The 57447-nt window shown below is 63.8% G+C and carries 53 protein-coding genes (2 of these 53 running past the window's edge); 31 read left to right on the top strand and 22 right to left on the bottom strand.

The features are described 5' to 3' along the window. Nucleotides 1-712: the 5' portion of a helix-turn-helix domain-containing protein gene (locus NCR93_RS16150; protein ID WP_175979224.1), read on the bottom strand. Its footprint begins 107 nt before the window's first position; the window shows 712 of its 819 coding nt (coding positions 1-712); its start codon is at nt 710-712; its stop codon lies off the left edge, out of view. A 238-nt stretch (nt 713-950) separates the two neighbouring features. Here NCR93_RS16150 and motA point away from each other — a divergent pair, with 238 nt between their 5' ends. Both motA and motB read left to right on the top strand, forming a co-directional pair. Beyond that, complete coding sequence (motA, locus tag NCR93_RS16145) at nt 951-1823, top strand: flagellar motor stator protein MotA (protein ID WP_008353577.1); 873 nt, start codon at nt 951-953, stop codon at nt 1821-1823. 30 nt (nt 1824-1853) lie between these two features. Then, entirely contained in the window at nt 1854-2834 is a 981-nt protein-coding gene (gene motB, locus NCR93_RS16140) for a flagellar motor protein MotB (RefSeq protein ID WP_008353578.1), read from the top strand. Between the two features lie 61 nt (nt 2835-2895). Here the strand turns inward: motB and NCR93_RS16135 are convergent, their stop codons facing one another. After that, a complete protein-coding gene (locus NCR93_RS16135) occupies nt 2896-4227 on the bottom strand; it encodes an Nramp family divalent metal transporter (protein WP_175979223.1) in 1332 nt (443 codons plus the stop codon). Between the two features lie 264 nt (nt 4228-4491). On the opposite strand from NCR93_RS16135, the gene NCR93_RS16130 reads away from it, so the two are divergent. The 6 genes from NCR93_RS16130 (at nt 4492) to NCR93_RS16105 (ending at nt 13292) form a co-directional block, all read left to right on the top strand. Beyond that, nucleotides 4492-4773 (top strand): DUF4148 domain-containing protein, encoded by a 282-nt coding sequence (locus NCR93_RS16130; RefSeq protein ID WP_008353580.1) that lies wholly within the window; start codon nt 4492-4494, stop codon nt 4771-4773. A gap of 320 nt (nt 4774-5093) precedes the next feature. Continuing rightward, nucleotides 5094-8279 (top strand): efflux RND transporter permease subunit, encoded by a 3186-nt coding sequence (locus NCR93_RS16125; protein WP_175979222.1) that lies wholly within the window; start codon nt 5094-5096, stop codon nt 8277-8279. A gap of 21 nt (nt 8280-8300) precedes the next feature. Further along, nucleotides 8301-9542, top strand: a complete 1242-nt coding sequence (locus NCR93_RS16120) for an efflux RND transporter periplasmic adaptor subunit (protein ID WP_175979221.1) — start codon at nt 8301-8303, stop codon at nt 9540-9542. Then, nucleotides 9539-10993 (top strand): efflux transporter outer membrane subunit, encoded by a 1455-nt coding sequence (locus NCR93_RS16115; protein ID WP_250497192.1) that lies wholly within the window; start codon nt 9539-9541, stop codon nt 10991-10993. Before NCR93_RS16120 ends, NCR93_RS16115 begins: the two co-directional genes overlap by 4 nt. A 92-nt stretch (nt 10994-11085) precedes the next feature. Then, nucleotides 11086-11799 (top strand): heavy metal response regulator transcription factor, encoded by a 714-nt coding sequence (locus NCR93_RS16110; protein WP_008353587.1) that lies wholly within the window; start codon nt 11086-11088, stop codon nt 11797-11799. After that, entirely contained in the window at nt 11796-13292 is a 1497-nt protein-coding gene (locus NCR93_RS16105; protein ID WP_008353588.1) for a heavy metal sensor histidine kinase, read from the top strand. The genes NCR93_RS16110 and NCR93_RS16105 overlap by 4 nt, the downstream gene beginning before the upstream one ends. A gap of 10 nt (nt 13293-13302) precedes the next feature. On the opposite strand, the gene NCR93_RS16100 is transcribed toward NCR93_RS16105, so the two are convergent. The 9 genes from NCR93_RS16100 to NCR93_RS16060 all read right to left on the bottom strand — a co-directional run bounded on the left by NCR93_RS16100 (nt 13303) and on the right by NCR93_RS16060 (nt 24852). Further along, complete coding sequence (locus tag NCR93_RS16100) at nt 13303-13929, bottom strand: hypothetical protein (protein ID WP_175979219.1); 627 nt, start codon at nt 13927-13929, stop codon at nt 13303-13305. 144 nt (nt 13930-14073) lie between these two features. Beyond that, entirely contained in the window at nt 14074-15045 is a 972-nt protein-coding gene (locus NCR93_RS16095; RefSeq protein ID WP_008353590.1) for a hypothetical protein, read from the bottom strand. Between the two features lie 144 nt (nt 15046-15189). Then, entirely contained in the window at nt 15190-15537 is a 348-nt protein-coding gene (locus NCR93_RS16090; protein ID WP_250532261.1) for a hypothetical protein, read from the bottom strand. Between the two features lie 123 nt (nt 15538-15660). Further along, complete coding sequence (locus NCR93_RS16085) at nt 15661-16011, bottom strand: hypothetical protein (RefSeq protein WP_175979217.1); 351 nt, start codon at nt 16009-16011, stop codon at nt 15661-15663. 603 nt (nt 16012-16614) lie between these two features. Continuing rightward, nucleotides 16615-19344 carry a nitrate reductase gene (locus NCR93_RS16080; protein WP_175979216.1) on the bottom strand — a complete coding sequence of 910 codons (2730 nt, stop codon included), beginning with the start codon at nt 19342-19344 and terminating at the stop codon, nt 16615-16617. A gap of 28 nt (nt 19345-19372) precedes the next feature. Then, nucleotides 19373-20632, bottom strand: coding sequence for an NAD(P)/FAD-dependent oxidoreductase (locus NCR93_RS16075; protein ID WP_175979215.1), 1260 nt, complete (start codon nt 20630-20632; stop codon nt 19373-19375). Then, nucleotides 20629-20973: a nitrite reductase small subunit NirD gene (gene nirD, locus NCR93_RS16070; protein WP_008353596.1), complete on the bottom strand. Its 345-nt coding sequence runs from the start codon at nt 20971-20973 to the stop codon at nt 20629-20631. Before nirD ends, NCR93_RS16075 begins: the two co-directional genes overlap by 4 nt. A gap of 18 nt (nt 20974-20991) precedes the next feature. Then, nucleotides 20992-23514, bottom strand: a complete 2523-nt coding sequence (nirB, locus tag NCR93_RS16065) for a nitrite reductase large subunit NirB (protein WP_175979214.1) — start codon at nt 23512-23514, stop codon at nt 20992-20994. Between the two features lie 12 nt (nt 23515-23526). Then, nucleotides 23527-24852, bottom strand: a complete 1326-nt coding sequence (locus tag NCR93_RS16060; RefSeq protein ID WP_008353599.1) for an MFS transporter — start codon at nt 24850-24852, stop codon at nt 23527-23529. A 618-nt stretch (nt 24853-25470) separates the two neighbouring features. Here NCR93_RS16060 and cobA point away from each other — a divergent pair. From cobA to NCR93_RS16015, 9 genes are all read left to right on the top strand, one after another. Next, a complete protein-coding gene (gene cobA, locus NCR93_RS16055; RefSeq protein ID WP_239295021.1) occupies nt 25471-26238 on the top strand; it encodes a uroporphyrinogen-III C-methyltransferase in 768 nt (255 codons plus the stop codon). A 72-nt stretch (nt 26239-26310) separates the two neighbouring features. Continuing rightward, nucleotides 26311-26883 carry an ANTAR domain-containing response regulator gene (locus NCR93_RS16050; RefSeq protein ID WP_034471835.1) on the top strand — a complete coding sequence of 191 codons (573 nt, stop codon included), beginning with the start codon at nt 26311-26313 and terminating at the stop codon, nt 26881-26883. 15 nt (nt 26884-26898) lie between these two features. Further along, a complete protein-coding gene (locus NCR93_RS16045) occupies nt 26899-28020 on the top strand; it encodes a CmpA/NrtA family ABC transporter substrate-binding protein (RefSeq protein ID WP_175979212.1) in 1122 nt (373 codons plus the stop codon). 45 nt (nt 28021-28065) lie between these two features. Beyond that, nucleotides 28066-28551: an adenosine-specific kinase gene (locus NCR93_RS16040; protein ID WP_175979211.1), complete on the top strand. Its 486-nt coding sequence runs from the start codon at nt 28066-28068 to the stop codon at nt 28549-28551. Between the two features lie 279 nt (nt 28552-28830). Further along, nucleotides 28831-29427, top strand: coding sequence for a DUF2760 domain-containing protein (locus tag NCR93_RS16035; RefSeq protein WP_175979210.1), 597 nt, complete (start codon nt 28831-28833; stop codon nt 29425-29427). Further along, a complete protein-coding gene (locus NCR93_RS16030) occupies nt 29424-31316 on the top strand; it encodes an Hsp70 family protein (RefSeq protein ID WP_250532260.1) in 1893 nt (630 codons plus the stop codon). The genes NCR93_RS16035 and NCR93_RS16030 overlap by 4 nt, the downstream gene beginning before the upstream one ends. After that, complete coding sequence (locus NCR93_RS16025; protein ID WP_175979208.1) at nt 31317-34112, top strand: Hsp70 family protein; 2796 nt, start codon at nt 31317-31319, stop codon at nt 34110-34112. It begins immediately after the preceding gene. Nucleotides 34113-34275: 163 nt separating this feature from the next. Further along, nucleotides 34276-34434, top strand: a complete 159-nt coding sequence (locus NCR93_RS16020; RefSeq protein WP_160172890.1) for a hypothetical protein — start codon at nt 34276-34278, stop codon at nt 34432-34434. A gap of 250 nt (nt 34435-34684) precedes the next feature. Further along, nucleotides 34685-36700: an ATP-binding response regulator gene (locus NCR93_RS16015; RefSeq protein WP_241484858.1), complete on the top strand. Its 2016-nt coding sequence runs from the start codon at nt 34685-34687 to the stop codon at nt 36698-36700. Between the two features lie 653 nt (nt 36701-37353). On the opposite strand, the gene NCR93_RS16010 is transcribed toward NCR93_RS16015, so the two are convergent. Together NCR93_RS16010 and NCR93_RS16005 are read right to left on the bottom strand one after the other, a co-directional pair. Beyond that, nucleotides 37354-38028: an alpha/beta hydrolase gene (locus NCR93_RS16010; protein WP_175979207.1), complete on the bottom strand. Its 675-nt coding sequence runs from the start codon at nt 38026-38028 to the stop codon at nt 37354-37356. Nucleotides 38029-38044: 16 nt separating this feature from the next. Then, nucleotides 38045-38434 carry an MAPEG family protein gene (locus NCR93_RS16005; RefSeq protein ID WP_175979206.1) on the bottom strand — a complete coding sequence of 130 codons (390 nt, stop codon included), beginning with the start codon at nt 38432-38434 and terminating at the stop codon, nt 38045-38047. Between the two features lie 104 nt (nt 38435-38538). Between NCR93_RS16005 and NCR93_RS16000 the strand changes: the two genes are divergently transcribed. After that, the gene (locus NCR93_RS16000) at nt 38539-38934 is read left to right on the top strand and encodes a PPC domain-containing DNA-binding protein (RefSeq protein WP_008353614.1); all 396 of its coding nucleotides are present in this window, start codon (nt 38539-38541) and stop codon (nt 38932-38934) included. On the opposite strand, the gene NCR93_RS15995 is transcribed toward NCR93_RS16000, so the two are convergent. From NCR93_RS15995 to NCR93_RS15985, 3 genes are all read right to left on the bottom strand, one after another. Next, nucleotides 38918-39769, bottom strand: a complete 852-nt coding sequence (locus tag NCR93_RS15995; RefSeq protein WP_008353615.1) for a metallophosphoesterase family protein — start codon at nt 39767-39769, stop codon at nt 38918-38920. The genes NCR93_RS16000 and NCR93_RS15995 overlap by 17 nt on opposite strands. Next, nucleotides 39766-40764, bottom strand: coding sequence for a diacylglycerol/lipid kinase family protein (locus NCR93_RS15990; protein WP_175979205.1), 999 nt, complete (start codon nt 40762-40764; stop codon nt 39766-39768). Before NCR93_RS15990 ends, NCR93_RS15995 begins: the two co-directional genes overlap by 4 nt. A 116-nt stretch (nt 40765-40880) precedes the next feature. After that, nucleotides 40881-41321: a CBS domain-containing protein gene (locus NCR93_RS15985; protein ID WP_175979204.1), complete on the bottom strand. Its 441-nt coding sequence runs from the start codon at nt 41319-41321 to the stop codon at nt 40881-40883. A 286-nt stretch (nt 41322-41607) separates the two neighbouring features. Between NCR93_RS15985 and NCR93_RS15980 the strand changes: the two genes are divergently transcribed. Then, on the top strand, nt 41608-42561 hold the full coding sequence (locus NCR93_RS15980) for a chemotaxis protein (protein ID WP_008353618.1): 954 nt from the start codon (nt 41608-41610) through the stop codon (nt 42559-42561). 106 nt (nt 42562-42667) lie between these two features. Here NCR93_RS15980 and NCR93_RS15975 read toward each other — a convergent pair whose 3' ends face one another. The 3 genes from NCR93_RS15975 to NCR93_RS15965 form a co-directional block, all read right to left on the bottom strand. Next, nucleotides 42668-42943 carry a hypothetical protein gene (locus NCR93_RS15975; RefSeq protein WP_008353619.1) on the bottom strand — a complete coding sequence of 92 codons (276 nt, stop codon included), beginning with the start codon at nt 42941-42943 and terminating at the stop codon, nt 42668-42670. A 321-nt stretch (nt 42944-43264) separates the two neighbouring features. Then, nucleotides 43265-43696, bottom strand: coding sequence for a response regulator (locus NCR93_RS15970; protein WP_008353620.1), 432 nt, complete (start codon nt 43694-43696; stop codon nt 43265-43267). Between the two features lie 62 nt (nt 43697-43758). Next, entirely contained in the window at nt 43759-44103 is a 345-nt protein-coding gene (locus tag NCR93_RS15965; RefSeq protein WP_033537148.1) for a hypothetical protein, read from the bottom strand. Between the two features lie 259 nt (nt 44104-44362). On the opposite strand from NCR93_RS15965, the gene NCR93_RS15960 reads away from it, so the two are divergent. Then, nucleotides 44363-45385: a transporter gene (locus tag NCR93_RS15960; RefSeq protein WP_008353624.1), complete on the top strand. Its 1023-nt coding sequence runs from the start codon at nt 44363-44365 to the stop codon at nt 45383-45385. 12 nt (nt 45386-45397) lie between these two features. On the opposite strand, the gene NCR93_RS15955 is transcribed toward NCR93_RS15960, so the two are convergent. Then, nucleotides 45398-45865 (bottom strand): nuclear transport factor 2 family protein, encoded by a 468-nt coding sequence (locus tag NCR93_RS15955; RefSeq protein ID WP_008353625.1) that lies wholly within the window; start codon nt 45863-45865, stop codon nt 45398-45400. A 98-nt stretch (nt 45866-45963) separates the two neighbouring features. Here NCR93_RS15955 and NCR93_RS15950 point away from each other — a divergent pair, with 98 nt between their 5' ends. Further along, a complete protein-coding gene (locus NCR93_RS15950; RefSeq protein WP_008353626.1) occupies nt 45964-46542 on the top strand; it encodes a TetR/AcrR family transcriptional regulator in 579 nt (192 codons plus the stop codon). 14 nt (nt 46543-46556) lie between these two features. On the opposite strand, the gene pdxR is transcribed toward NCR93_RS15950, so the two are convergent. Beyond that, complete coding sequence (pdxR, locus tag NCR93_RS15945; protein ID WP_034471872.1) at nt 46557-48050, bottom strand: MocR-like pyridoxine biosynthesis transcription factor PdxR; 1494 nt, start codon at nt 48048-48050, stop codon at nt 46557-46559. A 187-nt stretch (nt 48051-48237) separates the two neighbouring features. Between pdxR and NCR93_RS15940 the strand changes: the two genes are divergently transcribed. From NCR93_RS15940 to NCR93_RS15920, 5 genes are all read left to right on the top strand, one after another. Further along, entirely contained in the window at nt 48238-49344 is a 1107-nt protein-coding gene (locus tag NCR93_RS15940; protein ID WP_008353628.1) for an ABC transporter ATP-binding protein, read from the top strand. 56 nt (nt 49345-49400) lie between these two features. Then, nucleotides 49401-50435 carry an ABC transporter substrate-binding protein gene (locus NCR93_RS15935; protein WP_175979202.1) on the top strand — a complete coding sequence of 345 codons (1035 nt, stop codon included), beginning with the start codon at nt 49401-49403 and terminating at the stop codon, nt 50433-50435. Nucleotides 50436-50499: 64 nt separating this feature from the next. Continuing rightward, nucleotides 50500-51771, top strand: a complete 1272-nt coding sequence (locus NCR93_RS15930) for an ABC transporter permease (RefSeq protein ID WP_051079071.1) — start codon at nt 50500-50502, stop codon at nt 51769-51771. Between the two features lie 5 nt (nt 51772-51776). Beyond that, nucleotides 51777-52613, top strand: coding sequence for an ABC transporter permease (locus NCR93_RS15925; RefSeq protein WP_008353631.1), 837 nt, complete (start codon nt 51777-51779; stop codon nt 52611-52613). A gap of 348 nt (nt 52614-52961) precedes the next feature. After that, entirely contained in the window at nt 52962-53429 is a 468-nt protein-coding gene (locus NCR93_RS15920) for a DUF3331 domain-containing protein (RefSeq protein ID WP_239295023.1), read from the top strand. Nucleotides 53430-53435: 6 nt separating this feature from the next. Here the strand turns inward: NCR93_RS15920 and NCR93_RS15915 are convergent, their stop codons facing one another. Then, a complete protein-coding gene (locus tag NCR93_RS15915) occupies nt 53436-54050 on the bottom strand; it encodes an NAD(P)-dependent oxidoreductase (RefSeq protein ID WP_008353633.1) in 615 nt (204 codons plus the stop codon). Between the two features lie 442 nt (nt 54051-54492). Here NCR93_RS15915 and NCR93_RS15910 point away from each other — a divergent pair, with 442 nt between their 5' ends. From NCR93_RS15910 to bcsA, 5 genes are all read left to right on the top strand, one after another. Then, nucleotides 54493-54690, top strand: coding sequence for a hypothetical protein (locus NCR93_RS15910; protein ID WP_008353634.1), 198 nt, complete (start codon nt 54493-54495; stop codon nt 54688-54690). Nucleotides 54691-55266: 576 nt separating this feature from the next. Next, a complete protein-coding gene (gene bcsD / locus NCR93_RS15905; RefSeq protein ID WP_008353636.1) occupies nt 55267-55722 on the top strand; it encodes a cellulose biosynthesis protein BcsD in 456 nt (151 codons plus the stop codon). A gap of 122 nt (nt 55723-55844) precedes the next feature. Beyond that, nucleotides 55845-56579 carry a cellulose biosynthesis protein BcsP gene (gene bcsP, locus NCR93_RS15900; RefSeq protein ID WP_239295024.1) on the top strand — a complete coding sequence of 245 codons (735 nt, stop codon included), beginning with the start codon at nt 55845-55847 and terminating at the stop codon, nt 56577-56579. After that, nucleotides 56576-57364: a cellulose biosynthesis protein BcsQ gene (gene bcsQ, locus NCR93_RS15895; protein ID WP_175979200.1), complete on the top strand. Its 789-nt coding sequence runs from the start codon at nt 56576-56578 to the stop codon at nt 57362-57364. The genes bcsP and bcsQ overlap by 4 nt, the downstream gene beginning before the upstream one ends. Beyond that, nucleotides 57361-57447, top strand: partial view of a UDP-forming cellulose synthase catalytic subunit gene (bcsA, locus tag NCR93_RS15890; protein ID WP_033537141.1) — the 5' end (the start) only. Its footprint extends 2130 nt past the window's final position; only the first 87 of its 2217 coding nucleotides appear in the window; the start codon lies at nt 57361-57363; the stop codon falls past the right edge of the window. The genes bcsQ and bcsA overlap by 4 nt, the downstream gene beginning before the upstream one ends.

Raw genomic sequence — 57447 nt, 5'->3', positions numbered from 1 at the left:
CGAAAACCGTCGTCGTGCTCAAGAACGACAGCACGCCGTGCTGCGTGCGCAAACGCAAGGGCACGACGACGGGATCGGTCTCGCCGCGCGGCTCGTGGGTCGCGTGACGCGGCGCGGGATACGCCTCCAGTTCGGCCAAGAGCGCGACGAGCGTCGCATCGCCGGACACGTCGATTTGCCGGCGCAGGCGCGCGAGCAGATGCGCGCGCCACTCGTGCCAGTTGTCGATGGCATCGGCGAGACCTTGCGGATGCATCGACAGCCGCAGCACGTTGACCGGCGGCACGAGCAATTGCGCATCCGCCGATGCGACGAGCGGCGCGAAAGCCGCGTTGGCCGCGATCATCGTCCAATGACGATCGACCGCGAGCGCGGGATACGGCTCATGCCCTTTGAGCACGAGATCGACAGCACGCCTGGCAGCGGAAAGTTGCGGATCGGCCAGCGCGCGCTCGCGATAAAGCGGCGCATAACCGGCCGCGACGAGCAGCGTGTTGCGCTCGCGCAGCGGCACGTCCAGTTGCTCGGCGAGGCGCATCAGCATGTCCCGGCTCGGCAGCGAGCGGCCCGATTCGACGAAGCTCAGGTGACGCGTGGACACGTCCGCAACGCCTGCGAGATCGAGCTGGCTCATGCGCCTGCGCTGACGCCATTCGCGCAATAGCGCGCCGACGTCCGATCGAACGGCCGGATGTACGAGGGTCGAGTTCATGCGACCGATGTTAGACGAAACATGATCACGCGATCCATTACCTGCGAAGTAAGCGGCGCCACGAACGTAACATTTACGCCGCAAACATTTGCGAAGAAAAACTTGCGCGCGACACCCTAAATCTCCGGCACTTTCGCGCCGATAAGTCCAACAACAAGCGAACAATGCGTCGCGAGCCGTGCGCGTCTCAATCCCGAGCACGCACGGCCCGCGGCGCCCGGACTTTTGCGGAGAAATCATGTTTGTCATCATCGGATGGTTGTTGGTCATCGGCTCGGTGATCGGAAGCTTCGTCGGCGTCGGCGGCCACCTCGCGGCCCTCGTGCAACCGTTCGAGCTGCTGTGTATTTTCGGCGCGGCGATCGGCGCGTTCGTCGTGTCGAATCCGACCGCGACGCTCAAGAAAACGTTGCAATCGATTCCGAAGGCGTTCAAGGGCGGCGGCTACACGAAAGAGAAATATCTCGCGCTGATCGCATTGCTCTACGAACTGCTTCAGAAGGCGCGCAAGGAAGGCATGATGGCGCTCGAAGCCGATGTCGATGCGCCCGAGTCCAGCCCGGTCTTTCAGAAGTACGAGCACGTCATGGCCGATCATCATCTGCTCGACTTCATCGTCGACTATCTGCGCATGATGTCTGCGGGCAATGTCAACGCGCTCGAAATGCAGGATCTGATGGACGAAGAGCTCGACACGCACCACACCGAAAGCTCGATCGCCGCGAACGCCATTCAGAAAATGGCCGATGGCCTGCCTGCATTCGGTATCGTCGCCGCGGTGATGGGCGTCGTGCACACGATGGGCTCGGTCGGCGCCGCGCCCGCCGTGCTCGGCGAGATGATCGCGGGTGCGCTCGTCGGCACGTTCCTCGGCATTCTGCTGGCGTACGGCTTCATCGGCCCGCTCGCGGACCTGCTCAACGCGAAGGGCGCGGCCGAAGCGAAGCCGTTCCAGTGCGTGAAGTCCGTGCTGCTCGCATCGATGAACGGTTATGCGCCGACGATCGCGGTCGAGTTCGGCCGCAAGGTGCTCTTCACCGCCGATCGTCCGAGCTTCAAGGAACTCGACGACGCGGTTCGTGCCACCAAGATGCCGAAGGCGGCTTCGTGATGACATCGGGTACGCAAAGGACCAACGCACATGGCTGAGAAACCGTCACGCGATCCGCTGCAGTCCGTGCTTGCGCCGACTGTCGTCGTCAAGCGCAAGAAGAAGGCGCACGGACACGGCCATCATGGCGGCGCATGGAAGATCGCCTACGCCGACTTCGTCACCGCGATGATGGCGTTCTTTCTGTTGATGTGGCTGCTCGGATCGACATCGAAGTACGACAAGGAAGGCATCGAGCAATACTTCAATACGCCGCTTTCCGCATTGTTCGGCAACGATGGCGGCGCGTCGGCGCATACGAGCGTCATCGCGGGCGGCGGCAGGGATCTGTCGAGCACGCGTCCGGGTGAAGGCAACAAGACCCAGACGCAACCGGTGCCGCAATCGATCGCGCGCGCTGCCGTTGCGATGGACGACTTGCGCAAGCTGCAGCAGCTCAAGCAGAAGCTGATGGCGCTCATCGAGCAGACGCCTGCGCTGCGCGCGTATAAGGACCAGATTCGCATCGCGATCACGAGTGAAGGCTTGCGTATCGAGATCGTCGATTCGCTCAAGCGGCCGATGTTCGCATCGGGCAGTTCGAGACTCGAAAGCTATGTGACGACGATTCTGACGAACATCGGCGCATCGCTGAACGATGTCGATAACCGCGTGTCGATCGCGGGGCATACGGATGCGGTGCCCTATTCCGGCGGTCAGGCGGGCTATTCGAACTGGGAGCTTTCGAGCGAGCGGGCGAATGCCGCGCGGCGCGCGCTCGTCGCGGGCGGCATGAAGGAAAGCAAGGTGCTGCAAGTGCGCGGACTGTCCGACGTGCTGCCGCTCAACAAGGATGTCGTCGACGAGCCGACGAATCGGCGGATCAGTATTCTCGTGCTGAACAAGGCCGCGGAACAGGCGTTCTTCCGCGATGGCGGCAGAACCACGGTCGATGAAACGCGGCCTGTCGAAGCGGCGCTTCCCGCGCCGGTCTCGGTCAAGTCGGATGCGCCGGCGGCGGTGGTGAAGTAGACAGCGCTCGCGGCTTGACGAAGCGCCATGCACATCGAATCGTGCATGGCGCTTTTTCATTTCAGCCGAGCCACTCCGCGACCGTCTGCACCACGAGCCAGACGTTCGCCGCGCTGATGACCACGAACAGCGCCCACGCGACGAGCTTCATGAACGGCTTGTTCGCGAACGCTCCCATGAGGCCGCGATCGCTCGTCATCCGGATCAGCGGATAAAGCGCGAACGGCAGTTGCAGGCTCAGCACGACCTGACTCGCGACGAGCAGCTTGCCGACCGCGCCGTTGCCCATCACGTACACGCCGATCAACGCTGGCACGAGCGCAAGCGCCCGCGTGATGAATCGGCGCTGATAGCACGGGATTTTCAGTTGCAGGAACCCTTCCATGATGACCTGCCCTGCAATGGTCCCGGTGAACGTCGAACTCTGGCCCGATGCAAAGAGCGTCACCGCGAAGAGAATCGCCGCAAGCCCGGTTCCCACGATAGGCGCAAGCAGCTTGTACGCATCTTCGATCTCGGTCACTTGCGTGTGTCCCGTCGCGTGAAATGCCGATGCCGCGAGAATCAGGATCGCCGCATTGATCAGCAGCGCGAGAACGAGCGACACGATCGTATCGAGCCGCGAAAGATTGATCGCCGATGCAAGGCTCTTCGCATCGCGATTCACCACGCGCGTCTGCACGATCGAGGAATGCAGATACAGGTTATGCGGCATCACGGTCGCGCCGAGAATGCCTATCGCGAGATAAAGCGGCTCGCGATCGCTCAACGCGTGAATCGATGGCACGAGCCCGGCAGCAACCGAAGGCCAATGCGGTTTGACGAGCACGAGCTCGACGATATAACCGACGCCGATCGTCGCGATGAGCCCGAGCATGATGGCTTCGAGATCGCGAAAGTTCTTGCCTTTCAGGCCCAGCACGATGAGCGTATCGAATGCGGTGAGCACCACGCCCCACATCAGCGAAACGCCGAACAGCAAATGAAACGCGAGCGCGCCGCCGAGCACTTCCGCGAGATCGCACGCGATGATCGATAACTCCGCGAGCATCCATTGCACGTTCGCGACCGGTTTCGCGTAACGCTCACGCGATAGCTGCGCGAGATCCTTTCCCGTGACGATGCCAAGGCGCATCGAAAGACATTGCAGCACCATCGCCGCAAGACTCGACAACACGACGACAAAGAGCAGGCTATAGCCGTAGCGTGAGCCGGCTTCGATATCCGTCGCCCAGTTGCCCGGGTCCATATAGCCGATGGAAATGAGCAGGCCCGGCCCCGCGAATTGCAGGAGCTTCTTCCATAGCGGCGCGCCCGGCGAAACGGCGACGGAGCCTTTGACTTCCGATGGGCAAAACGGCGCGGTGGCCGTGGTCGGCAGATTGAACGGCAATTTATCGAGTCCTGATGGGATATCGGGGACAACATCCGCGAACGATGTTGTGCAGGTAGCTTACAAGGCGCGTCTCGCGGGCGAGTCTATCACCGGCTGCGCGCATTCACAGACAGCCCCAATCTGACCAAAGCGTCATCTCATCGCCAGCATCTCGTCACGGTACGACAAATAGAATTCAGTGGTGGCTGTAGCGAGCGTGCCGACGCTGCATATCGCGCAACCGCACGTCCCGTTCATTTTTACCCGCATGAGGAGTGCGCCATGAAACTAGTCACACGCATCGCTGTAATCGCCCTTGCTGCCGCGCCGCTCGCCGCGCTCGCACAATCCGAAGGTCTCACGCGCGCGCAGGTGAAAGCGGATCTGCAACGCGTCGAACAAGCCGGCTATAACCCGTCCGAGCGCGATGCGTTCTATCCGAACGACATCCAGGCAGCCGAAGCCAAGGTCAGCGCGCAAAGCGCATATGGCTCGTCCAGCGACGGTTCGTCGTCTTCGGGACGCACGATGTCGACGACGCCGCTCGGTCAAACCCCGCAGTAACGCACGCTCATCGAACGAGACACGCGCGGCCTTCCGCGCCGTCTCGCTCGCGTCCCTTCGAAGCGCGTAACCCGCGCTCGCGCTTCGCTATTCCCCGCTGTCCGATGCGAATGCTCCGCCCTACCATGGGCTTTCGCAAGCTTGCTTTCAAACCGCCTTATCTGACATCGGCGCCATATTCACGTCATATTGTCGTTGGCACCCGGCCACTACCATAACGACACTGATGGCGAACCGCACGCCCCGCTCCGTCATTGCGTCCCGCGCGTTGCATTCGCCTCATTCGCAGCGCCCTCTCCCAGCTTCTTCCGAACGACTCAATGTGGATAGTCAACGTTGCGCTTAAGCGGCCATACACGTTCATCGTGATGGCCATCATGATCCTGCTGGCGACGCCGTTCGTCCTCATGACGACGCCTGTGGACGTGCTTCCCGAAATCGACATTCCGGTTGTCAGCATCATCTGGAACTACACAGGCCTTTCCGCGCAGGACATGGCCAATCGCATCACGTCGGTCAACGAGCGCAGCCTCACGACCACGGTGAACAATATCGAGCACATCGAGTCGCAATCGCTGCAAGGCATCGCGATCATCAAGCTCTTTCTGCAGCCCACCGCGAACATCCAGACCGCGATCGCGCAAACAGTGGCCGTCGAACAGGCGCAAGTGAAGCAGATGCCGCCGGGCGCGACGCCGCCCCTCGTCATCAGCTATTCGGCGTCGAGCATTCCGGTGATTCAGCTCGGGCTTTCGAGTCCGAAGCAATCCGAGCAGGACCTGAACGATACCGCGCTCAATTTCTTGCGCCCTCAACTCGTGACGATTCCGGGCGCGGCCGTGCCTTATCCGTATGGCGGCAAGACGCGCCTCATCTCCGTCGATCTCGACACGCGCGCGCTGCTCGCAAAAGGACTCACGCCGACCGATGTCGTCCAGGCCGTCAACGCGCAAAACCTGATCCTTCCGACCGGCACCGCAAAGATCGGCCCGCGCGAATATACGGTCGACATGAACGGTTCGCCCGCGACCGTCGCGGGCCTGAACGACATTCCGGTTCGCACGATCAACGGCGCGACGACCTATCTGCGCGAAGTCGCGCACGTCCGCGACGGCTTCTCGCCGCAGACCAACATCGTGCGTCAGGACGGGCATCGCGGCGTGCTGATCTCGGTGCTGAAGAACGGCAACGCGTCGACGCTGTCCATCGTCAATACGTTACATGATCTCTTGCCGCAAGCGCGGGCGTCGCTGCCTTCCGATCTGAAGATCAGCGCGCTCTTCGATCAGTCGGTGTTCGTGAAGGCCGCCGTGCAAGGCGTCGTGCGCGAAGCGCTCATCGCCGCCGCGCTCACCGCCGCGATGATCCTGCTCTTTCTCGGCAACTGGCGCAGCACTTGCATCATCGCGATCTCGATACCGCTCTCGATTCTCTCGTCGCTGATCGTGCTGCATGCGCTCGGGCAGACGATCAACATCATGACGCTCGGCGGCCTCGCGCTCGCAGTCGGCATTCTCGTCGACGATGCCACCGTCACGATCGAGAACATCGAGCGTCATCTGCACATGGGCACGAATCTGCACGACGCGATCCTCGAAGGCGCAGGTGAAATCGCGGTGCCCGCGCTCGTCTCGACGCTGTGCATCTGCATCGTGTTCGTGCCGATGTTCTTTCTCACCGGCGTCGCCAAGTTCCTGTTCGTGCCGCTTGCGGAAGCCGTCGTGTTCGCAATGCTCGCGTCGTACATCCTTTCGCGCACGCTCGTGCCGACGCTCGCGATGCTGTTGATGGGCCACGCGCACGCACCCGATGCGAAGGCAAAGCCGAATCTCTTCGTGCGTCTGCATCAGCGCTTCGATCGCGGCTTCGAGCGCATGCGCGGCGCGTATATCGTGATTCTGTCGAGCCTGCTCGTGAAGCGGCGTCTGTTCGCGACGCTCTTTCTCGGCTTCTGCCTGTTGTCGGCGGGCCTCGTGTTCGTGCTCGGCGAAGACTTCTTCCCGAGCGTCGATGCGGGCGATATTCGCCTGCACATGCGCGCGCCGACCGGCACGCGCATCGAGGAGACCGCGCGACTCGCGGATGAAGTCGAAAAGGTCGTGCGCCAGATCGTGCCGCAAGACGAACTCGCGACGATACTGGATAACCTCGGTCTGCCTTATAGCGGCATCAACCTGTCGTACAGCAATGCCGGAACGATCGGCACGCTCGACGGCGAAATTCAGGTCGCGCTCAACGCGGATCATTCGCCGACGCAAAAGTACATCGACGAATTGCGTGCGCTCCTGCCGCGCCGCTTTCCCGGCGTCGAATTCTTCTTTCAACCCGCGGACATCGTCACGCAGATTCTCAACTTCGGCTTGCCCGCCGCCATCGACGTGCAGATTCAAGGGCAGAACGGCCAGGCGAATTTCGAAGTCGCGAGCAAGCTGATGAAGCAGATCCGCATGATTCCCGGCAATGTCGATACGCACATCCAGCAGAAGCTAGACGAACCGGCCATCGATTTGCAGATGGATCGCACGCGCCTGCAGCAACTCAATCTGTCCGCAAGCAACGTCGCGCAGAACGTGCTGGTTTCGCTTTCGGGAAGCTCGCAAACCGCGCCGGGATTCTGGTTCAACCCGCGCAACGGCGTCGAATACAACCTCGCGGTGCAGACGCCGCAGTATCAGATTTCATCGATCGACGAACTGTTGCGAACGCCCGTGTCCGCATCGCTCAACGGTCCCACGCAACTGCTCGGCAATCTCGTGCGCCTCTCGCCGAAGAATCAGTTCGCGGTGGTCACGCACTACAACATCCGGCCCGTGATCGATCTCTTCGTGAGCGTCGAAGGCCGCGATCTCGGCAGCGTCGCGCGCCAGGTTAATCAACTCGTTGATGAAGCGCAGAAGACGCTTCCGCGCGGCAGCCAGATCGTCGTGCGCGGTCAGGTCGAGACGATGCGGACGTCGTTCGTCGGCCTCGGACTGGGCGTCGCGATGGCGATCGTGCTCGTGTATCTGCTGATCGTCGTGAACTTCCAGTCGTGGATCGATCCGCTCATCATCGTAAGCGCATTGCCCGCCGCGCTCGCGGGCATCATCTGGATGCTCTTTCTCACCGGCACGCACCTGAGCGTGCCCGCGCTGACCGGCGCGATCATGACGATGGGCGTCGCCACCGCGAACAGCATCCTGATGGTCTCGTTCGCGCGACAGCGTCTGAACGCGGGCATGCCGCCGCTCACCGCCGCGCTCGAGGCGGGCGCGAGCCGCATACGCCCCGTGTTGATGACCGCGTTCGCGATGATCATCGGCATGATTCCGATGGCGCTCGGCCTCGGCGAAGGCGCCGAGCAAAACGCGCCGCTCGGCCGCGCGGTGATCGGTGGCCTGCTGTTCGCAACGGTTTCCACGCTCTTTTTCGTGCCGCTCGTCTTCGCAGGCATTCACGCACGTCTTGCACGGCGCGCCGCGCGAAGAGGTAACACGCAACATGAAGACGGCAGCGGCCAACACTGACATCAAAGCATCCCGACGAACATGACTGAAAAGAACCACGCATCGCTTGCGATTCCCGCTCGCGACCCGAACGAAGGGCCCGCGCTGCCGCCGCGCAACGTCGAATGGAAACGCGCGAAGATCGCGCTCGTGATCGTGCTCGCGTTGCTCGCGATAGGCGCGGCGCGCACGGTCGTCACCGATGTGCTGCATAGCCATTCCATCGCCGCGCGCACCCAGCAGAACGCGCAGCAATACGTGAACGTCGTCATGCCTCAAGAGACCGATGGCGGCGGCGAAACGACGTTGCCGGGGACCTTGCGCGGCTTCGTCGAATCGCCGATCTATGCGCGTGCGACGGGTTATCTGCTGCACTGGTATGTCGATATCGGATCGCGCGTGAAGCTAGGCCAGTTGCTCGCCGATCTCGACACGCCCGAGATCGATCAGGAGCTTGCGCAAGCGGTCGCGCAACGCGATCAGACTGCATCGAGCCTCGGACTCGCGAAGAGCTCGCTCGAACGCTGGCAGCAATTGCGTCAGCGCGATGCCGTGTCGCAACAGGAACTCGACGAGCGTCAGAGCACGTACAACCAGGACGTCGCGAATCTCGCGGCCGCCGATGCCAACGTGAAGCGTCTGCGTCAGCTCGAATCGTTCAAGCGCATCGTCGCGCCTTTTGCGGGCGTCGTCACGCAGCGCAATGTGGATGTCGGCGATCTGATCGATGCGGGCAGCGGCACGAGCCGCGCGCTCTTCGCGCTCGCCCAGTCGGACCCGTTGCGCGTGTTCGTGCAGTTGCCGCAGGCTTACGCGCAGAACGTATCGGTCGGACAGGACGTGACGGTCACGCAGGCGGAGCTGCCCGGCGAACAGTTCCACGGCAAGATCACCCACATCTCCGGCGCGATCGACGTGCCCACGCGCTCGTTGCAAGTCGAAGTGACGCTGCCGAATCCCGATGGGCGGCTACGGCCCGGCGCGTATGTGCAGGTCGCCGTGCCCGCGACCGCGCATGCGCGTCTGCTCGTGCCAGGCAACGCGCTGCTCTTCCGTTCCGAAGGTCCACGTCTCGCGGTCGTCGATGGCAACGGTCATGTGAGCCTGCGCAAGATCGTGATCGCGCAGGATCTCGGACAATCGCTCGAAATCGAGAGCGGAATCGACGCGACCGACAAGGTCATCATCAACCCGAGCGATTCGATCGCCGATGGCGATCACGTCGTGATCGCGCCGCAGCGAACGCAACGACAGCCCGCGTCGGGCAGCAAGGCCGCATCATGAAGACCGCGCTTGGCATCACGCTCGTCTCGCTGCTTGCCGCGTGTACGGTCGGGCCCGACTATCATCGGCCCGTCGCCGCAACGCCGCCTACGTGGAAGACGGATTCGTACTGGCGCGTGGGCGAGCCGTCGCATGCGCCGCTCGCGCTCGACTGGTGGCAAGGCTTCGGCGATGTGACGTTGAACGGTCTCGAAACGCAGGCGCTCGCACAGAATCAGACGCTCGCCGCGGCGAGCGCGCACTACGCACAGGCTCGCGCGACGCTCGCGCAAACATCCGCGCTGGCGCTGCCTGAAGTCGATCTCGGTGCAAACGCGTCGCGCTCGCGCATTTCGAAGAACCGGCCCGTCACCAACTACGCGACGCCGAGCAACGCTACCGTTCAAAGCGATCTGAAGCTCGCGCCGACGGTCAACTACGACGTCGATCTGTTCGGCCGCATCCGTCGCGAAGTGGAGGCCGCGCATGCATCGGCGGATCAGTCGCGCGACGATCTCGCGAATGCGCGTCTCGTGCTGACCACCGATCTCGCCAGCGACTACTTCTCGATGCGCGAGCTCGATGCGGAGATCGACGTGCTGAATCGTTCTGTCGTGCTGCAAAAGAAAGCGCTCGATTACGTGCAGGCGCAACACGATCTCGGCGCGGTGTCAGGCCTCGATGTATTGCAGCAGCAAGCGCAACTCGATCAGACGCGCGTGCAGGCGCAACTGCTGCTCAATCAGCGCGCGCAGTTCGAACATGCGATCGCCGCGCTCGTCGGGACGCCCGCGCCGCAATTCTCGATCGCGCCTGAATTGAACGAACGCCCGCTTCCGCCGATTCCACTCGGCGTGCCGAGCGATGTACTGCAACGCCGGCCCGATGTCGCATCCGCCGAGCGTGCGATGGCCGCGGCCAATGCGCAGATCGGCATCGCGAAAGCGGCGTTCTTTCCGAGCCTCACGTTGAACGGCACGGTCGGCTGGGAAAGCACGGCGTTCTCAAGTCTGATTTCCGCGCCGAGCCTTTTGTGGACCATCGGGACGATGGCAAGCCAGGTCATCTTCGATGGTGGACGGCGCTCCGCAGCCGTCGATTTCGCGAACGAAGGCTATGTCGCGGCCGTCGCGAATTATCGGCAGACGGTGCTCGGCGCGTTTCAGCAAGTGCAGGACGGCATCGTCGGATTGTCGGTGCTGGACGGCGCGGCGAAACAGTCGCACGCCGCGGTCGTCGATGCGCAACGCTTGCTGTCGCTCGCGAACGATCGTTATTCGGGCGGGCTCGTCGCCTATCTCGACGTCATCACCGCACAGCAGCAATTGCTCACGAGCGAACGACAGGACGTGCAGATTCGCGGACAGCAGCGCACCGTATCGGTGGCGCTCGTGAAGGCATTGGGCGGCGGATGGGACACTGCATCGAACGACGATCAGAAGCTTGCGAACGCAACTACTTCGGGCGAGTAGAAAGAAAACGTAAGCACGATGCCCGCGAGGCTCGTATAGTTAGCAGTTGAACAATGCGGTAAACACACACTGAACGCGCACAGGTGCCAGGCATGAAAGTCCTGATAGTCGAAGACGAACACAAAGTGGTGGATTACCTGCGCTCGGGGTTGACCGAGCAAGGCTGGGTCGTCGATGTCGCGATGGACGGCGAGGAAGGCACGCATCTCGCCATCGAATACGACTACGACGTGATCGTGCTCGACGTGATGCTGCCAAGACGCGACGGCTTCGCGGTATTGAAGGCGCTGCGCCTCCAGAAGTCGACGCCGGTCATCATGCTGACCGCGCGCGATCACATCAACGATCGTGTGCGCGGCCTGCGCGAAGGCGCGGACGATTACCTCACGAAGCCGTTCTCGTTTCTCGAACTCGTCGAGCGTCTGCATGCGCTCGCCCGCCGCACGCGCGCGCAGGAATCGACATTGATATCGGTCGGCGATCTGTATGTCGATCTGATCGGCCGCCGCGCAACACGCGACGGCGTGCGGCTCGACCTCACCGCGAAGGAATTTCAGTTGCTCTCGGTGCTCGCGCGCCGTCACGGCGACATTCTCTCGAAGACCGCGATCACCGAGCTCGTCTGGGAAGTCGATTTCGAAAGTCACACGAACGTCGTCGAAACGGCGATCAAGCGGCTGCGCGCGAAACTGGACGGACCGTTCCGCACCAAACTGCTTCATACCGTGCGTGGCATGGGCTATGTGCTCGAAGTGCGCGAAGTTCGCGACACGCGCGAAGCAAGGGAAGACGCGAGACCATCATGAACACGCAGTGGATATCGTCGACGCCACGCGAGGCACGCGACGCGCGCGAGCCGCGCACGCAACGCTCCATTTCGCGGCGGCTCGCCGTCATGTTCGCGCTCGTCGCGCTGTTCGTGTTTGCGCTCGTCGGCTCGGGACTCTTTCTCGTGCTGCGCGTGCAACTGGAGCAGCATTTGCGCGACTCGCTCGACAATCGCGCGGAGATTGCGCGGCTCATCGTCACGCATGTATCGACGCCGGAGAAATGGAAGATCGCGAAGGAGAAGCTCGCCGACATCACCCCGCGCGACGGCTCCACGCTCTTTGCCGTGTCCAGCAACGATCCGCGCTATGAATACGGCTCGCCGCCCGCGGGCCGCGTCGTCAAGCGCGTGATGGGCGGTTACGTTCACTTCCGTCCAGAAGATCGCGCCTACGACATGCTGATGACCACGCTCACGATTCCGCCCAACGGGGATCGTCCGCCGCTGCAGCTCTTCGTCGCGATCGATTGCTCGCCGAACGTTCATACGATGCGCGCGTTCGGTCTCGCGCTCGCCGCGCTGATGGCGCTCGCCACGGTCGCGGTCCTGCTGCTGAGTTATTCGGTCGCGCGGCTCGGCCTCGCACCGCTCACGCGCCTCACGCGCGATGCATCGAAGCTGAGTCCGACCAATCGATCGCAACGCCTGAACACGCGCGCGCTGCCGATGGAACTCGAAGATCTCGCGAAGTCCTTCAATGGCGCGCTCGAACGGCTCGATCACGCATATGGCCGGCTCGAATCCTTCAACGCCGATGTCGCGCACGAATTGCGCACGCCGGTCACGATTCTCATCGGTCAGACGGAAGTCGCCTTGACGCGCGATCGTTCGATCGACGAGCTGCGTCACACGCTGCAATCGAATCTCGAGGAGTTCGAACGCGTGCGCGCGATCATCAACGACATGCTGTTTCTCGCGCGCGCCGATCAAGGCGAACGCGCGACGGGACTCGTCGAAGTGTCGCTCGCGGCGGAGGTCAATCGCACACTGGAGTTTCTCGAGATTCCGCTGGAAGAAGCGCGAGTGCGCGCCGTCGCGAACGGCGATGCGCGCGCGTTCGTCAATACGTCGCTATTCGGCCGTGCGCTGTCCAATCTCGTGATGAACGCAATTCAGCATTGCGCGCCCGGCGCGACGATTTCCGTGGCCATCACGCGGGAACATGGGCGCATTCGCATCGCCGTGGCCAATCCCGGCGAATCGATCCAGCCGCATGTGATGGCGCATCTCTTCGACCGCTTCTATCGCGCGGAAAGTTCGCGCACGAATAGCCGCGAGAATCACGGCCTCGGGCTTGCCATCGTGAAGGCGGTGGCCGAGATGCATCGCGGCACCGTGTCGGCGACGAGCGAGAACGGCGTCAACACGTTCTCGTTCTCGGTCGCGCGTTTCGGCACTGAATCGCGACCCGTCGAAGACGTCGCCTTGCCCGTGCCGCCGGTCGTGGAACGGAAGTCCGCCACGACATGAAGCACGTGCATCACTGACAGAAGTATTCATCCGATGCGGCCATCGGCGCTTCGGCTGTCGCCGGCCTGAAGTGGCTGTACTTGCGATACGTCTTGCCGTTCACCGTCACCGATTCGGCGGCTTCGGTCTCGCCCGTTGCCGACGCGATCGCGCTGCTATGCGCTTCGACGTTGCCATTGCCCCAACTGCTCGCGCGCGCATACGATCCGCCTTTCGACGTATCCGTCTTGTTCGCTTCCGAGATCGTGCTCGTGACGGGATTGCCGAAGCTCTTCGTATCGATCGACGATTGCGGCGGCACGTAGCCCCACTTCGACGTGACCGTGCTCATGTCGATCTGCTGCGGCTTCCAGCCGATCACCTTCGCGCCGATCGCGAGCGGCGACAACTCCACTGCGACGATCTGCGTTCCGCGCCGCGCGACGAGCAGGCACTTGCCGCCCGACGTCTGCAAGGGCACGTAGCCGCTCGAAGGCAAGAGCGCGAGCGCCTGCGCATCGGGCATCGACTGCACGCCGACCGGGTTCGCGGCCCAGATCACGCCGGCGCTTGCATCGGCGCGCGCGCTCATCGGCATCATCGAGACCGTCGCACTCGCCGCGAGCGCGATGGCCGCCATTTTCTTGTGACTCTTCATCGCATGCCTCAGCGGGAAAACGAGGGTTGACTCTCCGGGACCAGTCTTTCAAAAGCCAACCCTTCAAAGGTAGAGACGGCCCGATTGCTCAGGCGCGTCTCTCTCGCTCCATGGCGTCACCCTGCCATTGGACCTGTTGCTTCCTCACTTCACCAGCGAGACTTCGATCTTTTCGCCGATGGGCGTGCTCGCCACTTCGACGCCATTCGTATCAGCCTGATCGTACACGCGAGCGGCGACCGGCGTCGGCTGCGCGACCTGCTTCGCGGGCGCCGGCTGAGCCTGCTTGGCCTCGTTCTGCGTCTTCATGCTGACTTCCGGATTGTTGGCCGCGGTCACCGGCAGGCCGAGGCGCGCGCGCACCAGCGGATCGCGATACTTCTCGTCATCCGACAGCACCGCGTCCTCGCCCGATTTCGCGAGCGGCGTGGTCGTGCCCGGGCACAGATGACCCGTCGCCTCGACGGCGCGGCGGTTCGCTTCGCTCTGGCAGAGGAGCGCGAGCGCGACATCGGTCAGGCCCATTGCGCGGAATTCGCGTGCATCGAGGCGGCGTACGCAAGCCTGATCGACGAGCGTCGTGCCGCCGGTCGCGCCGAAGCCGGTGATCGACAGGCCGAAGCTCGCCGAGCCCATGCAGGTGTCGGAGAGCGTCGTGGTGAGCGAGGGTGCGGCGATCGACGGCGTCGTGCGGACCGAGTACGAGCTCTGGTTGTAGTCGACCGTCGTGCGCGTGTCGAAGGCGCTCGTGCCGGGGCCGCTCGTGGCCGCCTTGCCGGTCGCATCGGCGCCGCTTGCATCCGTGCCGGATGTCGTCAGTTGCGGCATCGTCAGCGAGATGTTCACATTCGATGAGCCGCCCTGCGCGGTCGAACGGCCGCCGCTCGCCGTCGCGACGCCGAGGCCGCCGACCGACGACGAATTGGAACTGGTGTTGGCCGTCGAATTCGCCGACGTGCCGATGTTGTTGAGGCTCGATCCGCCGCCCTGGCCGATGCCCGTCGACGTCGAACCCGAAACCGAGCCCGACGAGGAATTGGCGGTGGTGTCGGCGTGGGCGAGTTGCGCGGCGCAAAACAGCACCGCGCATGCCAATTGCAGAGTGGTCTTGTTCATTTTGGTTCTCCGGAAGAAAAGGGGAACGCCACAGCGCATGACGGTCCCGGACGACTTAGAGTTTTTTTATGGGTTCGGCAAGGGCGGTATCCCGCAAGCGCACGCTCGTCATGACGCCGCCCCTGCCTTGAGTCGCCGACCAGCTTAGCGCCAGCCGCCGCCCAGCTTGCTCCATGCATTGGCCGCTGCGTCCGCGCCCGAGGTGCCGCCCGCTTGTGCGTTGCCGTGGCCGAAGCCGCTCACCGTCGACGTATTCGTGTGGCTCGTCGTTGCGTTGGTGGCGTTGCCCGTCACGCCGAACTTGTTGCCGGCGATCGATTGCGCATTGCCGTTGGCCGTGCCCGAGTTCGTCGCCGTGAAGCGGCCGAAGCCCGAGACCGAAGGGGACGTCGTGCCGCCCGAGGTCGAGGACGAGCTGGAGTTCGTGGTCGTGGCCATCGCGGCGACGGAGACGAACGAGAGCAGTGCAGCAGCGATCAGAGTGCGTTTCATGATTTGCATTCCTTATCGAATCGGTAAGATTGGATTTCGTTTTTTGTTGTTCGAACCGGGATCACATCGGTTGCGGGAAAGCGAACCCCGTTGCGGCGAAGTTCGCCGTCCGTCGCCGTGTGCTTAGCGCCAGCCGCCGCCCAGCTTGCTCCAGGCATTCGCGGCAGCGTCGGCGCCCGAGACGCCCGTCGCCGTCGAGCCGCCAAAACCCTTGCCGCCCACCGACGACGTGTTGATGTGGCTCGTCGTCGCGTTGGTCGCGTTGCCCGTCACGCCGTAGCCCTGGCCGGCGATCGACGAAGCGTGGCCGTTGGCGGCGCCCGCGTTGGTTGCGGTGAACGAGCCGAAGCCGAACACGGCTGCGCTGGTCGTGCCGCCCGAGGTCGAGCTCGAGCTGGAGTTCGTGCCCGTTGCGAAGGCAGCGGCGGAAACGAGCGAGAGGACGGCGGCTGCTGCGATCAGTTTGCGTTGCATGGTGAGGTCTCCAAGTGTAGGCGCACAGTCAATTCCAGCTACATCGACGCCGGTATGTAGCGGATACAGCAAATATCGTTTCGTTAGTATTCCTATCTCCGACGTCTGATCGAATCTGGCTTCGATGGATCAGCGAGCGTTTGAGAAAGGACGCCCCTTTGGGGCGGCTTGACGAATCAGACTGGGAATGAGGCTCGCACGTCGATCAGAAGTCGTCGTTCGTGCAACAGGTCGATGCTGGCCTGGGATGAGCGGATCGTGGCGCGCTGGCCTTCCGCTTGTTCGAATAGTTTTGCGTTCTTCATCGCAATCCCCGTATTACCTTTTGGTGTTGTTTTCAGGCATCCGTTTGTTTAGTGCCTGTGTTTTGAGGTGACTGTACGGAAGATGAACCGGCGAATGCGTTGGCAATCCAACACACCATTTCACGTGGTAATAAATCGTAAGGAGTTTGGTTGGCGAGCGCTCATTCGAGCATACCAATAGCCCGGAAACGCCCTGTTTTCGAGGGTTTTTCCGGAGATCTCCGCAGGAATCGGAAGGCTTGAAAACGCGAAACGCGGGCGACATGCGCCCGCGTTCGTTCGTTAGACCACGGACGAATCAGACCGTGGAGAGACGCGCCATTTCCGTCTCAACGATGAGCTTCTTCAACTCCGGCACGCACGATCCGCAGTTGCCGCCCGCCTTCACGCACGAGGTGATTTCGGCGGCTGTCTTCAATCCCTTGTCGCGGATCGCGTTGCAGATCGTATTGCGTCCGACGCCGAAGCACGAGCACACGGTCGGCCCGGTGTCCTCGCCCTTGCCTATCGGCTGACCGAGCAGGAGGCTCGCGCGGTCCTCGTCGTCGAGGCGTCCCTTTTCGAACAGCGTCGCGAGCCACGCACGCGCGGGCAGATCGGGCCGCTCGGAGATGAACACGCAACTCTCGATACGCTCATTGACCACATGCGCCGCGCGATACACGCCCGCGCTCTTGTCCTCGTATTCGATCCAGTCAGCGTGCTCATCGTCGATATGAAAGAGCGCACGCGCCCAATCGTGATGATCGCCATGGGATGCATCGAAACGATTACGGCCCGCCATTTCGTAACGGACGAAGCCCGTGCCATGCACGCGCGTCCAGTGCGTGACCATGTCGAGGTCCGGCGCGGCGCGAGAGAGCGAAAAGCCGTGCCATGTCACGTGAAACTTCTCGATTGCGACAGGCGTGTGCTTGAACTCCGGTTCGCCCGAAACCGGATCGACGACGGGATTCACCACCGCACCGACGCGCGCGTCGGAGGCGGTCTGATCGTTCCAGTGGATCGGCACGAACACGCTGCCGCGCGGCATGCCACCGCCATGCTGCACGCGCGCGATCATCGAGCCCCAGCGACTCGACACGCGCGCGAGTTCGCCTTCGCGCACGCCGCATGCGAGCGCGTCTTGCGGATGCATGTCGATGAACGATTCGCTGATATGGCCCGCGAGTTTCGAGGAGCGGCCCGTTCGCGTCATTGTGTGCCATTGGTCGCGCACGCGTCCGGTGTTGAGCACGAGCGGATAGTCGTCATCGGGCGCATTCACGGGCGCGCGTGCAACGGTTGCTACGAAGCGCGCACGGCCATCTGCATGACTGAAGCGGTGATCTTCGAAGAGCCGCTCCGTTCCTCCCTCTGCCGAGTCGCGCAACGGCCATTGTGTCGGCTGCAGCGCATCGTATTGCGCGCGATCAAGGCCGGCCAGTCCACCGATATGAAACGCGCGATGCACGCCCGCCGACGCATCGTTGCGATACGCGCTCAACCGTGCGTGCTCGTCGAAAATCTCATGCGGACCCGCAAAATCGAAGCCTTCGAAGCCCATGCGCCGCGCGACATCGCAGATGATGCGCCAGTCCGCGCGCGCCTTGCCCGGCGTCGGAATGAACGCGCGTTGACGCGAGATGCGCCGCTCCGAGTTCGTCACGGTGCCATCCTTCTCGCCCCAGCCGAGCGCGGGCAGCAGCACATCGGCGAACGCGTTCGTATCCGTCTTTTCGATGATGTCCGATGCAACCACGAGCTCGCACTTCTCGAGCGCGCGCTTCACGCGATCGCCATCGGGCAGGCTGACGACAGGATTGGTGCCCATCACCCATACGGCTTTCACGCGGCCCGCTTCGATTGCATCGAACAACTCGACGGCCTTCAATCCGGCGCGCTCTGCAATCGCAGGTGAATTCCAGAACGTCCGCACCATCTCGCCATGCAGCGGATCGCCGAACTCGAGATGCGCGGCAAGCGTATTCGCGAGGCCGCCGACTTCGCGTCCGCCCATCGCGTTGGGCTGGCCGGTGAACGAGAACGGTCCCATGCCAGGCTTGCCGATTCGCCCCGTCAGCAGATGGCAATTGATGATGCAGTTGACCTTGTCCGTGCCGGCGCTCGACTGATTCACGCCTTGCGAATAGACCGTCACCACGCGCTCCGTGCGCGCGAAAAGACGATAAAACTCCATCAGATCGTGGTGATCCAGCTTGCAGTCTTTCGCGGTTTGCGCGAGATCCGAAGAACCCGCCGCTGCGAGCGCGTCGCCGGAACCGCTGGTATGTGCATCGACGAAAGCCGCATCGATTGCGCCGTGCTCCGCGAGGAACGCGAGCAGGCCGTTGAACAGCGCCACATCGCTGCCAGGCTTGAGCGGCAGATGCAGATCGGCCATTTCGCAAGTCGCGGTATAGCGCGGATCGATGACGACGATCTTCATCTCCGGTCGCTTCTCCTTCATCTTCACGATGCGCTGAAAGAGAATCGGATGACACCATGCCGTGTTCGATCCCACGAGCACGACGAGGTCCGCGAGTTCGAGGTCCTCATAACTCATCGGCACGAGGTCTTCGCCGAACGCGCGCTTGTGTCCCGCCACCGACGACGACATGCACAGCCGCGAGTTCGTATCGATGTTTGCGCTGCCGATGTAGCCCTTCATCAGCTTGTTGGCGACGTAGTAGTCCTCGGTGAGCAACTGACCCGATACATAGAACGCGACCGCGTCGGGACCATGCTCCGCGATGATGCGCGAAAAGCCGCTCGCAACCGTGCCGATGGCATCGTCCCACGATGCATCGGTAAGCGCGCCGCTGCGGCGGTCGCGCAGTTTCGGATTGAGCAGACGCCCTTCGAGTCCAATCGTTTCGCCGAGCGCCGAGCCCTTCACGCACAGACGGCCGAAGTTCGATGGATGCGTTTCATCGCCGGCGATCGACACTTCGGTCGCGCTCTTCGGCGATGCGTTCACACCGCAGCCGACGCCGCAATACGGGCAAGTCGTTTTAACAGAAGCCGTTTGAATGGGGATGATGGACATGCTCACGTTTCTCTATCCTTGGCCGTATTCAGGCTTCACAAAGCGTCTTGCCGAAAAGAAGCTTGCCGCGCAGATGCGATACGTCCGCGCGGCTCTGAATCAGATCGAAATACCAGCCGCCGTCCTTCACGTCGCCGTACAGCACCGCGCCGATCACGCGTCCCGCCTGCAGCACGACACGCTTGTACACGCCGCGGCGCGGATCGCGCAGCACGAGATCCTCGCTGTCCTCGCCGCCGATGAAATCGCCCGCCGAATACAGATCGACGCCCGTCACCTTGAGCTTCGTCGCCGTCGCGCGCTGCACGTAACGGCGATGCCCCGCGCCCGCGAGATGCGCGCCCGCCACGCGCGCCTGATCCCAGATCGGCGCGACGAGACCGAAGGTCGCCGAGCGATGCTGCACGCATTCGCCCACCGCATACACGCGCGGATCGAAAGTCTGCAGCGTGTCGTCGACGACGATGGCGCGCTCGCAATGCAGCCCCGCCTCTTTCGCGAGCGCAATGTTGGGCCGCACGCCCGCCGTCATCACGACGAGATCAGCGTCGATCTGCGTGCCGTCCGCGAAACGCACGGCGCGCACGCGGTCGTCGCCGACGATCTCCGTCGTCTGCGCGGCCATCGCGAAGTTGAGGCCTTTCGCTTCGAGCGAACGCTTGAGCAACGCGGACGCGGTGGCGTCGAGCTGACGATCCATCAGGCTGCCGCTCGCATGCACGACCGTTACCGACATGCCCTGCCGCTGCAAGCCGTTGGCCGCTTCGAGCCCGAGCAGACCGCCGCCGATGATCACCGCGTGCCGATGATCGCGTGCCGCTTCGATCATCGTTTCGACATCCTGAATGTCGCGAAATGCGATCACACCGGAAAGCTCGCAACCCGGCACCGGAATGATGAATGGCTTCGAGCCGGTCGCGATCAGCAGACGGTCGTAGTGCGCTTCCACGCCCTTCTCCGAACGCACGACGCGCCGCGCACGATCGATTTCGATCACGGCATCGCCCGCATGCAGCGTGATGCCGTTCGCGTCGTACCATTCGCGCGTGTTGAGAATGATGTCGTCGACGCTCTTCTCGCCCGCGAGCACCGGCGACAACAGAATGCGGTTGTAGTTGCCGTACGGCTCGGCGCCGAATACGGTGATGTCGTACAGCTCGGGCGCGATCTTCAGCAGTTCTTCGACCGTACGCATACCGGCCATGCCGTTGCCGATCACCACGAGCCGCTGGCGCGATGCGGCGTGCTTCAACGCCGCCATGCCCGCAACCGCATATTCGGTCTTCATGCCGCGACCCACACCTTGCCGCCCGCGACCTTCACGCGATACGCGCTCACCGAAAGCTCCGGCGCTTCCAGGCATTCGCCCGTGCGCAGATCGAAGTGCTGCTTGTAGATCGGCGATGCAACGACGATACGCTCGCCCAGACTTCCCACGATGCCGCGCGAGAGCACCGCGGCTTGCGAATGGGGGTCGTAGTTGTCGATCGCGTACACGGCTGCCTCTTCGCCCGCGACATGAAACACCGCGACTTGCGTGCCCTTCACGAGCGCGCACACGCCCGTATCCGGCACGATGTCGTCGAGTTCACAAACGGCGGTCCAGTCCTGTTCGATACGGTCGTTCATGATGTTTTTCCTCACGCGTTAAACGGTTTCGGCAAGCTTCGACTTGCGCTCTTCGAGCGTGGCGGGGCGAATCTGGCCGCGCTCTTCCACGAAGGTCACGTTCGCATCGCCCTGTTCGCTGTTGACGAAGTGACGGAAGCGCTTGCGCGTATGCGGATCGGTGACGGCCTTCTTCCATTCGTCCTCGTAGGTATCGACGACGAGTTGCATCTCCGCTTCGAGCTCGGCGGCGATGTCGAGCTTGTCGTTGATGACGACGTCGATCAGATACTCGAGTCCGCCTTCGAGGTTGTCGCGCCATACGCTCGTGCGTTGCAGGCGATCCGCCGTACGCACGTAGAACATCAGGAAGCGGTCGATGTACCGCACGAGCGTGTCGTGATCGAGATCGGACGCGATAAGCTCGGCGTGACGCGGCTTCATGCCGCCGTTACCGCATACGTAGAGATTCCAGCCCTTCTCCGTCGCGATCACGCCGACGTCCTTGCCTTGCGCTTCGGCGCACTCGCGCGTGCAGCCCGACACGCCGAACTTGATCTTGTGCGGCGTGCGCAGACCCTTGTAGCGATTCTCCAGTTCGATCGCGAGTCCGACCGAATCGCCGACGCCATAACGGCACCACGTCGAGCCGACGCACGACTTCACGGTGCGCAGGGCCTTGCCATACGCATGACCCGATTCGAAGCCCGCCGCGATGAGCTCTTCCCAGATGAACGGCAATTGCTCTACGCGCGCGCCGAACATGTCGACACGCTGGCCGCCCGTAATCTTCGTATAGAGGCCGTACTTCTTCGCGACCTGGCCGACCGCGATCAAGCCATCGGGCGTCACTTCGCCGCCCGGCATGCGCGGCACGACGCTGTACGTGCCATCGCGCTGGATGTTCGCGAGGTAGTAATCGTTCGAATCCTGCAGGCTCGCGTGCTCTTTCTTCAGCACGAACTCGTTCCAGCACGAAGCAAGAATGCTCGCGACGGCAGGCTTGCAGATATCGCAGCCGCGTCCCTTGCCGTGCTTCGCGAGCAGCGTGCCGAACGTGCGATGTCCTTCCACGCGCGCGATGTGATAAAGCTCCTGACGCGAATACGGGAAGTGCTCGCACAGATGATTGTTCACCGCGAGACCCTGCCGCTTCATCTCCGACTTCATCACTTGCGTGACGAGCGGCACGCAGCCGCCGCACGATGCGCCCGCCTTGCACGACGACTTGATCGCGCCAATGCTCGTTGCGCCCGCGCAGACAGCCGCGCAGATTTCAGCCTTGCTTACGTTGTTGCACGAACAGATCTGCGCCGCATCGGGCAAGGCTTCGACGCCGAGCGCGGGCTTCGCTTTTCCATCGCTCGACGGCAGGATCAGGAACTCGGGCGCTTCGGGCAACTCGATCTTGTTCAACATCATCTGCAGCAGCGTGCCGTATTCCGCTGCATCGCCGACCATCACGCCGCCGAGAAGAAACTTGCCGCAGTCGGACACGACGATCTTCTTGTAGACCTGCTTGCGCTCGTCGCTGTACTGATACGTCCGGCTGCCGGGCGTCTTGCCGTGTGCATCGCCGATGCTCGCCACATCGACGCCCATCAGCTTGAGTTTGGTGCTCATGTCCGCGCCCGCGAACGCCGCTTCCTCGCCGATGATCTGCTTCGCGACGATGCGCGCCATGTCGTAACCCGGCGCGACGAGGCCGAACAACTGGCCCTTCCACAACGCACATTCGCCGATGGCATAGATCGCTTCGTCGCTCGTGCGGCAGGCGTCGTCGATCACGATGCCGCCGCGCGCGCCGATGTCGAGACCCGCTGCACGCGCGATGTCGTCGCGCGGACGAATGCCTGCCGAGAACACGATCATGTCGGTGTCGAGATGCGTCTCATCGGCGAAATTCATGCGGTTGGCCGCGCCTTCGCCATCGACGATCGCAAGCGTGTTCTTACCCGTATGAACCGTGACGCCGAGCTCCTCGATCTTCGCGCGCAGCACGCGTCCGCCGCCGTCATCGACCTGCACGGCCATCAGGCGCGGCGCGAATTCGATCACATGCGTTTCGAGTCCCATGTCGCGCAGCGCCTTCGCTGCTTCGAGACCGAGCAGACCGCCGCCGACGACCGTGCCCGTCTTCGAGCGCGCGCCGCATGCCTGCATCGCTTCGAGATCTTCGATCGTGCGATACACGAAGCAGCCGTCGCGATCACGGCCTTCGATGGGCGGCACGAACGGATAGGAGCCGGTCGCGAGCACGAGCTTGTCGTACGCGAGCACTTCGCCCGTCGAAGCCGTCACCGTGCGCGCCGCGCGATCGATCGACACCGCGCGCGCATTCAGTTTCAGCGCATAACCCGAACGTTCGAAGAAGCCCTCTTCGACGAGCGAGAGATCATCCGCGCTCTTGCCCGTGAAGAATTCGGTCAGATGCACGCGGTCGTACGCGGCGCGCGGTTCTTCGCACAGGACCGTCACGTCGAGCGCTTCGTTGCCGCTCTCGGCGAGACATTCGAGGAACTTGTGGCCGACCATGCCGTGGCCGATGACGACGATTTTCATGACGGGGCCTTCTCAGTTTGCAATGACGTTATTGGCTGCGAGCGCGCTTTCGCGCAGTGCCGCTTCGCGTGCCTTGTGTTCGGGGGAGAAGCGCACGGCGAGCGCGCAGAGCGCCGTCGTCGCGACGATCACGCCGAGCATCGAGAGCGTGGCTTGCGCGTTGCCGAGGCCTTTCATCAGGAAGCCCGCTGCGACCGCGCCGACGTTGCCGCCGGCGCCGATCACGCCAGCCACGCCGCCGAGCGCCTTGCGATCGATGAACGGCACGAGCGCGTAAGTCGCGCCGCATGCCATGTGCGTGAAGAGGCCGAACGCAAGCATCGCGACGATGGCGAGCACGACGCTCGGCGCATGCGCGAACGCATAGAGGCCGATGCCTTCGCCCGCGATCAGCGCGAACAACAAGGTCGCGCGGATATCGAGGCCTTTCTTCGCGGCGGCTTTATCGGAGAGCCAGCCGCCGAGCGCGCGGGCGAAGAGCGCGAGCAGACCGAAGCTGCCCGCCGCCATGCCGGCTTGCGCGAGCGAGAGGCCGAAGTGATCGACGTAATAGATCGCCGCCATGTTGTGGATGAACACTTCGACGCCGAAGCACGCGCCGTACGTGACGAAGAGCATCCACACGCGATAGTTCGAGCACGCGGTCAGGAAGCTCTGCCAGCCGCCCTTCTTGCCGCCGTCGATCGCGACGCCGGCACGGCGCAGCGCGACGAAGTCGCCTTGCGGGCAATCCTGCGTATAGCGCCAGTAGAAGAAGGCCATCACCGGCATCGCGATGCCCGGCACGATCAAAGCGACGCGCCATGCCGATGCTTCGCCCACGCCGAGCGCGATCGCTGCCGCGACGAGAAGCGGAATGATCGCCTGCGCCGCGCCCGCGCCCGCGTTGCCCCAGCCGGCAGTCGTTGCGTTCGCGGTGCCGACGACGTTCGGCGCGAACATCACCGACGTGTGGTACTGCGTGATGACGAAGCTCGCGCCGATCGCGCCGATCGCGAGACGGCACCACAGGAAGCTGTCGTAGCCCGTAGAGAGCGCCGCGCCGATGACAGGCACCGAACCCGCGAGCAGCAGCGCGCCATACACGCGGCGCGGGCCGAAGCGATCGCACATCGGTCCGACGACGAGGCGCACCAGAATCGTCACGGCGACGGCCGCGATATTGATGTTCGCAACTTGATCCGCCGTGAGTCCGTATTCGCGCTTGATGAGCGGCATCAGCGGCGCGCAGGCGAACCACGCGAAGAAGCATACGAAGAAGGCCATCCACGTGAGATGGAAGGCGCGCATCGGCGCGCTGCGCATGCTGAAGAGATCGATCCGGGTGGCTTTGTCCATCGTCTTTCCGCAAAAAAAGAAAGGCGTCCCGCGCATGGGCCGGGAAGCCGATGCGGGGGACGCCGTTGTCCGATGCCCGCATGTTTTTCACTTGCCGGGCGCTGTATTCAGGACGGATCGCCGTTGATCCGATGGCGAGACATAAGGCAAGGCCTATGCCATGCGCGCCGCATCGACTTCAGACGCTTGTCGCGCAAGGCTTTGCGCGTTATATGCACGGACTGCGCGCATGAGCTTCACGTCATGTTTCGATGCAGGCGGGCACAGGGATGGTGCGACGCAGCACTGATGCCGTGCGAACGTGCAAGCGATCGCTTCGTACGCTCCTCACTTTGTACTGCACGGTTAACGCACGCATTCACATCGAGCAAGCGCCCATGCGCCCTCGCGGTGCCGCCCGCGCACAACGACAGTGCGGATAACGTGCTCGAAGCCTTATCCGACCAATGGCCCGCTTATTGCATTGTCGAAAGCGCTGCGAGCAACGGCGTTCGCGGCGCCCCGATACATGAAAGCAAGGACAAAGGCGTCCCCATCGTGCAGCGACACGAGCGGACGCTATCTGCGTTTGCCGCGCCGATGCCTCACATACGAAGCACGCAGACTCAGGAAGCAACGATGAGCACCATCAAAGGCAAAGTCACTCTGTTGAGCGCGGGCCCCGGCGATCTGGACTTGCTGACCTTGCGCGCCGCGAAGGCGCTCGCCGCCGCCGACGTCCTTCTCGTCGACGATCTCGCCAACGCCGACATCGTCACGCTTGCGCCGAACGCGCGCGTGATTCGCGTCGGCAAGCGCGGCGGATGCAAGTCCACGCCGCAAGCCTTCATTCAGCGCCTCATGCAGCGATACGCGAAGAAAGGACTGCATGTGGTGCGCGTGAAAGGCGGCGACGCGTTGCTCTTCGGACGCGCGGGCGAAGAGATCGCCGCATTGCGCGGGGCGGATATTCCGGTCGATATCGTCAATGGCGTGTCATCGGGATTCGCGGCGGCGGCTGGACTCGGCATCTCGCTCACGCATCGCGATCATTGTCAGGGCGTGACGTTCGTCACCGCGCACATGCAGGATCACAGTCAGCCGGATTGGGCCGCGCTCGCCGCAACGGGCACCACGCTCGCGATCTATATGGGCATGAGCCGCATCGCGAGTCTGACGGCATCGTTGCTCGATACGTTGCCCGCGAGCACGCCTGCGGCCGTCGTGCAGCACGCGGGATCGTCGCAGGAAAAGCGGCTCGTGACGACGCTCGATCGTCTTGCCGATGATGCCAACGCTGCCGGCCTCGGCAGTCCGGCGGTGATTCTGATCGGCGGTGCGATCGGCGAAGCGGCGGAATTCGCGGCGCATATGCAAAGCGCCAAAGGCTTCGCTCATGCCGCGTAAAGCGGGTTCTCAAAGCGCGGACGGCGCGTTAAAGTCTCAAGCGTCCCTCGCATGACCGCTTCCGCTTCCCGCATGCTTCGCGTTCTTCTCGTCACCGACACCGACAAGCCCATAGGCGATTTGCGCGAGCAACTCGCGCGCATGGGCTATGACATGCTCGCCGAAGCGGCCGCGCCTTCGGCGCTGCACAAGGCCGTCGAGAGCCAGAAGCCCGATGTCGTCATCATCGATACCGAGTCGCCCTCGCGCGACACGCTCGAACAGCTCGCGGTGATGAACAAGGCCGCGCCGCGTCCCGTGCTGATGTTCAGCAACGACGCGGATCAGCAGTTCATTCGCGCGGCAGTGGGCGCGGGCGTCACCGCGTATTCCGTCGAAGGACTCGCGCCCGAGCGTCTCGCGCCGATCATCGAAGTCGCGCTCGCGCGTTTCGCGCATGAAGCGCAGTTGCGTCAGCGGCTCGCGAAGGTCGAGGACGAACTGGAGCAGCGCAAGGTCATCGACCGCGCGAAACGTCTTCTGATGGACAGGCGCGGCATGTCCGAAAACGAAGCCTATGCGGCGCTTCGCAAGCGCGCGATGGATCAGGGCGTGAAGGTCGCCGAGATCGCGCGCCAATTGCTTTCGATGGCCGATCTGCTCTAGCTTTATCGACATCTCATGAACATCACTTCCTCCCAACCCGAACGCACGCATCTGCGGCTCGGCTTCGTCGCCCTTTCCGATGCCGCGCCGCTCGCCGTCGCCGCGTTGCGCGATCTCGGCGCGCGTCATGGCATCTCGATCGAGCTGTGCCGTCAGCCGTCGTGGGCGGCCGTGCGCGACAAGCTGCTGTCCGGCGAGATCGACGCGGCGCACGCGCTCTATGGCCTCGTGTACGGCGTGCAACTGGGTATCGGCGGGCCGCAGGCGGACATGGCCGTGCTGATGGTCCTCAATCGCAACGGTCAGGCGATCACGCTGTCGCGTCCGTTGGCCGATGCGATCAGGAACGGCGCCAGCGTGAAGGAAGCGTTGCATTCGCTCGGGCGGCCGCCGGTCATCGCGCAGACTTTTCCGACCGGCACGCACGCGATGTGGCTGTATTACTGGCTCGCGGCGCACGGCGTGCATCCGTTGCGCGATGTGCAGAGCATCGTGATTCCGCCGCCGCGCATGGCCGATGCGCTCGTCGAGGGCGCGCTCGACGGCTTCTGCGCGGGCGAGCCGTGGCACGCCGTCGCCGAGGCGCGCGACGCGGGCAGGACGGTCGCGTACACGAGCGAGATCTGGCCGGATCATCCGGAGAAGGTGCTCGCGTGCCGGCGCGATTTCGCGGCGCTCTATCCCGCGACGGCGCGCGCGCTCGTTCGCACGATGCTCGATGCGTGCGCCTGGCTCGATACGCGGGCGCATCGCGAGGAGATCGCCGGGGCGCTGTCGTCGTCCGCGCTGCTCGGCGTGCCGCGCGCGCTGATCGAGCCGCGCCTCGCCACATCCGATGGCGGCGATGCGCGCGCGCTGCCCGTGCGTTTCTTCGATGAAGGCGCGGTGAACTATCCGCGCGTATCGGACGGCGTCTGGTTCATTACGCAATACCGGCGCTGGGGCATGCTCGGCGCCGATATCGACGATGCGGCCATCGCGGCGAGCGTGAATCAGACCGCGCTTTATCGGGAGGCAGCGCAGGCGGCGGGCATTGCGATTCCCGGTGAACGGCGCGCGGCGACGTTCTGCGATGGCCGCGTCTGGGACGGCGGCGATGCGGCGGCGTATCTCGCGGGGTTCGAAATACGCGCGTAGAAAAGCGCCTACCATGGAATTTCCAGCGCGCACCGGAGATCCGCCATGGAACTGCTCGCCATCGCCATCGACAAGCCCGAGGACACCAACTTCATCCTCGGTCAGTCGCATTTCATCAAGACGGTCGAGGATCTGCACGAGGCGCTCGTCGGCGCGGTGCCCGGCATCCGCTTCGGACTCGCGTTCTGCGAGGCGTCGGGCAAGCGGCTCGTACGCACGTCGGGCACGGACGAGCATGGCGTCGAGCTGGCCGCGCGCAACGCGCAGAACATCGGCGCGGGACACAGCTTCATCGTCGTGCTCGGCGACGGCTTTTTTCCCGTCAACGTGCTCAATACCGTGAAGGCGGTGCCGGAGGTGTGCCGTATCTTCTGCGCGACCGCCAATCCGACGCAGGTGCTTGTCGCGCAGACGGATCAGGGACGCGGGATCGTCGGCGTGGTGGACGGGTTCCCGCCGCTTGGCGTCGAAAGCGAAGACGACGTGAAGTGGCGCCACGACCTGCTGCGCAAGATCGGCTACAAGGCCTGAAGCGCGCCGCGAAGCCTGCCGCGCCTTGACTTGACGGCGCAAATCGCGAGAATGAGGCCCGCCGCCGCGCGCCCATCCGGAGCGATTTTCCCGGCCGGGGCGCGACATCATGGAAAATATCGGGATACGGTATAAAGGCCGTTGGCGTTTTTCGTGCCTTTTCTGAAAAGCCGCACGGGCAGACATTCCCGGCATCACCCCGCCGATACGGCACCGAACACCGGCCACCCGCGCCGCCCGAGGATAGGGTCGTCCTCGCGCGGCCTACAGGAGCATCACATGACCGACATGAATCCAGGCTTTTTCGGCAGGATAAGCATTGCCTTCGGCGCCTTCTTCGGCATTCTCGGCAATGCATCGTTCGCGGGCCGCGTGCAGCGCCTGCGCGAAGCGCCCGAAGCGCCTGAAGCCCCCGCAGCCGCGCCCGATTTCAAAGCCGAAGCGCCGAAGCCTGCCGCCGCGCCGGTTCAACCCGCGCCGTCCGCGCTGAAGGAGGCGAGCCCGGTCGCCGCGTTGCAACTGCTCGGCCTTTTGCAGCGCGACGCGCGTTTCATCGATTTCGTGGAAGAAGACATCGTCAATTACAGCGACGCCGATATCGGCGCGGCCGCCCGCCTCGTGCACGACGGCTGCCGTAACGTGCTGCGCGAGCATTTCACGGTCAAGCCCGTGCGCACCGAAGCGGAAGGCACGCGCATCACGCTGCAGGAGGGTTTCGATGCCGCCGCCATCCGGCTGACGGGCAACGTCGTCGGCAAGCCGCCCTTTTCGGGCAGCATCAGCCATCGTGGATGGAAGGTCGAGGAGACGCGCCTGCCGAAGCTCGCGCCGTCCCATGATGCGAGCATCGTCGCGCCCGCGGAGGTGGAACTGTGAGCGACATTCAAGCGAACGATAACTCGGCGCGCTACTCGATCGGCGTCGATCTCGGCACGACGCATTGCGCGCTCTCCTACGTCGACATGAGCGCGAGCGACGGCGAAAAGACCGCGCAAGGCGTGCTGCCCATCTCGCAACTGACCGCGCCCGGCGCCGCCGAAGAACGCGATCTTTTGCCCTCGTTTCTCTATCTGCCGCACGAGAACGAGCTCGCGCCCGGCGATCTCACGCTGCCGTGGACGCAGGAGCGCAGGTTCATCGTCGGCGAACTCGCGCGCAGCCGGGGCGCGGGCACGCCGATCCGCCTCGTTTCCAGCGCGAAAAGCTGGTTGTGCCATCCGGGCGTCGATCGCCGCGCGTCAATCCTGCCGTCCGATGCGCCCGAGGAAGTCGAGCGCGTGTCGCCGCTGGAAAGCTCGGTGCGCTATCTGACGCATTTGCGCGAAGCGTGGAACCACGCGCATCCCGATGCGCCTTTCGATCAGCAGGACGTCACCGTGACGATTCCCGCGTCCTTCGATCCCGCCGCGCGCGAACTCACCGCCGAAGCCGCCGCCGCAGCCGGCTACACGCGCATGACGCTGCTCGAAGAGCCGCAGGCCGCGCTCTATAGCTGGATTCAAAAATCGTCGGGCGGCTGGCGCAAGCAGGTCAAAGTGGGCGATGTGATTCTCGTCGTCGATGTCGGCGGCGGCACGACCGACTTGTCGCTGATCGCGGTCGTCGAGCGCGAAGGCAATCTGGAACTGCATCGCGTGGCCGTTGGCGAGCACATCCTGCTCGGCGGCGACAACATGGACCTCGCGCTCGCGCATACCGTCGCGCGCAAGCTCGCGCAATCGGGCACGCAGCCCGATCCGTGGCAGTTGCGCGCCCTCACCTACGCGTGCCGCTCGGCGAAGGAAGCGCTGCTTTCCGATCCGTCCGTCGATGCGGTGCCGCTCGTTGTCCCGAGCCGCGGCTCGAAGCTGATCGGCGGGTCGCTGCGCACCGAACTCACGCGCGCCGAACTCACGCAGATCCTGCTCGAAGGCTTTTTCCCGCAAGTCGATGCCGCAGCTCGCCCCGTTTCGCGCGCGCGCGTCGGTCTCACGCAACTCGGTCTGCCGTACGCGCAGGACGCCGCCGTCACGCGCCATCTCGCCGCGTTCCTCGGCTGTCAGGTCAACGCGCTCGCGGAAGTCGAAGGCTTGCAGCATCAGGCGCCGCAGGGCGCGACGCTGCTGCATCCGACCGTCGTGCTGTTCAACGGCGGCGTGTTCAAGTCGCCGCTGCTCGTCGAGCGCGTGATGACGACGCTGAATTCATGGCTCGCCTCCGAAAACGCGCCCGCCGCGCGTCTGCTCGAAGGCGCGGACCTCGATCTCGCGGTGGCGCGCGGCGCGGCCTATTACGGCTACGTGCGGCGCGGCAAGGGCGTGCGCATCCGTGGCGGCACGGCGCGCGCGTACTACGTCGCGGTCGAATCGGCGATGCCGGCCGTTCCCGGACTGGAGCCGCCCGTGCAGGCGCTGTGCGTCGCGCCGTTCGGCATGGAGGAAGGCACGGACGCCGAATTGCCCGCGCAGGAATTCGGGCTCGTCGTCGGCGAGCCGGTGCATTTCCGCTTCTTCGGCTCCTCGGTGCGTCGTCAGGATCAGGTCGGCACGCTGCTCGATTACTGGCAACCGGACGAATTGCAGGAACTCGAAGAGATCGAAGCGTCGCTGCCGCCCGAAGGCCGCACGCCGGGCGAGGTCGTGCCCGTCAAGCTGCACGCGCGCGTGACCGAAGCGGGCACGCTCGAACTCGAAGCGATTCCGCGCGGCTCGTCCGAGCGCTGGAAGGTCGAGTTCGACGTGCGCGGCGGCGCGAACGCGGGCGCGGATCAGGGCATGGGCCTGTAAGTGTCCGGGCGCAAGAAAAAGGTGTCCGGCGCGCGGTACAGCGTCGGCATCGATCTCGGGACGAGCAATACGGTCGTCGCGTACGCGGAAATCGGCTCGAACGATATCCGCGTGTTCGACATCGACCAGCTCGTCGGCGCGGGGGAAGTCGCGGCGCTGCCGCTTCTGCCGTCGCTGCGCTATCACTTCGCGCCAGGCGAACTCAAGTCCGAGGATCTGCAATTGCCGTGGGGCGAGATGGAAGCGCCCGCCGTCATCGGCAGATTCGCCCGGATGCTCGGCGCGCAGGTGCCGGGACGGCTCGTGTCGAGCGCGAAAAGCTGGCTGTCGCACGCGGCGGTCGATCGCCTCGCGGCCATCTTGCCGTGGGGCGCGGGCGACGACGTCGAAAAAATCTCGCCGGTCATGGCGAGCGCGAGCTATCTCGCGCACGTCCACGCGGCGTGGAACGAGCGCTTTCCGGATGCACCGCTCGACACGCAGGACGTCGTGCTGACCGTGCCCGCCTCGTTCGATGAAGGCGCCCGCGCGCTGACGCTCGAAGCCGCGCGCATGGCGGGACTCGAAAAACTGCGGCTGCTGGAAGAGCCGCAGGCCGCGTTTTACGACTGGCTGTTTCATCATCGCGCGACGCTCGCGGATGATCTGAAGGCGACGCGGCTCGTGATGATCGTCGACGTCGGCGGCGGCACGACCGACCTCACGCTCATCCAGGTCGCGATGGAGAACGGCGAGCCGGTGTTGACGCGCATCGGCGTGGGCAACCATCTGATGCTCGGCGGCGACAACATGGATCTCGCGCTCGCGCATCTCGTCGAGAAGCGTCTCGCGGGCAGCGATGCGCGTCTCTCCGCCGGACGCCTGTCGCAACTCGTCGAGCGCTGCCGCGCGGCGAAAGAGCAATTGCTAGGCGACAACGCGCCCGCATCCACGTCGATCACGCTGCTCGGCGCGGGCTCGAAGCTGATCGGCGGCGCGCGTTCGGCCGATGTCACGCGCGACGAGATCGAGCGGATCATCGTCGAAGGATTCTTTCCGATGGTCGCCCCGAGCGATCGCCCCGGCCGTTCGCGCGGCGGCATCGTCGAATTCGGGCTGCCGTATGCGAGCGACGCGGCCATCACGCGGCATATCGCGGCGTTTCTCGGCCAGCATGCCGGAGAGGCGAAGAAGGCGCTCGGCCTCGTCGATGCGCCCGCCGAAACGCTCGCCATTCCGGACACCTTGCTGTTGAACGGCGGCGTGTTTCGCGCCGCTCCGCTCGCGCGCCGCATCGCCGATACGCTTTCCGGCTGGCGCGGCGAAGCCGTCAACGTGCTCGCGAACGGCAATCCCGATGTCGCGGTCGCGCGCGGCGCGGTCGCCTACGCGCTCGCGCGCGCGGGCAATGCGCCGAAGATCGGCGGTGGCTCGGCGCGCAGCTTCTTTCTGCTGCTCGAAGACGATGCCAACGCGATGCGTGGCGTCTGCGTCCTGCCGCGCGGCACCGAAGAAGGCCAGGCGATCCATCTCGCCGATCGCACCTTCGCGCTCACGCTCGGCGCGCCGGTGCGCTTTCACCTGGCGTCGTCGGTGTCGGAGACGGCTTACGAAGCGGGCGCGCTCGCAGACCTCGCGGCCGCATCGGGCGATTTCATCCGTCTGCCGCCGATCGCGACCGTCGTCGATCCGCATGCCGCCGGCAAGGGCCGAGCGCGCGAAACGGCGGTTCAGCTGACGACCTCGCTCACCGAAGTCGGCACGCTGGAGATGCACTGCATCGCCGTCGACGATCCCGCGCAACGCTGGCTGCTCGAATTCCAGTTGCGCCGCGAGGCGTCGCAGACCGACGAGACCGTGAGCGAATCGCATCCGGCGCTGCCGAAAGCCATCGAACGGATAGACCGCACGTTCGGCGCGAAGTCGCACGATGTCGGGCCGAAGGAAGTCAAACGCCTGCGCGCGCAGCTCGAACAGACGCTCGGCCCGCGCGACACCTGGGACATCGCACTCTTGCGCGAGGTCTTCGGCGCGCTGTTCGAGCGCGCGAAAAAGCGCCGCCGCACCGCCGATCACGAGCGTCTGTGGCTCAATCTCGCGGGCTACTGCATGCGTCCGGGCTTCGGGCATCCGCTCGACGAATGGCGTGTCGAGCAACTCTGGACGCTTTTCGATCAGGGCATTCAGTACAGCAACGAAAGCCAGATCTGGTCCGAATGGTGGACGCTCTGGCGCCGCGCGGCCGGTGGCCTGCCCGAAGCGGCGCAACTCAAGCTGCTCGACGACATGGCCTTCGTGCTGCAACCGCCCGGCACGAGCCGCTATCGCAAGGCGGCGGGCGCTGCGCGCGCGGGCTACGAGGACATGGTGCGGCTCGCGGCGTCGCTGGAACGCGTGCCGGTCGAGCGCAAGATCGAGGTCGGCGAATGGCTGCTCACGCGCCTGAAAAAGCCTTCGGAGAGCGTGCAAAGCTGGTGGGCGCTGGGCCGCATCGGCGCCCGCGCGCCCTTTTACGGCAGCGCGCACGGTGTCGTGCCGCCCGAGGTCGCCGTCGTCTGGCTCGATGCGATCCTCGCGCTCGACTGGAAGAAGGTCGATCCCGCCGCGTTCGCCGCCGTGCAGATCGCGCGCATGACCGGCGACCGCTCGCGCGATCTGCCCGACGATGCGCGCGCGGCTGTCGTGCAGCGTCTCGAAACGATGGGCGCGGCGCAGGCGTGGATCGCGATGGTCCGCGAGACCGTCGAGCTCGATCGCGCCGACGTCGGACGCGTGTTCGGCGAAACGCTGCCGGCGGGGCTGAAGCTCATCCACTGATCGCGCTCGTCGCGCTCGTTGCGGGCATCGGGCGAAATGCTTCGCTCTCAGAAGTTTTTTGGCCGATGCGCCGCGCGAGAAGCCCGCCGAGTCTTGAATACCGGCTGACCGCATCCTATGGTTATCAATGTGTCGATATGGACACATACTGAAGGAGGTCAACATGCCATCCCCACGCAAGGCTCAAGCGAGCCAACCCGCAGAAACGGAAATGTCGAGCCGCAAGAAAACGGCCGGCAGCAAGGCATCGCCCGCGAAGGCCGCAGGCGCGAAGGAAACGCAGGTCACGAAGCGCACCACCAAGGCCAAACCGAAAAGCTGAACGGTTCTCCTCGAGACCGCCCTCGTCATCGTGCGGGGGGCATTCGTTGTGGCTGTCCTTCGAATCGGCGGGCAAACGATCAAACGCCCGCCGATCGGCTCCCTTCCTCCTTCCTTCCGTCTCGCCGCGTGCCCTCGCAACTCGCCAAAAAAGCGCAATAATTGCCGGAGATAATGGCCGATTGCTAAAAAAAGGCGTATTTGTCTGACCGCGTTGGCCTAAAGTAGATATCCCGATTCCCTGAGCGAGCATGAAGATGGCCGTACCGCAACGCGCCGCCGGCGTGCGCAATCCAGGCATTCTTCTCTCGGCGGCCCGCGAGGCCGGCGCGAGCCTGGTGCGCAATCTCTCGATTCCGGCGCCGTTTTCCGATCCCGTCCTCGAAGCGCAGTTTCTCGAAGACCACAGCCAGCGCTTCTGCGCATTCCGGCGCGCGTCGACGCTGCTCGCGCTTGCCATCTGGACGTGCTTCCTCTGGTGGGACTTCAGCTTCGCGCGGGGCAACCGCGCGCTCGATTCGCGCCTGCCCGACATCCTCGCGCTGCGCTTCGCGGGCATCGCGCTGCTGTTTTTTGTCGGCGTGCTGGTGCTGCGGCCGTCGTTCCGCTCGCACGCCACCGCGCAACGCATCATTCTGACGGGCATTTACGGGCTCTTGTGCCTGATCCTCGCAATGGTCGCGATCACGCCCGCGCCCTATAACTACACGCAGCATTTCATCGGGCTGTGCCTTGCGCTGTTCTTCCAGTTCAGTTTCTTTTATCTGCGCTCTCGCGTCGCGCTGACAGCGGGCATCATCACGCTGGCGTCGATCGTGGTGCTGCAGGTGACGATTCATCTGCTCAACCCCGAGGATTTCTTCGCGGGGCTCTTCTATATGTTCAACGTCGTGGTCGTGGGGCACGGCGTCTGCACGCACGCCGAGCGCGTCTCGCGCGAGCGCTATAGTTCGGAGCGCGCGCTGGCTTCCCTCAACGACGAATTGCGCACCGCGAATGTTTCGCTCGGCCGCAAGAATCGCGAGCTCGAAGTCTCCAAGAAGGATCAGGAGAACAAGACCAACGCGCTGCTCGCGCTGCGCGAACAGCAGATGATCGCCGCGCAGACCGCGAGCCGCGAGAAATCCAACTTCCTCGCCGCGGCGACGCACGATCTGCGTCAGCCGATGCACGCGCTCAATCTGTTCCTGCAGGCGGCGGCCGAGGCCATCCGCAATGGCGAATTCGATCAGGCCGAACGGCTCATCAACGAGTGCGGGCGTTCGTCCGTGATCCTCGCGCGGCTGCTGAACGCGGTGCTCGATCTCTCGCGGCTGGAATCGGGGCGCGTCGTGCCGCGCTATCACGTATTCGACGTGCGACAGATCGTCGAGGAAGCCGCCGAGCAGTTGCGTCCGTTCGCGATGAGCCGCGGCGTCGAATTGCGCCTGCGGCTGCCGAAGGACGATGTCGTCTGCGTGCGCAGCGACGCGCACTGGCTCGGGCGCGCCGTGGCCAATCTGGTGTCCAACGGGATCAAGTATGCAGATCAGAGCAAGACTTCGAAGCCGACCGTGATCGTCGGCGTGGTGCGTTCGCCGACGCGCGCGCGTATCGACGTGCTGGATAACGGCATCGGCATTCCGGCCGATTATTTCGATGCGATTTTTCAGCCGTTCTTTCAGGTCGACAATCCCGAGCAGGATCGCGACAAGGGGCTGGGGCTCGGGCTGTCGATCGTCAATGCGGTGATGTCGATGCTCGATCAGCATCGCATCGAACTGAAGTCCACCGAAGGGCGCGGCTCGCGCTTTTCGCTCGAAATGCCGCTGTGCGGACCGTCGCCCGACACGCCGTCGGCGCGAGCGCCGGCGCGTTCCGAGGCGGCGGAAATGGCGCAGCTCAAGGGGCGTTATGTGTTGCTCGTCGAGGACGATGGGCTCGTGCGGGCGTCGACCGAAGCGCTGCTGTCGCAATGGGGCGTGCTTTATGACTCGGCGGCGAGCTTCGAGGAGTTCGAGACGATTCTCGGCGATATCGAGCGGTTTCCGGATCTCATCATTACCGACTTTCGACTGCGTGATGCCAAGACCGCGCGGGAAGTGGCGATGCTCGGTGCGACGCGGCTTGGGCGGCCTTGTCCTTGTCTCGTCGTTACCGGTGAACCGGCCGCGTGTATCGTGCCGCTCGCGTGTGAGCAGGACGTGCTTTCCAAGCCCGTTAGTCCTGGGGAATTGCGGCGTGGGATGCTTGCTTTGATTGCTGGTTTTTGTGACTCGGGTGCGTGAGTCTTTTTTTCGCCGGATCCCGGTTTCGCGTCGGTCTATTAGCACTGCCCCTGTGCGGGGCGGCACTCACTTTCTTTGCTGCTGCAAAGAAAGTAAGCAAAGAAAGCAGCTTCCGATACGCCCGCGGTCACACGCAATTTGGGTAGTCCTCTCGTCCATCGTGGGCTGCCTAAAGAGTGCCCCCAAACACCCCATCGGGCTTGGCTCGCGCACGGTCTGTCACATCGCACCACACAACAAACTGGTTCAGCACCAAATAGCTCCGGCCCGCTTCGCGGCCGACCGGTCAAGCGGGGATGCATGTGCTCCGCTACTAACGTCTCCATCTCACTGCAATCGCCGCCCTTTGGTTTCCCTTGCATACCCGGCGGCAGCGCGTAGCGCTGTGCCGAAGCTCTTTCGTGCTGAACCAGCGCGCTCAACGTATTCGGGCGGCGGACCGTGCGCGATCCAAGTCCCGTTATTGTGATGAGGGCACTCTTTAGGCGAGTGCCATCGAGGACGAGAGGACTACCCAAATTGCGTGTGACCGCGGGCCTGAAAGCTGCTTTCTTTGCTTACTTTCTTTGCAGCAGCAAAGAAAGTGAGTGCCGCCCCGCACAGGGGCAACGCTAATAGACCGACACGAAAACGGGATCCGGCGAAAAAAAACCTCACCCCCGCAACCGCCCCCCCAACCAAGCCCGCAACGCCTCAACCTCCTCCATACAAACCGAATGCGCCATAGGATAGGCATGCCATTCGACCTCACACCCTTGCCCGCGAGCGAATTCGCACGCCTGCTCACCGAGAGCCACATTGAGCACATCATCGAAGCTCCCATGCGCGGCAAAGATGGGAACCGATCGGTTCGCTTCGGAAAGCGATTCATCGATTAGCCCTTCGGAAGGAATGTAGCCCGACAGCACGATCAACCCAGCGAGCTTCTCGGGATGAGTGAGCCCCGCCTGATAGGTCATCGCACCGCCCTGCGAAAATCCCGCGATAAAAATGCGCTCACTGGGAATTCCCCGCGCGTTCTGCGCCTCGATAAGCGCCCGCACGCGCCCGACCGAAGCGACGATGCCCGCCTCGTCCACGCGCCGGTTGATGCCCTCGAACGACAGAATGTCGTACCACGCGCGCATCACATAGCCGTTATTCGCCGTCACGGCGATCTCCGGCGCGTTCGGAAACACGAAGCGGATCGCGGGCGCATCGGCGAGACGCAATTCGGGCACGAGCGGCACGAAGTCGTTGGCATCGGCGCCGAGGCCGTGCATCAGGATCACGGCGAATTTGGGATTCGGCGCGGTTTCGATCTCGATGGTCGAAGCTTGATCGGTCATTGCCCTTCACTCCTCGTCAGATGATGGGAACGAGAATCTGCACGATGCCCACGACCGACACCAGCCACACCAGCGAGCGCACGAACGGCACGCCGGCAGCGTAGAGCGGCACGTAGACCAGACGCGCGACGAAATACGCGAGCGCGCCATAGTGCGTGAGCGTGTTCTCGCGCCCCGTGACGTGCACGATCAGCACCGCAATGGCGAAAATCGGCAGCGTCTCGAACAGATTCGACTGCGCCCGCATCAGCCGTCCGGAAAGCTTGCCGGGCGGCGGCGTGGCGGCATCGCGCGGGCCGGCCTGGTATCTGATGCCGACTTCGCGGTTGCGCACGACCGCAGGGAGCAACACTTGCACCAGCGCGAGCACGAGCGTCCAGGCAAGCATCGTCAGTTCGAAACTCATGGCGTCTCCACAGTAAGAAATAGCCACGGCGGACCGCGCCCATGATGCCACCGCGATCCGCCAGCGTGTAGTCTTGAACGTGATCCTCTACGAGTCCTTCATCCATGCATGCGATGACCCTTCGTCTGTCGCCCGGCGACGATCTGCGCGCCGCGCTCGATCATGCCTTCCGCGCGCACGCGCTCTCCGCCGCGTTCGTCCTTCAGGGCATCGGCAGCCTGAACGTCGCGCGTCTGCGCTACGCGGGCCGCGACGAAGCCGTTGAATTGCGCGGCGATCTCGAAATCGTCACGCTCGCCGGCACGCTGTCAGCGCAAGGCCCGCACCTGCACATGAGCATCGCCGATGCCGATGGCCGCGTCTCCGGCGGCCACGTCACGCCGGGCTGCATCGTGCGGACGACGGCGGAGATCATCGTCGCGCATCTGCCCGGCGAACGTTACACGCGTGAGCACGATGCCGCGACGGGCTTCGCCGAACTCGTCATCCGGGCGACGTGACAGCATCCGTCGGTTGCGCGACGCCGAGCGCGAGATCGTGGCGCGCGATCATCTCGAATGCTTCGGTCGTCTCCGAATAGTCCCAGCGTTCGACCGTCGCGCGACGCCCGTCGCCATTGCCAACGCTTGCGTCGTGGCGGATCACGTTCACCGAATTGTCGATCGTGCCGCGCGTGCGCGACGACAGCGCCGTGCCCGCCTGCACCGCCCACATGCGGCGCGTGAGTCCCGCGAAGGTATCGTGCAGCGGCAACACGTAGGGCAGATGAATATGCCCGCCGAGAATCAGGTCCGCGCCCGCACGCGCCCAGCGCGGCACCGCGCGCTCGCGTCCGTGCAGTAGATTCTTTTCGTCCTGAGTGCGCGTGACGGCCACCGGCTGATGCGTGACCACGACGCGCAACTGCGCCGCGCTCGCCGCCTCCAGCCGCGCGGCGACGCGCCTCACCTGCTGCATCGACACTTCGCCGTCCTTGTGACGATACGCCCGCGTCGTGTTCACGCCGAGCACGAGCAGCCCCGCCGAATCGAACGCCGGTTCGAGATCGGCGCCGAACGCGCGCTGATGATTCGCGTACGGATAACACAGCCGCGCGAGCGGATCGAAAAGCGGAATGTCGTGATTGCCGGGGATGACGAGCGTCGGCGTCGCGCCGAGCGCATCGACGAACGCGCGCGCCGACGCGAACTGCCGCTTGCGCGCGCGCTGGGTGATATCGCCGGACAGCACGACGAGATCGGGAGCGAGCGCATCGGCGAGCCGCAGGAGCGCTGCGACCACCGGCGGCCGCTCGGTGCCGAAATGCGTATCGGAAATCTGCAACAGCAAGGTCATGAGCGATTGGCTTCGGCCACTGTCGGCTCAGGCTTGAGCAGGAAAAGCGGTTTGTCGGACACGCGAAATTCCAGCGGCATCTGCAGTTTCGCGACCTCGCCATCCGTCGCGATCTTGACGAGTCTGCGCTTCTTCGACGGATGCGTCACCGTGATGCGCTCGAACGTGAAGCTCACGACGTGATCGGAATCCGACAGACGCCGCGCCGCGCCGTGCAGCGACAGCCACAGATGCATGAGCCGTCCGACCGGCCGCGGCGCAATCGCGACGAGCAAGCCCTGTTCCAGCGCGCGCGCTTCGTCCGGCATGCCGATCTGCTCCATCTGCAGGCGGTTGTTGCCGACGAAGAGCGTCGACGAGCGAATTTCGGTCGTGCTGCCATCGTGATCGATATGCAGACGCAAATGGCGATGCGGCTTGAGCATCGTGGAAAGCGCCGACCAGAGCGCGACGAGCCGGCTGCGCCCGAATTGCCGCTTGTAGATTTCGCGATCTTCGAGCAAGCGCGGATAAAGCCCGAGGCTCGCGTTGACGAGAAACATGCGCGCGTTCACGAAGCCGACCTGCACCGGATAGGCGCGCGCGTCGAGCAGAAGTTTCGTCGATTGCTCGAGATCGGCGGGAATGCCGTGGTCGCGGCTGAAGTAGTTGAACGTGCCGCGCGGCAGCACCGCGAACGGGCAGCCGGCGTCGTGCGCCGCGTGCGCGACCGTGCAAAGCGTGCCGTCGCCGCCCGCGCCGACGAGCACGCCGCCCGCTTGGCACGCCGCCGCCGCGGTTTCGCGCGCGACGTCCGCGAGACCGCGCGGATCGTCGACGACGCGCAATTCGAAACGTCGCCCGGCCGCGCCGAGTTCGCTTTCGAGCAGGCTGCGGGTCGCGTCGGACTGACGGCGTCCCGAGCCCGCGTTCATCACGATGAAGAACGGCGCGTCGGCGGCGAGCGTTTTTGCGGTGTCGGCGGATGGAGATGCGGATGCGGCAGTCGGTGTCATCGGCGGCGCTCCCTCGATGCTCCGCGCGCGCGGATCGCGCACGACGAGCGTGGCTCCGCGCTCATAGGCGAAGCCTGCCGATTATAACGAAATGCTTACAGCCGGATCGCCGGCAATCAAGTGTGCTCGCCGCGAATGTAGTACTCGAGCTGCTGGATGGTGTACTGCTGCTCGGCCATGATGTTCTTCACCAGATCACCGATGGAGATCATGCCGATGAGCTTGCCGTTGTCGATCACCGGCAAGTGACGCATGCGCTTGTCGGTCATGAGCGCCATGCAGTCGTCGGTGGTCTGGTCGGGGCGCACGTAGCGCACGTGCGACGTCATGATGTCGCGCACCGGCGTGTGCTTCGAGACGCGGTCCATCAGGACGACTTTGCGCGCATAGTCGCGCTCGGTCATGATGCCCACGATCTCGTCGCCTTCGGTGACGATCACCGCACCGATGTGCTTGTCGGCCATCAGCTTGATTGCATCGAAGACCGACGCCGTGGCTGGAACGGTAAAGACCGTCTGGTCGGGTTTCGAATTCAGAACCTGTGCGACTGTTGCCATCGAGCGCCTCCGTTATGAGCGGGGAACGTTGTTGCGCCTGGGCGACGGGTAATCTTGCGCCTGTATGCAGCGTAAAGCCTCGCGCGCGATGCCTTCATCGGCATTAACCCGACCATTCAAAAAAAGTATAGATCACCGGCGCCGCGCGAGACGTGCGCCGCGCGTTTCATCTCGCGCGTCGTCACGCATGCCTTCAGTTTCGCCGATTAATGCCGCTAATCAGGCATCTGGTGGAAAGTGAAGCCACCGGCAAACACACGAAGGCATCGCTTAGAGGGAGAACGAGGTGAGCAGTTCACAACAGGATATCGAGCAGCGCGTGCGGCTCGCGGGCAGCAACATGTTCGAATTGCTTCTGTTCAGGCTCGGCGAGTCGCCGGGCTCGGAGCAACGGGAGCTGTACGGCATCAACGTGTTCAAGGTGCGCGAGATTCTCGCGATGCCGACGATCACCGCCGTCGCCGGTTCGAGCGAGGAGATTCTCGGCGTCGCGGATATCCGCGGCCAGATCATTCCCGTGATCGATCTCGCGCGCATCACCGGCTGCCGGCCGAAAAACGGTCCGAAAATTCTGCTCGTCACCGAATTCGCGCGCACGACGCAAGGCTTCGCGGTCGAGGAAGTCGACGATATCGTGCGGCTCGAGTGGAATCAGGTGCTGTCGGCGGAATCGCACTCGGGCGGCAAGACCGTGACGAGTTTCGCGCGGCTCGATGGCAACGTCGACGGCTCGCGGCTCGCGCAGGTGCTCGACGTCGAGCGCATCGTGCGTGATGTGCTGCCGTCGCAGGAAACGGATATCACCGAGGCCAACACCGGTCGGCTGCAGCTCAAGCCGGGCGCGCGCGTGCTTGCGGCAGACGATTCGGGCGTCGCGCGGGCGCTCATCGAGCAAAGTCTCACGGCGATGGGCGTGCCCTTCGTGATGACCAAAACCGGCCAGGAAGCGTGGGACGTACTGGAAGCGGCGCTCAGAAAGGCGGAGAAGGACGGCACCGAGGTCGCGGATCACATCGCGCTCGTGCTCACCGATCTGGAAATGCCCGAAATGGACGGTTTCACCCTCACGCGCCGCATCAAGGCGGAGACGGGGCTGATGCACATTCCGGTGGTGATTCACTCGTCGCTGTCGGGATCGGCGAACGAGCAGCACGTACGCAAGGTCGGTGCGAACGCATATGTGTCGAAGTTCGAGGCGTCGGAGCTCGCGAACGTGATGCGCGGCGCGCTCGCGGCCTGAAACGCGTTCGGCGCGCGCAACGCAGACCTTTTGAGCCTGCGCGGCGCGCGCCGAATCAGTCTTTCAGCCTGTCGGCCCGGCGGATGAGCCGGGCTGGCCGAACCGGTTATTGACCGAAGAAGACGGACTGAGCCTTGTTGGCCGATTGCGTGCGGGTGCCCGACTGAGCCAGCGCGTCGCGCGAGCCGCCGAAAGCGGTCGTGCTCGTGCCGTTCGCGTTTTCTTCGGCGGCGATCGCTTGTGCGCTCGGACCTTGTTGCGACGTCGGCGCGCCGACAGCCGGACGGTAGAACGGAGCCGGACCGTAGCCGCTTGCAAAAGCGGGAGCGGCGAGCGTGGCGGTAGCGGCGATCAGAAGGGTAGCGAGAAGATTGCGTTTCATAGTGTGAGCTCCAAAGACGGTTGACGTTCAATCAGAAAGCGCCGCAGCGGTCTTGCGAGAAACTGTCTGCTACGTCGATGGAATGCAGTGTATACCCCTACTATCGCTTTTTTATCTCCATAAATTTCAATTCAGTTTTCGATATGGACCAACAATAGTTGGCCGCACGATCGTTCAAATCGTCCTAAACGTCCGCCTGGCGGGCGATTGCGCGTGTTGACAAGCGGCGCGCTCGGCTGCTTCGTTTAGCGGGGAACGAACAATTATTTAGCGTACGGGCGTGCGAATTTCCCGCTAGCGCGAACGACATCCCGCGTTATCTCAGTGAACGAGCCGTCCGATCAGGCGGAGCAGTTCCGTGGGCGGGTTGCCCTTCTGGCAATAACCGTCGAATCCGGAATGCATGCCCTCCGCCCGCACGATGTCCTCACCGAGCGCCGTGAACGCGATGATCACCGCGTCGCGCGTGCGGGCGATACGGCGAAGCACGCGCGCGGTTGCGAAACCGTCGTGTTCCGGCATCGTGATATCGAGAATGACGATGTGCGGCACCCAGTTGTCGATCGTATGGAGCGCATCGACGCCGGACAACGCAAAACGCGTGTCGAAGCCCTCCGCTTCGAGCGCGGCGCAAAGCGCTTCTGCGCTATGGGCGTTGTCGTCGACGATGAGGATGCGCCACGAATCGCGGTCGACATCGACGCTGCGATTCGTCCAAAGCGCGCAATGAGGAGAATGCAAGTACAGGGGCATGGGCGTTCGACGGAAACATACGATTGCCCAACAGCATGTTTCGCGCCCGCCCGCCGCCAAGCTCAGGCGTCGCCGCTCTTCCGGCTTTTGCGACGCTTTCCCGACGCGCTTTCGCTCTCGCGCAGCCGCGCATTCGCCTCGACGAGCGATGCCGCGTCGCGCTGGCGCAACGCGACATCCAGTTCTCCGAGCGCCCCGAACAGCGCGGACTGCTCCGTCTCGTCGAGCGGCGCGCCGCCGGGTTCGGATACGCGCCGCGCTTCCTTGTCGAGCCGCTTGAGGAGCTTCGCGCCGAAGCGGGTATCAATCGCGCCTTCGCGCGCCAGTCCCGCAATCACCGACGCCAGGCGAACCAGCCCGTTCGCGGTGGTTTGCGTCGCCCCGTCCATGTCGTCATGGTCTTCCACTGCCTTCTCCCCAGTTTCGCGCGCGGCGCCTCGCGTGCGCCCGTCTTGCGTGGCGCGATGATACGCCGACAAAATGACAGTCATATTTGCACGGCGCACCGCGTTCGTGGCCATCGTTTCGCTCGCGTTCACGCGATACGATCGCGATCCGGGGCGCGACCGATGGCACACTAGCGCGTGGCGACGCGCATGCCAGAAGCGTCGGGGCCGCGTCATCCGCCGACACGCCGACATACTCAGAATGTAACCGAACGCCCGCATGAATCCCGCTACCCTGCAAAGACCGCCTTACGGCTCCGACTTTTCCGGCCTCGTCTGCGGTTTCCGATTTCATGCCGATCTGCCCGGCGTGCCGATCGATGCCGAAGCCGCAAGCGAATGGCTCGCCCGCGACGACACGCCCAAGGAATTCGTCTGGCTGCACTTCGATCTCGCGAACAGTTCGTGCGAACGGTGGATGCGCGGCCGCCTCGGCCTGCCCGACGCGTTCTTCGACACGCTCAACGAAGGCTCGCATTCGACGCGCATCGAGCATCAGGAAGGCGCGCTCCTCGCCGTCATCAACGATGTGATGTTCAACTTCGAGCTGACGCCCTCGGAGATCGCGACGCTGTGGGTCTACACGCATCAGAAGCTGATCGTGACGGCGCGGCTCAAGCCCTTGCGATCGGTCGATTCGCTGCGCGAGTCGGTTAGACGCGGCGAAATTTTCCGTTCGCCCGCCGAGTTGCTCGCGCATCTGTTGCGCGATCAGGCGGATCTGCTCGTGCATATCGTGCGGCGCACGAGCGTCGAGGTCGACGGCATCGAAGACCGTTTCCTGTCGATGCGCGGCGCCGCGACCCGCACCGATCTCGGCGGACTGCGGCGCGTGCTCGTCCGGCTGCAGCGCCTGCTCGCGCCCGAACCCGGCTCCGTGTTCCGGCTGCTCGCGCGGCCGCCGCGCTGGCTGCATTCGCAGGACATTCAGGACCTTCGCGACGCGACCGAAGAGTTCTCGCTCGTGCTCAACGATCTCGCCGGGCTCGTCGAGCGCATCAAGCTCCTGCAGGAAGAAGTCGCGACGCGCATGGACGAACAAAGCAACCGCACGCTCTTCACGCTGACGCTCGTGACCGTGCTCGCGCTGCCGATCAATATCGTCGCGGGTTTCTTCGGCATGAACGTCGGCGGCATTCCGCTCGCGGAAAATCACCACGGCTTCTGGCTGCTCGTGGCGATCGTCGCGACCTTCACCGCGCTCGCCGGATGGTGGGCGTTCCGGCGACGACGCGATATGTAGCCGGCCCCGAAGTCAGAAGCCCAGGTCGCTCAGGCCCGGATGATCGTCGGGCCGGCGACCGAGCGGCCAATGATATTTGCGGTCCGCTTCCTTGATCGGCAGATCGTTGATCGAGGCGTGACGGTGCGTCATCAATCCCGCTTCGTTGAATTCCCAGTTTTCATTGCCGTAGCTGCGATACCAGTTGTTCGCGTCGTCGTGCCATTCGTACGCGAAACGCACCGCGATGCGATTGCCCGTGTACGCCCACAATTCCTTGATAAGCCGATAGTCGAGTTCGCGCGCCCATTTGCGACGCAGAAACGCGACGACTTCCTCACGCCCGTTCGCGAATTCGGCGCGATTGCGCCAGCGCGTGTCCACGCTATACGCGAGCGATACGCGCTCCGGATCGCGCGTGTTCCAGCCGTCTTCGGCGAGACGGACTTTCAGCTTGGCGGATGCTTCATCGAACGGCGGAAACGGCGGCTTGGATTCCATGGCGAGTCCTCTTTGCTCTAAGCGATGAGATGAGTAGACAGGTCTGTCTACCCGACGCACTCTAGCGCAGGTAGACGAACCTGTCTACAATCGATTGCATGAATACTTCCGCAATCTCCAGCGATTTCTCCGAGCTCGCGCCGGACGCGCGCATCCTGTACACCGCGCACGATCTCTTCTATCGCGATGGCATTCGCGCAACGGGCATCGATCGCGTGATCGCCGAATCGGGCGTCGCGAAGAAGACGTTCTATCGCTATTTCCCGAGCAAGGACGATCTGATCGTCGCGTTCCTCACGTTTCGTCACGATAACTGGATGGCATGGTTCCGCGACGCGCTCGCTCGCCACGGCGGAACGCTCAACGCGCTCGTGCCCGCGCTCGCCGAATGGTTCGGCAGCGAGAATTATCGTGGCTGCGCGTTCATCAATTCGGTCGTCGAAGTCGGCGCGACGCTGCCGCAGGCCATCGATATTTCACGTCGCCACAAGCGTGACATGACCGCGGCGATCCGCGCGCTGATGCCGGCTTCGCGCACCGCCAAAGCCGATGCACAAGCGCTCGCGCTCGCCGTGGATGGCGCGATCGTCGCCGCGCAATTCGCCGATTCGCCCGCCGATGCATTGAAGGCGCTCGCACGCGTCGTTCGCGCGGTCCGGCGCGGCGCAGCCGAGTAGCGCGATGAACGGCTTCATGCCTGCGCGACCTGCATGGGCGCCATTGCGTGCTCGATCACATCGGCGAGCTTCGCGAAATTCGGCGCGATGTCATGATTCGGCACGCACGCGTAGCCAAGCATCAAACCGCGCAACGCCTCGTCGCGGTTCATGAAGTAATTGACCAGTGGGCGCGTGACGACGCCGGCCGCCAGCGCATCGGCGGCGACCGCGCGATCGTCGACGAACTGCGGCAGTTCGAGCACGAAATGCAGTCCGGCTTCGTCGCCGCGCACGGCGAGCGTATCGCCGAAACGCGCGCGGATCGCGTTGATCAGCAATTCGCGACGCTCGCCGTACAGTCCGCGCATGCGCCGCACATGCGACGTCAGGTGCCCGTCGAGAATGAACTCGGTCAGCACCGCCTGCTGCATCAGTTGCCCTTCGCGATACAGTTCCGCCACGCCGATGCGAAACGTTTCGACAAGCTCCTCCGGCACGACCATGTAACCCATGCGCAAGCCGGGATAAAGCATCTTGCCGAGACTGCCGACATAGATCACCTGCCCCGCGTCGTCGAGTCCCTGCAACGACGAAAGCGGCCGGCTGCCGTAGCGGAACTCGCTGTCGTAATCGTCCTCGATGATCCACACCTTGTGCTGGCGCGCGAACTCGAGCAGCGCGCGACGCCGCGCGAGACTCATCACCATGCCGAGCGGATATTGATGCGACGGCGTCACGAGCGCGATCCGCGGCGGCTCGGTCATGTCGCGCGCGGCCGGATTGAGCCCTTCCTCGTCGACGGGAATCGGCACGAGCGTCAGCCCCGACGATTGCAGCACGCTGCGCGCGCCCCAGTAGCACGGCTCCTCGACCCACGCGCGATCGCCGAAATCGGTGAGCAGGCGCACGGCGAGATCGATCGACTGATGAATGCCGGTCGTGATGATGATCTGGTCCGGCTGACACTTCACGGAGCGCGCGACGCGCAGATAATCCGACAACGCGCGCCGCAGCGGACGATAGCCGCCGCCCGGCGCATACGTCAGCAGATCGGGGTTCGCGCGCTTCCATAGACGCGCCTGCAAGCGGCTCCATGTGCGTGCCGGAAACTCGGCGACGTCCGGCACGCCGGGCATGAACGCGCCCCACTGTTTCGGCGACACGCCCGCCTGCGCGATCAGGCGCTCGCCGCGCCGCGAGATCGTGCACGACGCCTTCGTTTCCTCGGCTTTCGCTTTCTTCGCGACGCCATCGCGCGGCGCGGTGTCGGCGACATACGTGCCGCTGCCGGTCGTCGAATTCACATAGCCTTCGGCCGTGAGCTGATCGTAGACATGCAGGACGGTATTGCGCGCGATGCCGAGATCGATCGCGAGCGTGCGCGAACTCGGCAACTTCGTGCCCGGCGCGAGCTGGCTCGTGAGAATGGCCTGCTGCATCAGTTCGAGCACTTGCCGGTACATCGGCTCGGCGGCCGTGCGATCGAGCCGCGCGCTCAGCCAGTCGGCCAGGATGATCGTATCCACGGTATCTCCCATCGCATGAAAACCACTATTCCGGTCACCCTCAAGTGGTTCTATTTTGAATATTGAAATGGCTCCACATTGTAGAACCGTGGCGGGCTATAGTTATCGCAGGTAGTGGAAATAATTTCCGCACGTCGGCAGCCGTCCGGCAGTAAGCACAGGGTTTTTCCGAAGGAGACACGGACAGATGAAATCCGATCAGGTGATCGTCAGTTTTCGCGGCGTTCGAAAGACGTACGACGGCGAAACGCTCGTCGTCAAATCGCTCGATCTCGACATCTATCAGGGCGAATTTCTCACGCTGCTCGGGCCATCCGGCTCGGGCAAGACGACCTGTCTCATGATGCTCGCCGGCTTCGAGTTCCCGACCGGCGGCGAGATCTGGCTCGACGGCAAGTTGCTCAACAAAGTGCCGCCGCACAAGCGCGACATCGGCATGGTGTTTCAGAACTACGCGCTCTTTCCGCATCTTTCGGTGCAGCAGAACGTCGAATATCCGCTGACCGTTCGGAAGATGTCCGCCGAAGAGCGCGCGCATCGCGTGAACAACGCGCTCAAGATGGTTCGCATGGAGAGCTTCGCGAAGCGTTATCCGGCGCAGCTTTCCGGCGGGCAGCAGCAGCGTATCGCGCTCGCCCGCGCGCTCGTGTTCGAACCCAAGCTCGTGCTGATGGACGAACCCCTCGGCGCGCTCGACAAGCAGTTGCGCGAGCACATGCAGATCGAACTCAAGGCGCTGCACGAGAAGCTCGGCGTCACGTTCGTCTACGTCACGCACGATCAGGGCGAAGCGCTCACCATGTCCGACCGCGTCGCCGTATTCGACAAGGGCATCGTGCAGCAGCTCGACACCGTCGATCATCTGTATGAAGCGCCGTGCAACGAGTTCGTCGCGAACTTCATCGGCGACAGTAACCGGCTGCGCGGGACCATCGAACAGATTCAGGGCGAGTTCTGCGAGATCCGTTTAGCCGACGGCACGCGCGTGTCCGGGCTCAATGTCGCGAACGCGAAGCCCGGCGCGGAAGCGATTGCGTGCATCCGGCCCGAACGCATGAAGCTCACGGATCTCACGCAAGGCAACGGCCATGCGAACGGCAACATCAACGCGCTGTCCGGCGAAGCGAAAAGCCTCATCTATTTCGGCGACCACGTTCGCATGCGCTGCGGCGTGCGCGAACAGGACGAATGCTTCGTCAAGGTGCCGCTCGGCACGCCCGCGCTCGACGGCTTCACGCCCGGCGCGCCCGTCGCGCTCGAATTCGCGCCCGAGCATCTGCGCGTGTTCGCCTGAACTTCCCAACCGTAGGTCCACTGACAAAACCAAGTCGAAGAAGAGAGGAAACCATCATGAAGAAGTTCGCTTTGTGTTCCATGGCGGCGGCGCTTGGATGCGCGTCGGCAGTGTCGGGCGCGGCGGAAATCACCGTCGTCAACTTCGGCGGCGCGAACGGCGACGCGCAGAAAGTCGCGTTCAACCAGCCCTTCGAGCAGTCGTCTAAGAACAAGGTCACGGCCGTCGAATACAACGGCGAGCAGGCCAAGGTCAAGGCGATGGTCGAAGCGAAGCACGTCAACTGGGACGTCGTCGAAGTGGAATCCGGCGATCTCGGCCGCGGCTGCGACGAAGGTCTCTATGAAAAGCTCGACTGGTCGAAGATCGCGAAGAAATCCGATCTCGTGCCCGAATCGCCGCAAACCTGCGGCGTCGGCTTCTTCGTGTGGTCCACCGCGCTCGCCTACAACGGCGACAAGCTGAAGACCGCTCCGGCCGGCTGGGCGGACTTCTGGGACACGAAGAAATTCCCCGGCAAGCGTGGCATGCGCAAGGGCGCGCGCTACAACCTCGAATTCGCGCTGATGGCCGACGGCGTCGCGCCGAAGGACGTCTACAAGGTGCTCGGCACCAAGGCGGGCGCGGATCGCGCATTCAAGAAGCTCGACGAACTCAAGCCGTCGATTCAGTGGTGGGAAGCGGGCGCGCAGCCGCCGCAATTCCTCGTCGCGGGCGATGTCGTGATGTCCACCGCGTACAACGGCCGTATCGACGCTGCGCGCAAGGAAGGCAAGAACCTGAAGGTCGTCTGGAACGGCAGCATCTACGACCTCGACTACTGGGCGATTCCGAAGGGCTCGCCGAACAAGGACGTCGCGCAGCAGTTCATCGCGTATTCGGTGTCGCAGAAGCCGCAGGAAATCTATGCGAAGAACATCGCGTACGGCCCGGTGAACAAGGCCGCGATCGCCGCGCTCGACGCGAAGACCAAGGCCGACATGCCGAACTCGCCTGAGAACGCGAAGAACGCCGTGCTGCAGGACATGGCGTTCTGGACCGATCACGGGGACGAGCTCGAGCAGCGCTTTACCGCGTGGGCGTCGAAGTAAGCACTGGCTGGCGCGACGGTCGCGCGTCGCCAGGAGGCGCGACCGTCAAGAAGGAGACACAAGCGTGAACACCATGACGATCCCCGCGGAAGAATCGCGCGAATCGAGCGCGCGTCTGAAGCGCGAACTGAAGATCGCCGATGCGAAAAAGCGCGCGATGGCGCTCGCGCTGATCGCGCCGCTCGCCATCTTCCTGTTTCTGATTTTCGTCGTGCCGATCGGCGCGCTGCTCACACGCGCCATCGAAAATCCCGAAGTGGCCAATGCGCTGCCGCACACCGGCGCCGCGCTCGCGAAATGGGACCGCAAGACGCCGCCATCGGATGAAGCGTATGCCGCGCTCGCGCAGGATTTGACCGCGATTTCCGAAGGCGAATCGATGGGCGCCCTCGCCCGCCGGCTGAACACCGAGATTCCGGGCTACCGCTCGCTCGTCGCGAAGACCGCGCGCGCGATGCCGCTCACCGGCGACGACGGCAAGCCACTGCCCGCCGCGCAGATCAAGTCGAAGATCGTCGAACTCGACGAGCGCTGGAACGATCCCGCCTATTGGCAGGCGATCGCGAAGAACGCCGGCCGCTATTCGCCGTTCTATGTCCTCGCGTCGCTGGATCACAAGCAGGACGGCTTCGGCAATATCGTCCATGCGGACCCGGATCAATCGATCTATCTGAACGTATTCGGCCGCACGTTCGTGATCGGCGTCGGCGTGACGCTGTTTGCCTTGCTGCTCGGCTATCCGCTCGCGTACTGGATTTCGACGCTGCCCGAGCGCCGCGCCAACCTCGTGATGGTGCTCGTGCTGATCCCGTTCTGGACGTCGGTACTGGTGCGTGTCGCCGCGTGGATCGTGCTGCTGCAAAGCGAGGGCCTCGTGAACACGGCGCTGATCGGCGCGGGACTGATCGGCTCGCCGCTCGCGCTGCTGTTCAATCGTGTCGGCGTGTATATCTCGATGACGCATATCCTGCTGCCGTTCATGATCCTGCCGCTCTACAGCGTCATGAAATCCGTGCCGCCGACGTATCAGCGCGCGGCCGTGTCGCTCGGCAGTCATCCGTTCGCCGCGTTCTGGCGCGTGTACGTGCCGCAGACGTATCCGGGCATCGGCGCGGGCGTGCTGCTCGTGTTCATTCTCGCCATCGGGTATTACATCACGCCGGCGCTCCTCGGCGGGCCGAACGATCAGATGGTCAGCTATTACATCGCCTACTTCACCAACGTGACGATCAACTGGGGCATGGCGTGCGCGCTCGGCGCGCTGCTGCTCGCCGCGACGCTGCTGCTCTACGTGGTCTACGGCCGCTTCACGCGCGCGAACGTGAGCCTGGGGTAAAGAAGATGAAACTCGCCAAACCGATGTTCGCGCCGCACACGTCCGCGATCGAGCGCATCTGGTATTTCGCGCTGCGCATCCTGTGCGTGCTGACGCTCCTGTATCTGATCCTGCCTGTGCTCGCAATCGTGCCGCTGTCGTTCTCGTCGAGCACGTTCCTCGTCTATCCGATTCCCGGCTGGTCGATGCGCTGGTATCACAACCTCGTCATGTCGCAGGAATGGCGCATGGCGGCGAAGAACAGCTTCATCGTTGCACCTTCGGCAACGCTCGTCGCGACGATCCTCGGCACGCTCGCCGCGGTCGGACTGACGAAGGCGAATTTCATCGGCAAGAGCGTGCTGATGGCCGTGCTCATCTCGCCGATGATCGTGCCGGTGATCGTCGTCGGCGTCGGCATGTATCTGTTTTTTGCACCGCTCGGCATCGCGAACACGTATTTCGGGCTGATTCTGGCGCACGCGGCGCTCGGCGTGCCCTTCGTCGTGACGACCGTCGGCGCGACGTTGCAGAACTTCAACCACAATCTCGTGCGCGCGAGTCAGTCGCTCGGCGCGAGCCCGCTCAAGACGTTCTTCCGCGTGACGCTGCCGGTCATCGCGCCGGGCGTGATTTCGGGCGCGCTGTTCGCGTTCGCCACTTCGTTCGACGAAGTCGTGGTCACGCTCTTTCTCGCCGGCGCCGACCAGACGACGCTGCCACGGCAGATGTTCACCGGCATCCGCGAAAATATCAGCCCGACGATAGCGGCGCTCGCAACGATTCTCATCGTGTTCTCGACGAGCCTGCTGCTCGCGTTGGAGTGGCTGCGAGGCCGCGCGGCGGCGCGCGCCGTCGCGTAAATTGGCCGGTCCGCGACGCGCATCGCGGACTATGCGAAGGGCCCATCCCGCGAGGCTCCGATCGGGGCCTCGCTGTCGCTCTCGCATCCGCGCCAGGTGCGCTTGCCGTACAAATCGCGCAAAACCCTCGCGAGCGAGGGCGATTCCGATCGATTTTTCGGTCTGCACCGGCCCGCGAGCGAGCTTACGAATCGCTTAAACGCCCGTCCACCAAGGCGCGACGAAGGGTCGCTTGTGTTGCCGCCCGATTATTCGCAGCAACGGGATAGTGTATTCACTGATGCGGTATTTATCGGAATATGCTTAATGACGTACGTTCTAGGTCGAGTCAAAGCTTGGAACAATGCCATGACAGCTTTTACGAAAAGAGCGGACCCGTGGTCACAGACGGTTCACCTGCTCGAGGCGATGCCCACGGATATCGCCCGCACCGCACCTTCCCAGAAATCCGCCCGCGCGGAGAGCGCGTTTCTCGAACGCCTGACGCGCGACTGGAATCGCACGCATCCGCATCATTCGAATGATCGGCTGCCGTTTCCGCAAGCCATCGTGCGCGTGATCGAGCGCCCGAGCAGCGCGACGGCGCTCGTGTACTGGTCCGATCCCGGTACGTGCCACTACGGCTATCAGGGCTGGCGCGCAACCACGGCGACGGCCGAAGGCGTGTGCTCGCTATCGGGAATGCCGATTCATCGCGGGGATCAGGTTTATCGGCCGTCGCAGCGCGATCCGAAGCCGCAAAACGCATCCGCGATGATTCTGGCCGCCGCGATGCCCAAAGACGCCGAGCAAATGGAAGTCGATTTGCACGGCTGACAGCGTTCAATATCCGATGGTGATGCGCTGTTTGATGTGCGATTCGCGTTCGAACTCGTTCAGAAACGCGATCGCGTAATCATCGAACGAAATCCAGCTACGGCCGCTGCCGTCGACGAGCAATTCGTCGACGCCGAGCCGGAATTTCTGCGTCCGCGGACCCGGTACGAATTCCGCCGACGGCGAGATGAACGTCCAGTCGACGTCGCGTTCGCGCCGCAACGCGTCGAGAAATGCCGCGCCCGCCGTAGCTTCCGGTTTGTACGCCGGGGGGAAATCGGGCAAATCGAGCACGCGCTGGCCGGGCGCCGCGTACAGGCTGCCCGCGCCGCCCACGACCAGCAGGCGCCGCACGCCCGCCCGCTTCACCGGCTCCACGATGGCCGGCTCGGAGACCGTGGCGAAGCGCGTCGCGCTGAACACGGCGTCGTGTCCGGCGAGCGCGGCGGCGAGCGCGTCGGCATCGAGGGCATCGACGTTCAGCGGAGTGAGGCCGTCGCGCTGCGCGAGCCCGGACGTATCGCGCGCGATCGCCGTGACCGTGTGTCCGCGGCGCAACGATTCTTCCACCAGACGGCTGCCGACATTGCCCGTCGCCCCGATGATCGCGATTCTGCTCATTGCCACTTTCTCCTTTGCATGTGCGGCAGGCGCGCCGGCGTGATCCGACCGCGCGGTTGATGATAGAGCGAAATAACCGGCGCCACAGCCGACGCTTTCGATGGAGTTTGTTTCCGGAGAATACCGATTCGTAGAATCGAATAGCGTGCGGCGATGATTAAAAACTTACCTGATAAACATGGACTCATGCAATTTCCGGGCCGAATTCGCGAGGCGGGCGCAATATCGGCATGCGATCGTCATAATGAAACGGCGCTTTCGGAGGCGCGCCGCACCATTAAACTAGAGGCCCCGCACTCTTTCGAGATGCGCGACAGCGGCGATTACCGGCGCGCCGCCCGCAGCAGTTTCGGAGCGAGTTTCCAAATCGAAGTCGCCAAAATGTCATGACATTGGTTTATATTGCAGTTCCTCGCCGCTCCATTACCGGAAGGAGTTAACCGTGAAGAATCCGCAATTGCAGGGTGCCATCGAAGGACGCGACAATCCGGCAGGCGAAACCGCCTACGAACCGATTCCGGTTCACGCTGTCCCCAAGGAGTCCGCCGACGAACCCGGCTACTCCGATTCGCTGGACATCCCGCTCAATTACGGCATTGTGATGGACGCAGTCAGGGACGCCGTACGCGCGAATCCCTGAACGTTCGAAACGTCATACGAAACGCCCCATTCGGGGCGTTTTTTTTGGCCTTGCGACACCCGTGAAGCGGCGTTTCGATTGCCTGTCGGCCGTTGCCTGCGGGAGATAAATGCCCCGCAACGCGTCCGATTGCGTTTAGGCCGTTTAATCAGACAAAACAATGGCTTAGTTCACGCCGTGGCTGCGTCGTTTTCGCGAAAAGTCAATCGGTGTGATTCAGAGCCAACGCTCTGATTTTGCTCATTAACGAGATGGTACACTTCCGCCGCCGTTGCGGGCGAGCCCGAATCCGACTTCGGAATAGCGCGCGTCTGTCGATATTTCGTCCATCCTCGCGAGGGCCGAACGCCCGAATTGGGTCGTCTGCTGCGTCCTGATCGCCCGATCCGACAAAAAATCCTCTGCTAGTGTTTCTACTGGCGAAAACAACTGCATTGAAGTAAGTTCAGACGTGTCATAGCGCCTGGACAAACGTCCGGATCCATCGTCGCGGTTCGGCAGTCCCCCGCGAGAACGCAAACAAGTCTGCAGGACCGATCAACCACGCGCGGCGGCTCACGCCCTGCCGAACAAAACATGGCCGCTATTTTCGATTATCTGTTGGACAGTCAGATTTCCAGACAATGGCGCGGCCTTTTGGCAGCGCTCGCGGAGGAGTTCGAAGCGCAGATCGGGCGCAACGAACTGCGTCAACTGATGCACAACGTCGGCAGCCGCTTCGCCGAAGCCCGGCCGCTGCCGCCCTGCGATTCCACGTCGGCGCTCGCCGACGCGCTCAACGCGCTGTGGCACGACACCGACTGGGGCTTCGTCGAGCTCTCCGACGAGCGCGACTATCTGAGCATCGTGCATTTCTGCGCGCCGCTGCCCGCCTTCGGCGAAAGCGCGCTCGCATGGACGCCCGCGTTCCTCGAAGGCGCCTATCAGCGATGGCTCGCCGGGCTCGGCGCACAAGGACTCGCGATCCGTCAGGCTAGCGACTTCGGCGACGACGCGGCCATCGAATTCAGGCTCGCGCGCGTCGCGGCCTGAAGCATCTTCAGCACATTGCGACCGCCGCCTCGACGCGGCGGCATCGACCGCCCCGAACGGGCGGCTAAAAACAGGCAGCACCGGCCAGGCATCAAGAACAGGCACGACGAGGAAGCGGCATCATGAATACTTCGCGCGATATCGAGAAGCTCTTCGATCATTTCGGCGGCAATGCAGGCGACTATCAGGAAATCGGCCGGGAGAAGGAGGCCACGACGGCCCGCACCCGCTGGCCGCTGCTTGCCACGCTCGACTTCGCGCAGCCGGCGATTCCGGAGATCGCGCCGCGCCACGACGTGCAGCCGAACGCCGCGCGGGCGCGCCCGGACGAAGCCGCCGCCCCGCCCGCCGCTCACCATGCCGACAAGCCGACGCCGATCCATCGCGGCAGGCAGCCTCTCTTCACGCGGCCGCATCGCCGCACGATTCCGGCCGTCAATCCGCCGGCGGCGGAGTCGTTGAGCGCGCTGCGCTTTTCGGTGCTCGGCGAATCGGCGCCGGCGCAAACGGAAACGATTCCAGATTCGGCGACCGTGTCCAAGACGAACGCAGCTCCGGTTCATACAATGGTCCCGCCGGTCGAATCGAACGCTACTGAACTCGCGCGCCCCGCCGCCTCGTTCGGAACGGACTTCGCGGCGCGCCGCACGCCTGCGCAAGTTGCGCCGGTGACAGCCGCTGCGCCCGCCGCGCCGCAATCGATCCTCGGCAAGCTCTTCAAGCCGCAAACGCAGAGCGCGCCGAGCGCGTCCGCGAACTCGCTCGACGCCATGTTCGAGCGCCTGCGCCACGCCCGTCCGCAGGGCGACGAATCCACGAACACGCACGCTCGCGCGAGCCGCCTCTCACGCTCATGAAAGTCATCACGGTAGTTTCCGCGAAAGGCGGTGTCGGGAAGACGACGCTCGCCGCCAATCTGGCGTCGGTGCTCGCCGCGCGCAATCGTCGCGTGATCGTGCTCGATCTCGATCCGCAGAACGCGCTGCGCCTGCACTTCGGCATTCCGCTCGACAGCATCGACGGCATCTCGCGCGCGACGCTCAGCCGCGATCCCTGGCAGACGGTGATGTTCGATGGCGTCGACGGCGTGACCGTGCTGCCTTACGGCGCGGTGACCGAAGACGACCGCCGCCGCTTCGAGGCGCTCGTCGATAGCGATCCGGCGTGGCTCGCGCATGCGCTCGGTTCGCTCGCGCTCGACGCCAACGACATCGTGATCGTCGATACGCCGCCGGGCTCGTCCGTCTACACGCGCACCGCGCTCACGGCGGCGAACTTCGCGCTGAACGTCGTGCTGGCCGATGCCGCGTCCTACGCCGCGATCCCCGGCATGGAGCGCATGATCGACGCCTACGCTGCGCCGCGCGCCGATTTCGCGGGTCAGGGCTACGTCGTGAATCAGGTCGATCAGTCGCGTCAATTGAGCAAGGACGTGCTGAAGGTGCTGCGCAACATGCTCGGCACGAAGCTGTTTCCGGGCGTCATCCATCAGGACGAAGGCGTCTCCGAATCGCTCGCGTGCGACACGACGCTCATCCACTACGATCCGCTGTCGCAAGCCGCCGCCGATTTGCGCGCGTGCGGCGAGTGGCTCCTCTCGGCCGTCGATGCGATGGCCGCTTCGCCGAGGAAGCTCGCATGAGTTCCGCCAAGATCCCGTCGCCCGAGACCGAAGTGAGCGTCGCGACCTCGCGCCTCGAACGTTTCGTCGATGCAGGCATCTGG

The sequence above is a fragment of the Caballeronia sp. ATUFL_F1_KS39 genome, assembly GCF_023630985.1.
Classification (GTDB): domain Bacteria; phylum Pseudomonadota; class Gammaproteobacteria; order Burkholderiales; family Burkholderiaceae; genus Caballeronia; species Caballeronia zhejiangensis.
The sequence above is the reverse complement of the archived record's forward strand: the minus strand, read 5'-3'. Positions and strand labels throughout refer to the sequence as shown.

Coding starts and splice junctions, on each gene's coding strand:
- motA (WP_008353577.1), top strand. CDS start 951: ATGTTTGTCATCATCGGATGGTTGTTGGTCATCGGCTCGGTGATCGGA.
- motB (WP_008353578.1), top strand. CDS start 1,854: ATGGCTGAGAAACCGTCACGCGATCCGCTGCAGTCCGTGCTTGCGCCG.
- NCR93_RS16130 (WP_008353580.1), top strand. CDS start 4,492: ATGAAACTAGTCACACGCATCGCTGTAATCGCCCTTGCTGCCGCGCCG.
- NCR93_RS16125 (WP_175979222.1), top strand. CDS start 5,094: ATGTGGATAGTCAACGTTGCGCTTAAGCGGCCATACACGTTCATCGTG.
- NCR93_RS16120 (WP_175979221.1), top strand. CDS start 8,301: ATGACTGAAAAGAACCACGCATCGCTTGCGATTCCCGCTCGCGACCCG.
- NCR93_RS16115 (WP_250497192.1), top strand. CDS start 9,539: ATGAAGACCGCGCTTGGCATCACGCTCGTCTCGCTGCTTGCCGCGTGT.
- NCR93_RS16110 (WP_008353587.1), top strand. CDS start 11,086: ATGAAAGTCCTGATAGTCGAAGACGAACACAAAGTGGTGGATTACCTG.
- NCR93_RS16105 (WP_008353588.1), top strand. CDS start 11,796: ATGAACACGCAGTGGATATCGTCGACGCCACGCGAGGCACGCGACGCG.
- NCR93_RS16100 (WP_175979219.1), bottom strand. CDS start 13,929: ATGAAGAGTCACAAGAAAATGGCGGCCATCGCGCTCGCGGCGAGTGCG.
- NCR93_RS16095 (WP_008353590.1), bottom strand. CDS start 15,045: ATGAACAAGACCACTCTGCAATTGGCATGCGCGGTGCTGTTTTGCGCC.
- NCR93_RS16090 (WP_250532261.1), bottom strand. CDS start 15,537: ATGAAACGCACTCTGATCGCTGCTGCACTGCTCTCGTTCGTCTCCGTC.
- NCR93_RS16085 (WP_175979217.1), bottom strand. CDS start 16,011: ATGCAACGCAAACTGATCGCAGCAGCCGCCGTCCTCTCGCTCGTTTCC.
- NCR93_RS16080 (WP_175979216.1), bottom strand. CDS start 19,344: ATGTCCATCATCCCCATTCAAACGGCTTCTGTTAAAACGACTTGCCCG.
- NCR93_RS16075 (WP_175979215.1), bottom strand. CDS start 20,632: ATGAAGACCGAATATGCGGTTGCGGGCATGGCGGCGTTGAAGCACGCC.
- nirD (WP_008353596.1), bottom strand. CDS start 20,973: ATGAACGACCGTATCGAACAGGACTGGACCGCCGTTTGTGAACTCGAC.
- nirB (WP_175979214.1), bottom strand. CDS start 23,514: ATGAAAATCGTCGTCATCGGCCACGGCATGGTCGGCCACAAGTTCCTC.
- NCR93_RS16060 (WP_008353599.1), bottom strand. CDS start 24,852: ATGGACAAAGCCACCCGGATCGATCTCTTCAGCATGCGCAGCGCGCCG.
- cobA (WP_239295021.1), top strand. CDS start 25,471: ATGAGCACCATCAAAGGCAAAGTCACTCTGTTGAGCGCGGGCCCCGGC.
- NCR93_RS16050 (WP_034471835.1), top strand. CDS start 26,311: ATGCTTCGCGTTCTTCTCGTCACCGACACCGACAAGCCCATAGGCGAT.
- NCR93_RS16045 (WP_175979212.1), top strand. CDS start 26,899: ATGAACATCACTTCCTCCCAACCCGAACGCACGCATCTGCGGCTCGGC.
- NCR93_RS16040 (WP_175979211.1), top strand. CDS start 28,066: ATGGAACTGCTCGCCATCGCCATCGACAAGCCCGAGGACACCAACTTC.
- NCR93_RS16035 (WP_175979210.1), top strand. CDS start 28,831: ATGACCGACATGAATCCAGGCTTTTTCGGCAGGATAAGCATTGCCTTC.
- NCR93_RS16020 (WP_160172890.1), top strand. CDS start 34,276: ATGCCATCCCCACGCAAGGCTCAAGCGAGCCAACCCGCAGAAACGGAA.
- NCR93_RS16015 (WP_241484858.1), top strand. CDS start 34,685: ATGAAGATGGCCGTACCGCAACGCGCCGCCGGCGTGCGCAATCCAGGC.
- NCR93_RS16010 (WP_175979207.1), bottom strand. CDS start 38,028: ATGACCGATCAAGCTTCGACCATCGAGATCGAAACCGCGCCGAATCCC.
- NCR93_RS16005 (WP_175979206.1), bottom strand. CDS start 38,434: ATGAGTTTCGAACTGACGATGCTTGCCTGGACGCTCGTGCTCGCGCTG.
- NCR93_RS16000 (WP_008353614.1), top strand. CDS start 38,539: ATGCATGCGATGACCCTTCGTCTGTCGCCCGGCGACGATCTGCGCGCC.
- NCR93_RS15995 (WP_008353615.1), bottom strand. CDS start 39,769: ATGACCTTGCTGTTGCAGATTTCCGATACGCATTTCGGCACCGAGCGG.
- NCR93_RS15990 (WP_175979205.1), bottom strand. CDS start 40,764: ATGACACCGACTGCCGCATCCGCATCTCCATCCGCCGACACCGCAAAA.
- NCR93_RS15985 (WP_175979204.1), bottom strand. CDS start 41,321: ATGGCAACAGTCGCACAGGTTCTGAATTCGAAACCCGACCAGACGGTC.
- NCR93_RS15975 (WP_008353619.1), bottom strand. CDS start 42,943: ATGAAACGCAATCTTCTCGCTACCCTTCTGATCGCCGCTACCGCCACG.
- NCR93_RS15970 (WP_008353620.1), bottom strand. CDS start 43,696: ATGCCCCTGTACTTGCATTCTCCTCATTGCGCGCTTTGGACGAATCGC.
- NCR93_RS15960 (WP_008353624.1), top strand. CDS start 44,363: ATGAATCCCGCTACCCTGCAAAGACCGCCTTACGGCTCCGACTTTTCC.
- NCR93_RS15955 (WP_008353625.1), bottom strand. CDS start 45,865: ATGGAATCCAAGCCGCCGTTTCCGCCGTTCGATGAAGCATCCGCCAAG.
- NCR93_RS15950 (WP_008353626.1), top strand. CDS start 45,964: ATGAATACTTCCGCAATCTCCAGCGATTTCTCCGAGCTCGCGCCGGAC.
- NCR93_RS15940 (WP_008353628.1), top strand. CDS start 48,238: ATGAAATCCGATCAGGTGATCGTCAGTTTTCGCGGCGTTCGAAAGACG.
- NCR93_RS15935 (WP_175979202.1), top strand. CDS start 49,401: ATGAAGAAGTTCGCTTTGTGTTCCATGGCGGCGGCGCTTGGATGCGCG.
- NCR93_RS15925 (WP_008353631.1), top strand. CDS start 51,777: ATGAAACTCGCCAAACCGATGTTCGCGCCGCACACGTCCGCGATCGAG.
- NCR93_RS15920 (WP_239295023.1), top strand. CDS start 52,962: ATGACAGCTTTTACGAAAAGAGCGGACCCGTGGTCACAGACGGTTCAC.
- NCR93_RS15915 (WP_008353633.1), bottom strand. CDS start 54,050: ATGAGCAGAATCGCGATCATCGGGGCGACGGGCAATGTCGGCAGCCGT.
- bcsD (WP_008353636.1), top strand. CDS start 55,267: ATGGCCGCTATTTTCGATTATCTGTTGGACAGTCAGATTTCCAGACAA.
- bcsP (WP_239295024.1), top strand. CDS start 55,845: ATGAATACTTCGCGCGATATCGAGAAGCTCTTCGATCATTTCGGCGGC.
- bcsQ (WP_175979200.1), top strand. CDS start 56,576: ATGAAAGTCATCACGGTAGTTTCCGCGAAAGGCGGTGTCGGGAAGACG.